The organism is Saccharothrix sp. (genome assembly GCF_031180885.1).
In the GTDB taxonomy this organism is placed as follows: domain Bacteria; phylum Actinomycetota; class Actinomycetes; order Mycobacteriales; family Pseudonocardiaceae; genus Actinosynnema.
On sequence record NZ_JAPSLK010000046.1, the window covers coordinates 1 to 54,770 of the forward strand.

General features: G+C 71.7%; 58 protein-coding genes and 3 pseudogenes (1 of these 61 running past the window's edge). 27 read left to right on the forward strand and 34 right to left on the reverse strand.

Annotated features, from left to right (window positions below):
- Positions 1-301 precede the first annotated feature (301 nt).
- Positions 302-2,041, forward strand: a complete 1,740-nt coding sequence (locus tag RIN75_RS33385; RefSeq protein ID WP_309116063.1) for a BTAD domain-containing putative transcriptional regulator — start codon at positions 302-304, stop codon at positions 2,039-2,041.
- Positions 2,042-2,135: 94 nt separating this feature from the next.
- On the opposite strand, the gene RIN75_RS33390 is transcribed toward RIN75_RS33385, so the two are convergent.
- A complete protein-coding gene (locus tag RIN75_RS33390; RefSeq protein WP_309116064.1) occupies positions 2,136-2,732 on the reverse strand; it encodes an MmpS family transport accessory protein in 597 nt (198 codons plus the stop codon).
- 238 nt (positions 2,733-2,970) lie between these two features.
- Here RIN75_RS33390 and RIN75_RS33395 point away from each other — a divergent pair, with 238 nt between their 5' ends.
- Together RIN75_RS33395 and RIN75_RS33400 are read left to right on the forward strand one after the other, a co-directional pair.
- Positions 2,971-4,875, forward strand: coding sequence for a S9 family peptidase (locus RIN75_RS33395; RefSeq protein WP_309116065.1), 1,905 nt, complete (start codon positions 2,971-2,973; stop codon positions 4,873-4,875).
- A gap of 266 nt (positions 4,876-5,141) precedes the next feature.
- Positions 5,142-5,696: a GNAT family N-acetyltransferase gene (locus RIN75_RS33400; RefSeq protein WP_309116066.1), complete on the forward strand. Its 555-nt coding sequence runs from the start codon at positions 5,142-5,144 to the stop codon at positions 5,694-5,696.
- Positions 5,697-5,714: 18 nt separating this feature from the next.
- On the opposite strand, the gene RIN75_RS33405 is transcribed toward RIN75_RS33400, so the two are convergent.
- From RIN75_RS33405 to RIN75_RS33415, 3 genes are read right to left on the reverse strand one after another with little or no spacing between them, the layout of a single operon-like run.
- Positions 5,715-6,623, reverse strand: a complete 909-nt coding sequence (locus tag RIN75_RS33405; protein WP_309116067.1) for a DUF1028 domain-containing protein — start codon at positions 6,621-6,623, stop codon at positions 5,715-5,717.
- A gap of 10 nt (positions 6,624-6,633) precedes the next feature.
- Positions 6,634-7,290 carry an RES family NAD+ phosphorylase gene (locus RIN75_RS33410; protein WP_309116068.1) on the reverse strand — a complete coding sequence of 219 codons (657 nt, stop codon included), beginning with the start codon at positions 7,288-7,290 and terminating at the stop codon, positions 6,634-6,636.
- A gap of 25 nt (positions 7,291-7,315) precedes the next feature.
- The gene (locus tag RIN75_RS33415; protein ID WP_309116069.1) at positions 7,316-7,900 is read right to left on the reverse strand and encodes a DNA-binding protein; all 585 of its coding nucleotides are present in this window, start codon (positions 7,898-7,900) and stop codon (positions 7,316-7,318) included.
- Between the two features lie 187 nt (positions 7,901-8,087).
- Between RIN75_RS33415 and RIN75_RS33420 the strand changes: the two genes are divergently transcribed.
- Positions 8,088-9,239 carry a glycosyltransferase 87 family protein gene (locus RIN75_RS33420; protein WP_309116070.1) on the forward strand — a complete coding sequence of 384 codons (1,152 nt, stop codon included), beginning with the start codon at positions 8,088-8,090 and terminating at the stop codon, positions 9,237-9,239.
- 138 nt (positions 9,240-9,377) lie between these two features.
- Here RIN75_RS33420 and RIN75_RS33425 read toward each other — a convergent pair whose 3' ends face one another.
- The 4 genes from RIN75_RS33425 to RIN75_RS33440 all read right to left on the reverse strand — a co-directional run bounded on the left by RIN75_RS33425 (position 9,378) and on the right by RIN75_RS33440 (position 11,684).
- The gene (locus tag RIN75_RS33425; protein ID WP_309116071.1) at positions 9,378-10,208 is read right to left on the reverse strand and encodes a hypothetical protein; all 831 of its coding nucleotides are present in this window, start codon (positions 10,206-10,208) and stop codon (positions 9,378-9,380) included.
- A 93-nt stretch (positions 10,209-10,301) separates the two neighbouring features.
- A complete protein-coding gene (locus RIN75_RS33430) occupies positions 10,302-10,604 on the reverse strand; it encodes a type VII secretion target (protein WP_309116072.1) in 303 nt (100 codons plus the stop codon).
- A gap of 52 nt (positions 10,605-10,656) precedes the next feature.
- Complete coding sequence (locus tag RIN75_RS33435) at positions 10,657-11,205, reverse strand: YbaB/EbfC family DNA-binding protein (RefSeq protein ID WP_309116073.1); 549 nt, start codon at positions 11,203-11,205, stop codon at positions 10,657-10,659.
- A 110-nt stretch (positions 11,206-11,315) separates the two neighbouring features.
- On the reverse strand, positions 11,316-11,684 hold the full coding sequence (locus RIN75_RS33440) for an FKBP-type peptidyl-prolyl cis-trans isomerase (RefSeq protein ID WP_309116074.1): 369 nt from the start codon (positions 11,682-11,684) through the stop codon (positions 11,316-11,318).
- Between the two features lie 307 nt (positions 11,685-11,991).
- Between RIN75_RS33440 and RIN75_RS33445 the strand changes: the two genes are divergently transcribed.
- Positions 11,992-13,890 (forward strand): beta-propeller domain-containing protein, encoded by a 1,899-nt coding sequence (locus RIN75_RS33445; protein ID WP_309116075.1) that lies wholly within the window; start codon positions 11,992-11,994, stop codon positions 13,888-13,890.
- Here RIN75_RS33445 and RIN75_RS33450 read toward each other — a convergent pair.
- The 8 genes from RIN75_RS33450 to RIN75_RS33485 all read right to left on the reverse strand — a co-directional run bounded on the left by RIN75_RS33450 (position 13,883) and on the right by RIN75_RS33485 (position 18,059).
- The gene (locus RIN75_RS33450) at positions 13,883-14,647 is read right to left on the reverse strand and encodes an EI24 domain-containing protein (protein ID WP_309116126.1); all 765 of its coding nucleotides are present in this window, start codon (positions 14,645-14,647) and stop codon (positions 13,883-13,885) included. The two genes, RIN75_RS33445 and RIN75_RS33450, sit on opposite strands and share 8 nt — an antisense overlap.
- A 31-nt stretch (positions 14,648-14,678) precedes the next feature.
- Positions 14,679-15,314 carry a Pr6Pr family membrane protein gene (locus tag RIN75_RS33455; RefSeq protein ID WP_309116076.1) on the reverse strand — a complete coding sequence of 212 codons (636 nt, stop codon included), beginning with the start codon at positions 15,312-15,314 and terminating at the stop codon, positions 14,679-14,681.
- A 63-nt stretch (positions 15,315-15,377) separates the two neighbouring features.
- Positions 15,378-15,797: an SRPBCC family protein gene (locus RIN75_RS33460; protein ID WP_309116077.1), complete on the reverse strand. Its 420-nt coding sequence runs from the start codon at positions 15,795-15,797 to the stop codon at positions 15,378-15,380.
- Between the two features lie 85 nt (positions 15,798-15,882).
- The gene (locus tag RIN75_RS33465; RefSeq protein WP_309116078.1) at positions 15,883-16,062 is read right to left on the reverse strand and encodes a hypothetical protein; all 180 of its coding nucleotides are present in this window, start codon (positions 16,060-16,062) and stop codon (positions 15,883-15,885) included.
- An 80-nt stretch (positions 16,063-16,142) separates the two neighbouring features.
- Positions 16,143-16,427 (reverse strand): GNAT family N-acetyltransferase, encoded by a 285-nt coding sequence (locus RIN75_RS33470; protein ID WP_309116079.1) that lies wholly within the window; start codon positions 16,425-16,427, stop codon positions 16,143-16,145.
- 312 nt (positions 16,428-16,739) lie between these two features.
- Positions 16,740-17,183, reverse strand: coding sequence for a DUF309 domain-containing protein (locus RIN75_RS33475; RefSeq protein WP_309116080.1), 444 nt, complete (start codon positions 17,181-17,183; stop codon positions 16,740-16,742).
- Positions 17,184-17,223: 40 nt separating this feature from the next.
- Positions 17,224-17,628 carry a VOC family protein gene (locus tag RIN75_RS33480; RefSeq protein ID WP_309116081.1) on the reverse strand — a complete coding sequence of 135 codons (405 nt, stop codon included), beginning with the start codon at positions 17,626-17,628 and terminating at the stop codon, positions 17,224-17,226.
- A 23-nt stretch (positions 17,629-17,651) separates the two neighbouring features.
- Entirely contained in the window at positions 17,652-18,059 is a 408-nt protein-coding gene (locus RIN75_RS33485) for a helix-turn-helix transcriptional regulator (protein ID WP_309116082.1), read from the reverse strand.
- Between the two features lie 32 nt (positions 18,060-18,091).
- On the opposite strand from RIN75_RS33485, the gene RIN75_RS33490 reads away from it, so the two are divergent.
- Positions 18,092-19,120 (forward strand): DNA polymerase IV, encoded by a 1,029-nt coding sequence (locus RIN75_RS33490; protein ID WP_309116083.1) that lies wholly within the window; start codon positions 18,092-18,094, stop codon positions 19,118-19,120.
- Here the strand turns inward: RIN75_RS33490 and RIN75_RS33495 are convergent.
- Positions 19,113-19,805, reverse strand: a complete 693-nt coding sequence (locus RIN75_RS33495; RefSeq protein ID WP_309116084.1) for a TetR/AcrR family transcriptional regulator — start codon at positions 19,803-19,805, stop codon at positions 19,113-19,115. The two genes, RIN75_RS33490 and RIN75_RS33495, sit on opposite strands and share 8 nt — an antisense overlap.
- Before the next feature lie 125 nt (positions 19,806-19,930).
- Here RIN75_RS33495 and RIN75_RS33500 point away from each other — a divergent pair, with 125 nt between their 5' ends.
- From RIN75_RS33500 to RIN75_RS33510, 3 genes and pseudogenes are all read left to right on the forward strand, one after another.
- Positions 19,931-21,325 carry an MFS transporter gene (locus tag RIN75_RS33500; protein WP_309116085.1) on the forward strand — a complete coding sequence of 465 codons (1,395 nt, stop codon included), beginning with the start codon at positions 19,931-19,933 and terminating at the stop codon, positions 21,323-21,325.
- 212 nt (positions 21,326-21,537) lie between these two features.
- Positions 21,538-22,119, forward strand: a pseudogene (locus RIN75_RS33505) (choice-of-anchor A family protein); the annotation flags it as partial.
- Between the two features lie 119 nt (positions 22,120-22,238).
- A complete protein-coding gene (locus RIN75_RS33510) occupies positions 22,239-22,865 on the forward strand; it encodes a choice-of-anchor A family protein (RefSeq protein WP_309116086.1) in 627 nt (208 codons plus the stop codon).
- On the opposite strand, the gene RIN75_RS33515 is transcribed toward RIN75_RS33510, so the two are convergent.
- Positions 22,866-23,573: a trypsin-like serine protease gene (locus RIN75_RS33515; RefSeq protein ID WP_375296056.1), complete on the reverse strand. Its 708-nt coding sequence runs from the start codon at positions 23,571-23,573 to the stop codon at positions 22,866-22,868.
- 157 nt (positions 23,574-23,730) lie between these two features.
- Here RIN75_RS33515 and RIN75_RS33520 point away from each other — a divergent pair, with 157 nt between their 5' ends.
- Entirely contained in the window at positions 23,731-24,570 is an 840-nt protein-coding gene (locus RIN75_RS33520; RefSeq protein ID WP_309116087.1) for an ADP-ribosylglycohydrolase family protein, read from the forward strand.
- Here RIN75_RS33520 and RIN75_RS33525 read toward each other — a convergent pair.
- Positions 24,552-25,412 (reverse strand): SRPBCC family protein, encoded by an 861-nt coding sequence (locus tag RIN75_RS33525; RefSeq protein ID WP_309116088.1) that lies wholly within the window; start codon positions 25,410-25,412, stop codon positions 24,552-24,554. The two genes, RIN75_RS33520 and RIN75_RS33525, sit on opposite strands and share 19 nt — an antisense overlap.
- The gene (locus RIN75_RS33530; protein WP_309116089.1) at positions 25,409-25,717 is read right to left on the reverse strand and encodes a metalloregulator ArsR/SmtB family transcription factor; all 309 of its coding nucleotides are present in this window, start codon (positions 25,715-25,717) and stop codon (positions 25,409-25,411) included. The genes RIN75_RS33525 and RIN75_RS33530 overlap by 4 nt, the downstream gene beginning before the upstream one ends.
- A gap of 138 nt (positions 25,718-25,855) precedes the next feature.
- On the opposite strand from RIN75_RS33530, the gene RIN75_RS33535 reads away from it, so the two are divergent.
- From RIN75_RS33535 to RIN75_RS33550, 4 genes are all read left to right on the forward strand, one after another.
- Positions 25,856-26,995: a PLP-dependent aminotransferase family protein gene (locus RIN75_RS33535; RefSeq protein WP_309116090.1), complete on the forward strand. Its 1,140-nt coding sequence runs from the start codon at positions 25,856-25,858 to the stop codon at positions 26,993-26,995.
- Positions 26,996-27,181: 186 nt separating this feature from the next.
- On the forward strand, positions 27,182-27,778 hold the full coding sequence (locus tag RIN75_RS33540) for a response regulator transcription factor (protein WP_309116091.1): 597 nt from the start codon (positions 27,182-27,184) through the stop codon (positions 27,776-27,778).
- A 194-nt stretch (positions 27,779-27,972) separates the two neighbouring features.
- A complete protein-coding gene (locus tag RIN75_RS33545) occupies positions 27,973-28,365 on the forward strand; it encodes a hypothetical protein (RefSeq protein ID WP_309116092.1) in 393 nt (130 codons plus the stop codon).
- Positions 28,362-28,706: a hypothetical protein gene (locus RIN75_RS33550; protein ID WP_309116093.1), complete on the forward strand. Its 345-nt coding sequence runs from the start codon at positions 28,362-28,364 to the stop codon at positions 28,704-28,706. Before RIN75_RS33545 ends, RIN75_RS33550 begins: the two co-directional genes overlap by 4 nt.
- 6 nt (positions 28,707-28,712) lie before the next feature.
- Here RIN75_RS33550 and RIN75_RS33555 read toward each other — a convergent pair whose 3' ends face one another.
- Positions 28,713-29,180, reverse strand: a complete 468-nt coding sequence (locus RIN75_RS33555; protein ID WP_309116094.1) for an SRPBCC family protein — start codon at positions 29,178-29,180, stop codon at positions 28,713-28,715.
- Positions 29,181-29,184: 4 nt separating this feature from the next.
- The gene (gene uvrA, locus RIN75_RS33560) at positions 29,185-32,061 is read right to left on the reverse strand and encodes an excinuclease ABC subunit UvrA (protein ID WP_309116095.1); all 2,877 of its coding nucleotides are present in this window, start codon (positions 32,059-32,061) and stop codon (positions 29,185-29,187) included.
- A gap of 229 nt (positions 32,062-32,290) precedes the next feature.
- Here uvrA and RIN75_RS33565 point away from each other — a divergent pair, with 229 nt between their 5' ends.
- A complete protein-coding gene (locus tag RIN75_RS33565) occupies positions 32,291-33,079 on the forward strand; it encodes a maleylpyruvate isomerase family mycothiol-dependent enzyme (RefSeq protein ID WP_309116096.1) in 789 nt (262 codons plus the stop codon).
- A gap of 104 nt (positions 33,080-33,183) precedes the next feature.
- On the opposite strand, the pseudogene RIN75_RS33570 reads toward RIN75_RS33565, so the two are convergent.
- Positions 33,184-34,119 (reverse strand): annotated as a pseudogene (locus tag RIN75_RS33570) (acyltransferase family protein); the annotation flags it as partial.
- Positions 34,120-34,246: 127 nt separating this feature from the next.
- Between RIN75_RS33570 and RIN75_RS33575 the strand changes: the two are divergent.
- Entirely contained in the window at positions 34,247-34,924 is a 678-nt protein-coding gene (locus tag RIN75_RS33575) for an MBL fold metallo-hydrolase (protein WP_309116097.1), read from the forward strand.
- Positions 34,925-34,967: 43 nt separating this feature from the next.
- Here RIN75_RS33575 and RIN75_RS33580 read toward each other — a convergent pair whose 3' ends face one another.
- The 4 genes and pseudogenes from RIN75_RS33580 to RIN75_RS33595 form a co-directional block, all read right to left on the reverse strand.
- Positions 34,968-35,834 (reverse strand): hypothetical protein, encoded by an 867-nt coding sequence (locus RIN75_RS33580; protein WP_309116098.1) that lies wholly within the window; start codon positions 35,832-35,834, stop codon positions 34,968-34,970.
- Between the two features lie 95 nt (positions 35,835-35,929).
- Positions 35,930-36,535, reverse strand: a complete 606-nt coding sequence (locus tag RIN75_RS33585; RefSeq protein ID WP_309116099.1) for a hypothetical protein — start codon at positions 36,533-36,535, stop codon at positions 35,930-35,932.
- A gap of 42 nt (positions 36,536-36,577) precedes the next feature.
- Positions 36,578-36,721 (reverse strand): hypothetical protein, encoded by a 144-nt coding sequence (locus RIN75_RS33590; protein WP_309116100.1) that lies wholly within the window; start codon positions 36,719-36,721, stop codon positions 36,578-36,580.
- 197 nt (positions 36,722-36,918) lie between these two features.
- Positions 36,919-37,349: pseudogene (locus tag RIN75_RS33595) on the reverse strand (class I SAM-dependent methyltransferase); the annotation flags it as partial.
- Between RIN75_RS33595 and RIN75_RS33600 the strand changes: the two are divergent.
- From RIN75_RS33600 to rnhA, 4 genes are all read left to right on the forward strand, one after another.
- Positions 37,348-37,782, forward strand: a complete 435-nt coding sequence (locus tag RIN75_RS33600) for a DUF1801 domain-containing protein (protein WP_309116102.1) — start codon at positions 37,348-37,350, stop codon at positions 37,780-37,782. The pseudogene RIN75_RS33595 and the gene RIN75_RS33600 sit on opposite strands and share 2 nt — an antisense overlap.
- Positions 37,783-38,242: 460 nt before the next feature.
- Entirely contained in the window at positions 38,243-38,494 is a 252-nt protein-coding gene (locus RIN75_RS33605) for a hypothetical protein (protein WP_309116103.1), read from the forward strand.
- Positions 38,455-38,775 carry a hypothetical protein gene (locus tag RIN75_RS33610; RefSeq protein WP_309116104.1) on the forward strand — a complete coding sequence of 107 codons (321 nt, stop codon included), beginning with the start codon at positions 38,455-38,457 and terminating at the stop codon, positions 38,773-38,775. The genes RIN75_RS33605 and RIN75_RS33610 overlap by 40 nt, the downstream gene beginning before the upstream one ends.
- 13 nt (positions 38,776-38,788) lie before the next feature.
- Entirely contained in the window at positions 38,789-39,241 is a 453-nt protein-coding gene (rnhA, locus tag RIN75_RS33615) for a ribonuclease HI (RefSeq protein ID WP_309116105.1), read from the forward strand.
- 1 nt (position 39,242) lies between these two features.
- Here the strand turns inward: rnhA and RIN75_RS33620 are convergent, their stop codons facing one another.
- The gene (locus RIN75_RS33620) at positions 39,243-39,836 is read right to left on the reverse strand and encodes a TetR family transcriptional regulator (protein WP_309116106.1); all 594 of its coding nucleotides are present in this window, start codon (positions 39,834-39,836) and stop codon (positions 39,243-39,245) included.
- 75 nt (positions 39,837-39,911) lie between these two features.
- On the opposite strand from RIN75_RS33620, the gene RIN75_RS33625 reads away from it, so the two are divergent.
- The gene (locus RIN75_RS33625) at positions 39,912-41,075 is read left to right on the forward strand and encodes an NAD(P)/FAD-dependent oxidoreductase (RefSeq protein ID WP_309116107.1); all 1,164 of its coding nucleotides are present in this window, start codon (positions 39,912-39,914) and stop codon (positions 41,073-41,075) included.
- Positions 41,076-41,162: 87 nt separating this feature from the next.
- Complete coding sequence (locus RIN75_RS33630) at positions 41,163-42,029, forward strand: hypothetical protein (RefSeq protein WP_309116108.1); 867 nt, start codon at positions 41,163-41,165, stop codon at positions 42,027-42,029.
- A 47-nt stretch (positions 42,030-42,076) separates the two neighbouring features.
- Here the strand turns inward: RIN75_RS33630 and RIN75_RS33635 are convergent, their stop codons facing one another.
- From RIN75_RS33635 to RIN75_RS33645, 3 genes are read right to left on the reverse strand one after another with little or no spacing between them, the layout of a single operon-like run.
- Positions 42,077-43,471 (reverse strand): gluconate:H+ symporter, encoded by a 1,395-nt coding sequence (locus tag RIN75_RS33635; RefSeq protein ID WP_309116109.1) that lies wholly within the window; start codon positions 43,469-43,471, stop codon positions 42,077-42,079.
- Positions 43,468-45,054 (reverse strand): D-aminoacylase, encoded by a 1,587-nt coding sequence (locus RIN75_RS33640; RefSeq protein WP_309116110.1) that lies wholly within the window; start codon positions 45,052-45,054, stop codon positions 43,468-43,470. Before RIN75_RS33640 ends, RIN75_RS33635 begins: the two co-directional genes overlap by 4 nt.
- A gap of 15 nt (positions 45,055-45,069) precedes the next feature.
- Complete coding sequence (locus RIN75_RS33645; RefSeq protein WP_309116111.1) at positions 45,070-46,329, reverse strand: amino acid deaminase; 1,260 nt, start codon at positions 46,327-46,329, stop codon at positions 45,070-45,072.
- Between the two features lie 169 nt (positions 46,330-46,498).
- Here RIN75_RS33645 and RIN75_RS33650 point away from each other — a divergent pair, with 169 nt between their 5' ends.
- The 3 genes from RIN75_RS33650 to RIN75_RS33660 are packed head-to-tail and all read left to right on the forward strand — an operon-like array spanning position 46,499 to position 48,612.
- The gene (locus tag RIN75_RS33650) at positions 46,499-47,467 is read left to right on the forward strand and encodes a sugar kinase (protein WP_309116112.1); all 969 of its coding nucleotides are present in this window, start codon (positions 46,499-46,501) and stop codon (positions 47,465-47,467) included.
- A complete protein-coding gene (locus RIN75_RS33655) occupies positions 47,464-48,213 on the forward strand; it encodes an IclR family transcriptional regulator (protein ID WP_309116113.1) in 750 nt (249 codons plus the stop codon). Before RIN75_RS33650 ends, RIN75_RS33655 begins: the two co-directional genes overlap by 4 nt.
- Before the next feature lie 15 nt (positions 48,214-48,228).
- Positions 48,229-48,612, forward strand: coding sequence for a Rid family detoxifying hydrolase (locus RIN75_RS33660; RefSeq protein ID WP_309116114.1), 384 nt, complete (start codon positions 48,229-48,231; stop codon positions 48,610-48,612).
- Between the two features lie 117 nt (positions 48,613-48,729).
- Here the strand turns inward: RIN75_RS33660 and RIN75_RS33665 are convergent, their stop codons facing one another.
- Positions 48,730-51,012 (reverse strand): helix-turn-helix domain-containing protein, encoded by a 2,283-nt coding sequence (locus RIN75_RS33665; RefSeq protein WP_309116115.1) that lies wholly within the window; start codon positions 51,010-51,012, stop codon positions 48,730-48,732.
- 58 nt (positions 51,013-51,070) lie between these two features.
- Between RIN75_RS33665 and RIN75_RS33670 the strand changes: the two genes are divergently transcribed.
- A complete protein-coding gene (locus RIN75_RS33670) occupies positions 51,071-51,670 on the forward strand; it encodes a hypothetical protein (protein ID WP_309116116.1) in 600 nt (199 codons plus the stop codon).
- Between the two features lie 6 nt (positions 51,671-51,676).
- On the opposite strand, the gene RIN75_RS33675 is transcribed toward RIN75_RS33670, so the two are convergent.
- Both RIN75_RS33675 and RIN75_RS33680 read right to left on the reverse strand, forming a co-directional pair.
- Complete coding sequence (locus tag RIN75_RS33675; protein ID WP_309116117.1) at positions 51,677-53,557, reverse strand: S8 family serine peptidase; 1,881 nt, start codon at positions 53,555-53,557, stop codon at positions 51,677-51,679.
- Between the two features lie 185 nt (positions 53,558-53,742).
- Complete coding sequence (locus RIN75_RS33680; protein ID WP_309116118.1) at positions 53,743-54,093, reverse strand: DUF1844 domain-containing protein; 351 nt, start codon at positions 54,091-54,093, stop codon at positions 53,743-53,745.
- A gap of 265 nt (positions 54,094-54,358) precedes the next feature.
- On the opposite strand from RIN75_RS33680, the gene infC reads away from it, so the two are divergent.
- Positions 54,359-54,770 carry the 5' portion of a translation initiation factor IF-3 gene (infC, locus tag RIN75_RS33685; RefSeq protein ID WP_309116119.1) on the forward strand. The gene runs 188 nt beyond the window's last position, so only the first 412 of its 600 coding nucleotides appear in the window; its start codon is at positions 54,359-54,361; the stop codon falls past the right edge of the window.

Below are 54,770 nucleotides of genomic sequence, written 5' to 3' on the forward strand. Positions count from 1 at the left end.
GCCCCGGTCAACCCGCCCCGGCCAACCCGCCCCGGTCAACCCGCCCCGGTCAACCCGCCCCGGTCAACCCGCCCCGGTCAACCCGCCCCGGTCAACCCGCCCCGGCCAACCCGCCCCGGCCAACCCGCCCTGGTCCGCCCCACCTCCGTGCCCTGTCGTCGGCATTGGTCGGGCTGCCGGTCGGCGCTTTTCCGGGGATTTCCTCGCGCGGCTCGTGGTGATCTTCCGATTAGTTGGAATTTTCCGAAATACATCGAAGAATCAGTTACTTCGTGACGATCACCCTCCCTAGGGTGTTCGGGTGAAGTTCGGAGTTCTCGGGCCGCTCACGGTGCGCACGTCCGACGGTGCGCCGGTGCCCATTCGCGGGAAACGCCTGCGAACCCTGCTTTCCGTGCTGCTGGTGCACGCGGGCCGGCCCGTTGCGGCGCACCAGCTCGTGGACGCGCTGTGGGAGGGCGAGCCGCCCAAGTCGTACCTGTCCAACCTGCACACCTACGTGTCCCGGCTGCGCGAGCGCCTGCCCGACCTGCGCATCGACCACACCGACGGCCTCTACACCGCCCGCGTCGACCCGGCCGACCTGGACCTGCTGGTCTTCCGCGGCCGGGTGGACGCCGCGCGGCTGGCCGTGCGGCGCGGTGAGCACGCGCTGGCCGCCGACCTCTACCGGAGCGCGCTGGAGCTGTTCCGCGACCGGCCGCTGCTGGACCTGGACGCGCCCGCGCTGGAACCGGAGATCTCGCACCTCGAATCGACCCGGCTGCTGCTGGTCGAGGACCGGTTCGAGGCGGAGTTGAACGCCGGGCGGCACGTGGAGGTGGTCGCCGAGCTGGAGGCGCTGGTCGCCGAGCAGCCGACCCGGGAGCGGCTGTGCCGCCATCTCATGCTCGCGCTGTGCGCGGCGGGCCGGCAGGCCGACGCGCTGGCCGCCTACCGCACCACCCGGGACCGGCTGGTCGAGGCGGTCGGCGTGGAACCCGGCCCGGCGCTGCGCCGCCTGCACCGCGAGATCCTGCGCGGCGACGTGCCCGAGCCGCAGACCGCCCCGCAGGCCCCGGTGTTCCCGATCTGCCAGCTCCCGCCGGACACCGCGGACTTCCGCGGCCGGCGCGCCGAGGTCGGGCGGCTGGTCGCCGAGCTGAGCGCCTCGGACGGACCGGTGCCGGTGGTGGTGCTCGCCGGGCAGCCCGGCGTGGGCAAGACGGCGTTGGCCGTGCGGGTCGCGCACCAGCTGCGCACCCGGTTCCCCGACGGCCAGCTCTTCCTGGACCTCAAGGGCTCTTCGACGGCCCCGCGCGCGCCGGGTGACCTGCTGGCCGGGCTGCTGCGGGCGCTGCACACCGACGTGCCGGAGGACGTGGCCGAGCGGGCGGCGACGTTGCGGGCGGTGCTGGCCGACCGGCGGGTGCTGGTCGTGCTGGACGACGCCGCGCACGCCGGTCAGGTGCGCGCCCTCCTGCCGGGTACCGCCGGCTGCGCGGTCCTCGTGACCGCCCGAAAGCGCATGGACGACCTGGCGGGCGCGACCCCGGTCCCGGTCGGCCCGTTCACCCCGGATGACGCGCGGGAACTGCTCGCGGCCGTCGCCGGACCCGAGCGGGTGGCAGCCGAGGAAGCGGCGGCCGACGAGGTGGCGCGGCTGTGCGGGCACCTGCCGCTGGCGGTGCGGATCGCGGCGACCCGGCTCGCCGCACGCGCCCACCTGGGCATCGGGGCGTTCGCCGAGCGGCTGGCCGACGAACGCGCGCGGCTGGACGAGCTGAGCGTGGACGGGCGCGGGGTGCGGTCCGAGCTGGCGCACGCCCACCAGCGGCTGTGCCCGCCCGCGCGGTGGGCGGCGGAGCGGGTCGCCGCGCTCGGGCCGCGGGACGTGCGGGAGCAGGACGTCGCCGACCTCCTGACCGACCTCGACGGGGACGCCGTCGTCGAGGAGCTGATGCGGACCGGGCTGCTGCTGTCCCGGGGTGTCGACCCGGCCGGCGAGCCGCTGTACCGATTGCCCGAGCTGTTCCGCCTCTACGTGCTCGAAAGCCGCTGAACCGCAAGAAGGGCCGCCGAACCGCAAGAAGGGCCGCCGAACCGCAAGAAGGGCGGGGACCTGGTGGCCCCCGCCCTTCGCCCGTGCGGTCCGATCAGGTGCCGGTGCAGGCGGCCGTGGCGAACGGGCCGGACGCGGTCTTGGTGGACACCACCGCGCCGTCCACGGTGATCTTGCAGGTCACCGTGCCGCCGTTCTCGCCGGCCGTGACGGTCAGCGTGCCGCCCTTGAAGACGCCCTTGTTCTCCACCTGCTTGGTCCACGGCAGCGCCGGCACGGTCTCCGACTTCGGGTCCAGCACCTCGCCGTAGAGGATCTCCACGTCGGTGGCGTCGCCGGTCACCTCGTAGTCGACCTTGGCGACCCGCTCGACCTCCTGCTTCACCTCGTCGACCGCGGCGTTGAAGATGAACACCCAGGTGATGCACACGCCCAGGCCCAGGACGGACGCCACCACACCGGCGATGGACAGGCCCTTGTTGCTGGCCTTGCCCTTGCTCACCCGGGCGATGCCGACGGCGGAGAAGATCAGACCCAGGATGACCAGGGGCCACGCGACGACCCCGATGAACGGGATCGGCGACAACACCAGCCCCACCACACCGAGGACGAACCCGGCGGTGCCCAGGCCGTTCCTGGGCGGCACGGGCGCGGACGGGGGCACGGGCGGGTAGGAGGTCTGCTGGGACATTTGTCCTTCACTTTCATTGCGAGAAACGGAATTCGCCCCGGCCGCGCAAATCGTGAGAACGGCTCGAAAGGGCGTCGCACAGCGTGCCAAGGCCCACCACACGCGGAGCACACACGCGTTGCACAAAGCCGCGGGCCGGGTCGCGCACCGCACCCGGGTCGGCCCGTTGCGTGACGGAACTGTGAGCGTCAATTTCTCGTGAGCCTTGCTAACGAACACTGGGGTAACGTCCGTGTTCGTGCGCCCCGATGACTTGAAGTCGCTGACCCTGCCCGGCTCGGTGTCGGTCCAGGGCGACCTCGTCCTGGTGAACGTCGCCACGCCCGACCTCACCGCGAACGCCTACCGGGGCGGCCTGCACCGCGTGCCCCTCGACGGCTCCGGCGCGCAGCGCTGGACCTGGGGCGAACGCGACCTCGCCCCCCGCATCTCGCCGGACGGCCGCTGGGTCGCCTTCCTGCGCGTCGCGGCGAAGGGCGACAAGCCGCAGCTGCACGTCATGCCCGCGACCGGCGGCGACGCGCGGCGGCTCACCGACCTGCCGCTGGGCGCGGGCGCGCCCGTGTGGTCGCCAGACTCGACGAAGCTCGCCTTCGCCACCCGCGTCCCCGAGGCCGGCCGCTACGGCGTGCCCATCGCCGAGGGCGAGGAGCCGTGGAGCGCGGAGTCCGAGGCGCCCCGCCACATAACGCGGCTGGACTACCGCTACGACGACATCGGCTTCGTCGGCGACCGGCACCCGCGCCTGTTCACCGTCGACGCGCTCGACCCCGAGGCCGAGCCGGTCGAGCTGACCGACGGCACGTTCAACGTGGCCGACCCGGCGTGGACGGCCGACGGCACCGCTTTGGTGTTCGTGGCCGACCGCGACCTGGGTGCGGTGGAGACCTTGCACCAGGACGTCTACCGGGTGCCTGTGGCCGGCGGCGAGCCGGAGCTGTGCGTGCGCGCGAAGGGCCTCGTGGCGCACCCCGTGGCGTTCGGCGACGGGATCCTGTTCTACGGCAGCGAGTTCACCGGCGTGCACAGCGTGGCCCGGAACATGAGCGTGTGGCGGTTCAGCGGTGGTGAGCTGACCCGGGTCACCGAGCTGGAGAGCGTCGACTGCGAGCGGGCGGCGGGCGCGCCCGTGGTGACCGACGCCGGCGTGCTGGTCGCGGTGCGCAACCGGGGCGCGGTGGAGCTGCGGCGCGTGCCGGCGGACGGTGTCGAGGTGCCGCTGGACGGGTTGGAGCCGCTGGCCGGTGAGCGGGCCGAGGTGAAGTCGTTCGCGGCGGACGGCGACGTGGTCGTGGCGGTCGTGACGCGCTCGGACAACACCGGCGAGGTCGTGCGGGTCGGCGGGGACGTGCTGACGTCGTTCGGGTCGACCGTGCCGCTGCGGCCGGCGGTCGAGTTGACCGGGTCCGCGTCCGACGGCTACCCGGTGCACGGCTGGCTGGTGCTGCCCGAGGGCGAGGGTCCGCACCCGGTGCTGCTGGTCGTGCACGGCGGCCCGTTCATGTACCACGGGTGGGGGTTCTTCGACGAGGCCCAGGTGTACGCGGCGGCCGGGTACGCGGTCGTGCTGCCCAACCCGCGCGGGTCCGCCGGGTACGGGCAGGCGCACGGCCAGTCCGTGGTCGGCGGGTTCGGCACGGTGGACGTGGACGACGTGCTGTCGGTGCTGGACGTGGCGCTGGAGCGGCCGGACCTCGACGCCGACCGGGTCGGTGTGATGGGCGGGTCGTACGGCGGGTTCATGACGTCCTGGCTGGCCGCGCACCACGGCGGGCGGTTCCGGGCGGCGTGGAGCGAGCGCGCGGTCAACGCGTGGGACTCGTTCTCCGGGTCGTCGGACATCGGCTGGTTCTTCACCGAGGCGTACTGCGGGCCGAACCTGGAGACGCAGCGGGCGATGTCGCCGTTGACGTACGCGGAGAAGGTGTCGATCCCGTTCATGGTGGTGCACTCCGAGCACGACTGGCGGTGCCCGCTGGAGCAGGCGCAAAGGCAGTTCGTGGCGCTGCGGCGCAACGGGGTCGAGGCGGAGATGCTGCTGTTCCCGGGCGAGGGCCACGAACTCACCCGCACCGGCCAGCCCCGCCACCGCAAGCAACGCTTCGACCACGTGCTCGCTTGGTGGGGTCGTCACCTGTCCTGAGGTCGCCGCGGGGTGTCGTCGCCCGCGCCGGTGAGCGCCTGCCCGCGGTCCTGGTTCGCGGGCAGGCGTTGCCTGCGGCCCCCGGTTTCCATCGTCCCAGGAGGCACCGACAGTTTCGGTGGTTCTGGCGGCCTTCTCCGAGTGCGGGGAGGCCGCCGTCGCTTTTCGGAGCGAGCCCGCTACCCTCTGGCGCCACCGGTCGTGTGCGCGCGACCGAGTTCGGGGAAAGCCGGCGGAGGTGGTGGGAGTTGCGGCACGCTCACCGGATGCAGTGGACAGTGCGGGCCGCCCGGCCCGACGACGCCCCGGAGATCGCCAGGATCAACGTGGACGCCTGGCAGCACTCGTACCGGGGCATCGTCGACGACCCGGTGCTGGACCGCATGCTGCCGGAGAGCAGGCTGCCCGCGCTGACCCGCGTCCTGCGGCTCCCCGAACCCAGCCGGGTGTTCGTCGCGGTCGGCCAGGACGGGCGGATCGGGGCGTACTGCGCGGTCGACGCGGTCCGGGAGTCCACCGACGCGCACCCGGACCTGCACACCGGCGAGCTGGTCGCGATCTACGCCGACCCGCGCTTCCACGGCACGGGCGCGGGCCACGAGGTGCACGAGGCCGGCGTGCGGCACCTGATGGACCAGGGCTTCCGGTACGCCGTGCTGTGGGTCTTCCAGGACAACGCGAAGACCCGAGAGTTCTACGAGTCCCACGGCTGGCGCCACGACGGCCTGGTCCACCGCTACGAACTGGGCAAGCAGCACCTCCCCGAGGTCCGCTACGGCCGCTTCCTCCCGATGCCGCGCCGCACCCGTGTTGCTCGATAGGCCGCGAGACCGCGAAGGCTAACGAGAGTCCAGCCAGGCCAGTAGAGCGGCGCCGTGCGCGTTGTCGGCTCGGTGGGCGGCGGCTCGGGCCCACCTGGCGGCCCGGGGTTCCAGGTCGAACGCCCGGGTGAGCAGCGGGAACGCCTCGGCGTGGTGACCGCGCAGGGCCAGTCCGATGCCGGCCGACCGCAACGCCGACGGGTCCTCCGGCGCACCCTCGGCCGCCGCCCGCAAGGACTCCACCGCGTCCTCCTCCGGCACACCCGGCGTGCCCGAGCGGATCAGGTGCCGGTGTGCCCGGGCGGTCGTCAGCAGGCGGGCAAGGTCGCCGACCGGGTCGCGCGAGTCGTCCACGCGCAGGTCGAACACCGGGTCGTCCCACTCACCGGTCGGCAGCCCGCCCCGGTCCGCCCCGACCACCAGCAGCGCCGCCGACTGGGGACCCCGGACGTCGCCGCCTTCCCGTTCCGCCGCCGCCAGCGCCGCGACCAGCCACGACGGCAGGTCGCCGGACGCCGAGCGGTAGGCGTCGAGCATCGCGGGCCACACCGTCTCGGACGCCATCATGTTGGCCTGCACCGAAACCCCGTCGCCCAGCGCGTGCCCGGCGGCCGGGATGCAGTCCGGGCCGGTGAACGCGGCCACCCCGCCCGTCGCGTCGACCACCGCGAACTGGGCTTCCGCGGCCTCGGGCTGGGTCGCCACCGCCGCCACCGCCAGCTCGGCGGTCATCCCCGACGCCACCAGCTCCAGCAACGACGTCCGCCACCACAGGTGCGAACCGGCCTGCGCCACCGCCGCGCCGACCCCGGCCAGCGCGGCGGGCACCCGCGTGCCGATCGCCAGGACCCCGCTCTGCACGGCGACACCGAGCGACCCCGTCGAGGGATCGCGCGCCACGATCGAGTAAGTCACGAACTCGATCATGTCAAAGCGGTCAGCCCAAAAGCGTGTAATTGAGTTCCTCGCACACCCGCGCCAGCGGCAGGTCGAGGCCGGGGTGCTCCAGCGGCAGCAGGACGTCCGGCGCGGCGGGCAGGCCCGAGCCGCCCGGCGGGTCCCACAGGCACACCGCGGGGTCGCCGGAGTCCATCGACGACCGGTACCACAGGCCGTCCAGCTCCGGGTACGCCGCGCGGATCGCCCGCGCCCACTGCTGGGTCATCGCCTTGGGACCCGAGCTGATCTCCTGCGACGCGCCCACCCGGGTCGGCCACAGGCCCGCGAGGTCGAGCAGGCGCAGGGTCCGGCGCGGGCGCAGCACCACCAGGAACGGGCTGCGCGTGCGGCGGTCCACCACGGACGTGGCCTGGAAGACCTCCGCGACGCTGGTCCGCACGGACAGCCCGAAGTACAGGACGCCCTGGTCGTGCGCGTGCGTCGGCGAGCCGTCCGGCGCGGGCGGCTGGGTGTCGAAGCGCGCGTGCGGCAGCGGGCCGGTGTAGCGGAAGCTGTTCCAGCGCTGCGGGTGCAGGCCCTTGGCCGCGAAGATGCGCACCAGGCGGGTCGCGCGGTGCACCGCCACGACGTCCTCGGTGCGGCGCAGGTTCGCCTGGAGCACGGCAGGAGCGGGCGGCTGGGGGAGCCGTGACATGAAGATCCCGTCGGGAGACGTCTGCTTACGCGGGCGTGCCCAGGTGGGCGGCCTGCTCGGTGACGCGGCGCGGGTCGCCGCCCGCGAGCAGCCAGTCCCGCGGCGAGGTGGGCCTGCCCTCGACCAGGAGGTCTTCCTGCTCGGTGGTCATGAACCCGGCCACGACCAGCGCGGGCATGTCGCTCGGGACGGCGGCCAGCACGGCCTCCAGCCCCGGCAGCACCCCGCCGCCCGCGAACTGCCACGCGGGCAGCCGCCACGAGCCGCGGTCCTTCCACCCGACCAGCCGGCCCACGCCGAGCCGGTGCCGGATGCGGCTGGTGTCCACGCCCAGCTGCCGGGCCGCCTCGGCGACGGTCAGCGCCGAGTCCCGCAACACCGCGTGCGCCACGACGGTGCGGGCGCGCGGCTGGTCGTCGCCCGCGTGGTGCGGGCTGAGGTCGAGGCCGACGTCGGTCAGCGCGTCCCGCTGGTCGGGCGTGAAGTAGCCCGCGGGGTCGGGGTGCGGCGGGGCCAGCCGCTTGGCCGCGTCCGCGACGAGGGAGAGGAACTCGTCGGGCGTGACCTGCAGACCTGCCTTGGCCAGGACGGCCTCCAGCGCGGGACTCATGCGCACAGGGTATCCCGTGCGTGCGCCTTTGTGCGCAAGGATTCCCCGAATGTCCCACGGCCTCGACTGAGCGCGCATATCTCGCCACTGTACGTAAACGTGCGAGGTGGGGCATGGTGACCTCGGCCTCACCGGCCTGGTCGATACGATGCCGCCGGTTGACCTACTGCGGGGGTGTCAGGTGGCGGTGCCGGTACGCACGGACAAGCGTGCGCTGGGTCTGTGGTTGCTGGTGATGGCCGCGGCCCTCGCCGTCGTCCTGTTCCGGTCCGGCACCGGCCTGATCGACCTGCGGGTGTACCGGGTCGGCGGGCAGGCGTGGCTGGAGGGCGTGCGCCTGTACGCGGAGGGGTTCCCGAAGCCGCTCGACGGTCCCGCGCTGCCGTTCACCTACCCGCCGATCGCCGCGTTCCTGTTCAGCGTGCTGGCGCTGGTGCCGTGGCCGGCGGCGGTGCTGGTGTGGACCACGGTCGGGTTGGGCCTGCTCACCGCCGTGTGCGTGGTGACGGCGCAGCACGTCCACGGGCGCGGCGAGAAGGCCGTGCTGGTCGGGCTGGCGTTCGCGGCCGGGTCGGTGCTGCTGGAGCCGGTGCGCGAGACGCTGGACTTCGGCCAGATCAACCTGCTGCTGATGGGCCTGGTCGCCCTGGACTGCCTGCTGCCCAAGACGAAGTGGCCGCGCGGCCTGCTGATCGGGTTCGCCGCGGCGATCAAGCTGACGCCGGCGGTGTTCGTCCTGTTCTTCCTGCCCCGCAAGCAGATCCGGCCGGTGGTGACGGCGTTCCTGTCGTTCGTCGGGTTCGGTCTGGTCGGGTTCGCGGTGGCGCCGACCGACACCAAGCAGTACTGGCTGGAGTCGCTGCTGGACCCGGGTCGCGTCGGCGGGCTGGCGTACGTCGGCAACCAGTCCTTGCGCGGTGTCGTGCACCGGTTGGGGTTCACCGGGTTCGCGGAGACCGCGGTGTGGGGGCTGTTGAGCCTGGTCGTGGTGGCGCTGGTGTGGATCGCGGTGCGGCGGGCGCAGGACGACGTGTCGGCGTTGCTGGCCGTGGCGGTCGGCGGGTTGCTGGTGTCGCCGGTGTCGTGGTCGCACCACTGGGTGTGGGTGGTGCCCGGGTTGGTCCTGCTGGTCACGCTGTCCCGGCTGTGGGCGGGGTTGGCGGCGGCGCTGTTCCTGGTCGCGCCGATGTGGTTCCTGCCGCACGAGAAGGACCTGGAGCTGGGGTGGAGCTGGTGGCAGCACGCCATCGGCAACGCGTACGTGTGGGTCGGGATCGCGGTCCTGGTCCTGCTCGTCCGGCGTCCGGTGCCACCGCGCGAACCGGCGCTGGTCGACTGACGCGCCCGGCGGCCTCCGGCGCCCGGTTCCGATGCGCCCGGCGGCCTCCGGCCCCCGATTCCATTGTCCCACGGGGGTACGACAGTTGATCATCGGCCGCGCCCCCCGCGCCGGCGGTGGCCGGTGCGGGTCGTCGGGTCAGCTGCCGCCGGTGATGAGGGCGACCGCGCGGTCCCGGGTCGCCTCGTCCACCTCGGCCACCGCGAAGTTGCGGTCCACGATGTGGCGGATCAGCGCGGGCTCCGGCGGCAGGCCGTGCTTGCGCAGGTAGTGCGGCACCGCGCCGGCCCAGATCCAGGTGCCGTCGGTGCGGAAGTTCAGCGGCACGTCCTGCTCGCCCGGCGCGAACTCGTCCACGTCCAGGTTCCGCGCCGCCAGCACGACCGGCGCCGCCTCCAGGTACGCCAGCAGCGCCTCGCGCAGTTGCGGGTTCACCGTCTGCCGGTTCACCACCGGGCGCCCGGCGTCGTCGCGGCCGTCGTAGACGTGTGCGGTGCGCAGCTCACCCGGCGGCACGACCTCCACCCGCGGCGGGAGGCCGACGCGCTGCCGCAGCCAGTCCGGGATGCGGTCGTCGGCGCGCGGGAAGGTGCGCAGCTCGTCCTGGAAGCCGATCACCGGCGGGGCGTTGCGCCAGTGCGGCTCGTCCTCGGCGTCGAAGTCGACCGAGAACGTGCCCGGCTGCTCGATCTCGTAGACCGCGGAGAGCCACGTGCCCCGGTCCGCCTGGTACATCCCGGCGCGGAGCTGGCCGAACAGCTGCACGACCTCCATCGGCGGGCGCACCGGGCGCCACTGGCCGTCCGGCCCGGCGAACGCGAGGTCCACCTCGATGTGCCGGCCGGCGGCCCGGTACTCGGCCCGCACCCGCTGCCAGCCCTGCGGGAGCGCGGGCAGCATCGCCCGGCCGATCCGCCGGACGAGCTGCTGCTGCTCCTGCTCGGACAGCGGTGTGGCTGGCTGGCTCATGCGTCGAACACCCCTTCGGCTCCCCCCGCACAGTGCGGGCTGATCTTAACGTCGATGCGGGAGCGCCGTGGTCCGGTTGGGTGAGCCCGCGGGTCAGCCGGAGGTCTTGAAGCTGTCGCTGATGGAGTTCTCCATCTCGCGGTACTGCTCGACGGTGTTCTTCACCTCGCGGCCCGAGGCTTCCATGGCCTCGACGGCTTCGCCGAGCGCGTCCAGGCCCCACTGCTCCACCGGGTCGAGCATCATGCGGAAGGGTTGGCAGATGATGCCGTAGGCGTCGGTGGGCATGCTCACGGTGCGGGCCGCGTCGATCGCGGTCTGGATGCGCGAGCTGAGGTCGGCCAGTTCCCTGCCGTGCGCGTCGAGCGTGTCCGAGACGATCTCGTAGCCGGTCATGCGTTCATCCCCCGATCAGTTCTTTCGCGGTTCCCCGTGGTTCATCGCGGACTCACCGCAGGAAGGATTGTCCGCCGAAGTCGTCGTCCTCGTCCTGGGGACGCGGCGGCCGGCGGTTCGGCTGCGGCGGTGGCGGCGCGGCGTGCCGCGGTCCGGGCGGCGGCTGGTCGTCGTCCTCGATGCCGAACCGGATCTCCTGGGCGCGCTGGTGGGCGGCCGGCGGGTCGTCCGAGGGCGGGGCCGGGAAGTTCTTCTTGGCCTCGTTGAACAGGACGTTCGCCGTCTCGTCCTGGGTGCCGATGGTCTCGGCCATGGCCTGCTGGAGCAGCTCCGGGATGCGCGACTGCGCCCGTTGCAGGGTCCGCATGATCTCGCCGGCGACCTCGGCCATCCGCTTGCCGCCCGCGGCTTCGGAGATCTCCAGGTGCTGGAGGATGCCGTTGGACCCGATGGTGAGCCGGATCTGGCCGTCCTTGGACGCCTCGGAGATCGACAGCCCCTGCACGCGGGTGGCCATCTCCTGGTAGCGGTCGGCCTTCTGCTGGATGCTCTGCTGCCACTGCTGGAGCATCCGCTCCGAGCCGCCGATGTCCTCGGGCACTGCCTGTTCCCCCTCGTCGTTCTCTGTCTGTTTCAGACGCGCCGGCAGGCGGTCCGGTTCCCCTTCGTGGTGGCACCGGACCGCCCGCCGCAGGCTGGAACCGCGGGCTTTCAGTTGACGCCGAGCAGGTCCACCACGAAGATCAATGTCTCACCCGGCTTGATGACCCCGCCCGCGCCGCGGTCGCCGTAACCCAGGTGCGGCGGGATGACGAGCTTGCGCCGGCCACCCACCTTCATCCCGGCCACACCGCGGTCCCACCCGGCGATGACCCGGCCGCCGCCGAGGGGGAAGCTGAACGCCTCGCCGCGGTCCCAGGAAGCGTCGAACTGCTCGCCGGTGGAGTGGGACACGCCGACGTAGTGCACGTGCACGAGCTGACCCGACTGGGCCTCGGGCCCTTCGCCAACGGTGATGTCCTCGACCACCAGGTCCGCGGGCGCAGGCCCGACGTGCGGCTCGACCACGGGCTTGGTCATGACGTTCTCCTACCGATCGGAATCGTTGCCACCCGAGTCAACCACGCCCTGCTCCACCCGGCCCCACGACCCACACCCCCCACGCCGCTCCATGCGCTGGCCTGGGCTGACGTGGGCCGGCGTGGGTTGGGCGGGTCGGGCGGCGCGGGCAGGCGCGGGTCGGGCGGCGCGGGCGTGCGTGTGGACGCATGGGCTGGGGCGGGTGGAGGCGAAGTCCCGGCGGGGATGCCGGCCGTGTCTACACATCCCGCGCCCGAAATGTGGGGAGCGGCGCAACGGACCGGTGCCCCGCCTCCGTCCTGGGGGCATGACGCGATGGAGTTGGGGTAGGCGGGCGGCCCTGGTGGGTGGGGCGGCGGTGGTTGTGGGGGTTGTGGCGGCTTCCGCTGTGCCGTCCACCCGGAACGGACAGCCCACCCTGCCGGTGGAGAACGTGCCGGTCGCGTTGGTCGCCTACGACGGCTGCGGGGCCGCGCTGGACGGACTCAGAACCGCGGCCAAGCCGCATGTCGGGGTGTACGGGCTCGGCAACAGGAGCCTGCTGTTCGCCGAAGGGGACGTCCAGTCCGCGGACGCCCGCCAAGCCGCCCCGCCAGAGGCTCAAGAAGCGAAAGAGCACTCCACCACCAACGTCCACGAGCAAGGCGTCGACGAGCCCGACCTCGTGAAGACCGACGGCACCAGGGTCGTCAGCGTGGTCGACGGCAAGCTCCGCGTGGTGGACGTGGCCTCCCGCGCCCTCACCGGCACCCTCGACCTCCCCTCCGGCCACGCCTCCCAACTGCTCGTCCGCGGCGACCGCGCCCTGGTGGTGGCGGGCTCGACGATGGTCCTTGAACGCGGCATCGTCGACCCCGGCTTCGCGCCCGCGCAAGGCTCCACGATCACCCTGGTCGACCTGAAGGAGACCAAGGTCATCGGCTCCCTCACCGTCGACGGCCGCTACCTCGACGCCCGCCAGATCGGGGACGTCGTCCGCGTCGTCGTCCACTCCAGCCCCCGCCTGCCCTGGGTCTACCCGGACGGCATCCGCTCCGAGGCCGAAGCGCTCATCCGCAACCGCGAGATCGCCGCCACCGCCCCCATCGAGTCCTGGCTGCCCAAGTACGAACTCACCGAGGACAACAAGAAGTCCAGCGGCACCCTGGTCGCCTGCGAACGCGTCAGCCACCCGGAAACCCACTCCGGCACCTCGATGCTCTCCGTCCTCACCTTCGACTTCCCCGGCGACCTCGGCACCGGCGACGCGGTCTCGATCCTCGCCGACGGCGACACGGTCTACGCCACCGACAAGTCCCTCTACGTCGCCGACGACCACCACCTGGTCCCCAACCAGAACCGCACCCCGGGCGTCACGGCGATCCACCAGTTCGACATCTCCCAGCCCGGACCGCCCAAGCACGTCGCCTCCGGCCAGGTCACCGGCAGCCCGCTCAACCAGTACTCGCTGTCCGAGCACGACGGCCACCTGCGCATCGCCACGACCGCCAACAACGCCGCCGGCATCCCCGAACAGCCACCCGCCTCGCAAAGCGCCGTCAGCGTCCTCAAGAAAGAGGGCTCGACCCTCAAAGAGGTCGGCAAGGTCGACGGACTGGGCATCGGCGAACGCATCTACAGCGTCCGCTTCATCGGACCCGTGGGCTACGTCGTCACCTTCCGCCAGACCGACCCGCTCTACACCCTCGACCTGTCCGACCCGACCAAGCCGCGCAAGGTCGGCGAGCTGAAGATCACCGGCTACTCCGCCTACCTGCACCCGGCGGGCGACGGCCGGCTGATCGGCGTCGGGCAGGAAGCCGACGACCAGGGCCGCATCCAGGGCACGCAGGTGTCGCTGTTCGACGTCTCCGACGCCGCGAACCCCAAGAAGGTCGCCGGGCACCACCTGCCGGGCGGGCACTCCGAGGTCGAGTTCGACCCGCACGCCTTCCTGCACTGGAAGGACCTCGTGGTCGTGCCGGTCATGACCTACCCGACGCGGGAGAAGCCGGTCGAGCCGCCCACCAGCGGTGTGCTCGTGCTCCGCTTGCAGGGCAACAGCTTCACCGAGGTCGGCACGGTCCGGCAGCAGGCCGCCACCGGCTACGACGGTGTCCGGCGGGCGTTCGTGGTGGGCGACGACCTGTGGACGGCGTCGACCGCGGGGCTCCAGGTCAGCAAGCTGGACGGGCTGGCCCAGCAGGCCTGGATCCCGTTCACCTGACCTTCTGGTCCAGGGTCCCGGTGAGCAGGCGGTGCGCGAGGACCGTGCCGCCTGCCATCGCCGCCGGGAAGACCACCAGCGCCGCCAACGGGATCAGGCACAGCAGGTAGGTCGGCACGGCGAACCCGAGCGTCACGGCCCGCCGGCTGCGCAGGACCCGCCGCCGCACGCCGAGCTTGAGCCCGCGCCGGGTGAACGGGATGCCGGTCAGCTCGATGCCGAGCAGGGTCGCGTTCACGCACACCGCGATCACCGGCACCACGGTCTGCCCCACCACGGGGATGAACCCGGCCGCGAACAACGGGATCGCGCACAGGATCGCCAGCCCCACCAAGAGGATCGCGTCCCGGATGCCGACACCGGCCGCCCGCGCCCAGCTCACCTTCTGCGACTCCGGCACGCCACCCAGGTGCTCGTCCTCGATGGTCTCCGCGATGTGCTCGTAGAACGGCCCGCCGATGATCAGCGTGATCGCCGAGAACAGCAGCAGCCCCACGGCCAGGAACGCGCCGATGATCGACGCGCCCGCCACCACGCGGGTCGCCGTGCGCAGGGACTCGTTCCAGTCGTCGGCGAACGGGGTCGCCCACGCGGCGATGTCGTCGATCCACATGCCGAGCGCGACGACGCTGCCGATCAGCAGGACCGTGGTGATCAGCGCCGGGATGGCGCCGATCAGCAGCAGCCGGGGCGAGCGGAACACCAGCCCGAAGCCCTTGGCGAGCAGTCCGACACCGGTGGAGAAGTCGCGCAGCACCCTGATCACCGGCGGAGCATAACCGCCGCGGCTACGCCACCGGGGCCTGCTTGCGGGACATCAGGCGGTCCAGCCACAGCGCGCCCGCCGCCAGGCCCAGGAACAGCACGGCGACGGCGGTGCAGTTGACCAGGACCCGGCCGTAGCCCAGCTCGGTGACGTTGACGAACGCGTACGGGTACCAGTCGATCACCGCACCCCGTACGAGCGTGAACGCCAGCCACGCCAACGGCAACACCACCGAACACCCGATCACCCGCCCGTTGATCGCGCCGCGCGGGCCGAACGCCAGCCACCCGACCACGCACAGCACGGGGGACATGGTGTGCAGCAGGAAGTCCGCGAACGCCGCCGCGCCGGTCAGTTCGAACAGACCTTTGAGGACGAGGTGGAACACGACACCGGTCACGGCGATGGCCAGGACGCCGTCCAGGCGCAGCGTGCGGAACAGGGTGGACGGGCGGTCCGGGTTCGCGGCCAGCAGCGCGCTGGTGATCAGGACCAGGACGTTGGACTGGATGGTGAAGTAGGAGAAGAGGGTGAACAGGCGCGACCCCAGGTCGGGGAAGCGGCCGGAGTTGATCCCGGCCGTCACCACGATCTGCACGACCAAGCCGACCAGCACCACCAACGCCGTGAAGCCGAACCACCCGCGCCGAACGTCCATGATCGCTTACGTTACCCGGCGATAAGTCGGCTCGCCCGGTCGAGGAACGTCGTGGCGCGCGGGTCAGCCGACTCTTTCGGCCAGATCGCGGAGATCCTTGCGGAGGTTGTTGCGCACGAACCAGGCCATGAGGGGTTCGAGCAGCCGGTAGCTCCCGCCCTGGACCCGGATCGACGCGGCCGTGCCCTCCGGGGCGGGGTCGAAGCGGTAGGTCACGTGCATGGGGAACGGGCCCGCGACCGAGCGCATGTCGAGGAGCGTCGGGGGTTCGTGGGCCTCGACGCGCAACACGTAGTCGATGCGGCGGCCCAGGAAGTGGGCGGTCCGGGTCACCTCGGCCCCGACGCCGAAGCCGCCGCCGGGAGCGGGGGTGGTGAGTTCGGCCCGCTTGATGCCCTGTGTCCACTCGTGGTCGTGGTGCCAGTCCATGGCATATGCGGCGACCTGCTCGGGTGGGCGAGCGATCGTGCGTCGAGCAGTCACGTCCATTCCGTCATCCTCCACTGCGGACCCGGCTCGCGCAGGGGACGTCGAACAGCCGGGTCCGGACGCGACACCGCGTGGGAGGTCAGCGGCGGCGGCGGAAGGAGAAGGCGCGGGCGCCTGTGCCCACGCCTGCCAGGTGGAGGGCGACGCACAGCAGGCCGGCCATGAGGAGGGTGCCGCCGTCGACGGTGCCGAGTGAGGCGTTGGCCAGGTCGAGCAGGAGGGCGAGACCGAAGATGACCGCGGCGATGATCGCGAACACGGGAGCCTCCTTGGGGAGTTGTTGACCGTCGTCTACCCCGCCGACAACCCCGCCAAGCAGGCGTTCGGAGCAATTCCCGGTCAGAGGTGCAGACCCAGGTAGGTCAGCGGGCCGCGGTCGGGCACGTCGATCTCGTGGAAACCCAGGCGGTCGTAGAACGCGCGGGCCGGGGTGTTCACGGTGAGCGTCCCCAGGTGCACGCCCGGTACGCCCTTGCGGGTCAACGCGTCCAGGAAGGCTTCCATCAAGCGCCGCCCGTGGCCGGAGCGCTGGTGGTCGGGCAGCAGGTCGATGTGCAGGTGCGCCGGGTAGTCCGCCAGCGCGGGGATGACCATGCGTTCCGGGTGGTGCAGGAGCCACACCATCTCGTCGGTGGGGTGACCGGCGGGTCGACCAGCGGGAAGCGGTCGCTGACCTTGGGGAGCCAGTCGGTGGTGAAGCGGTCGACGAACGCCGGGTGTCGGAGGTGCCCAGGACGTAGCCGACGGCGCGGTTGCCGTCGTCGGCGACGAAGGCCGGCTCGGGCTCCAGTTCCGCGTACGGCCAGGCGAAGATGCTGGGCATCAGCTCCAGGTCTGGGTAGAGGTGACTCGAGTCGCCGCCCGCGTCGGCGGTGCGCACGCAGATGTCGCCCACGGCGGCCCGGTCGGCGTCGCGGTAGGGCCCGATCAGCACGGTTACGCCTTCAGGCGGGGCGTGCCGGAACCGCCGGCTCGCGCCCACGCCACCAGTCCGGCCACGTCCACGCCGTGCGGCGGGTCGTCCCGGTACGGCTCGATGTTGCGCGCGCCGCGGTCCACGAGGGACTGCGCGCCCCTGGCGTTGCCGCGGGCCGCGTGGGTCAGACCGACGGCCAACTGGGCCAGGCCCCGCCACAGTTCCCGCTCGGGCTCGGGCGCGGACTTCCACGCGTCCTCCAAGACCTCGTGCGCGTGGAACGGCTTGCCGTCGTCCAACAGCCGTTGCGCCTCGGTCAACGACTCCTCGGGTGTGCGGGGCACGCCTTCGGGCTGGCGCTCCACGCCCGGAGCGTCGTACGGGAGGGGACGGCCCAGGCCGTCGCGCGGGCGGGCGTTGCGGGCCCGGCCCGCGTCGTCGCGGTCGCGCGGACTGCCGGTCATGGCCTTGATCGTGTCACGACCGGCCGTCCACGCGCACCCGTCAGCCCTTCTGCCCGCTGGAGAACCGGACCTGGTTGCCCGACGGGTCGCGGAACGAGCAGTCCCGCACTCCGTAGGGCTGGTCGATGGGCTCCTGGACGACCTCCGCGCCCGCCGCGCGGATCCGCTCGAACGTGCCGTCCACGTCGTCCACCTGGAAGATCACCCCGTCCAGCGCGCCCTTGGCGAGCAGTTCCCGGACGGTCACGGCGTCCTCGGGCGAGCGGGCCATGATCGGGTTGCACAGCGCGATCTGGACGTCCGGCTGCTCGGGCGGGGTGAGCGTGAGCCACCGCCACTCGCCCATGTCGGCGTCGACGCACGGCTTGAGGCCGATGACGTCCCGGTAGAAGGCGAGGGCGGCGTCCTGGTCGTGCACCTGGATGAAAGTGTGCGAGAGCTTCATGGCCGCGACGCTAACGCCGCAGGTCAGGGGCGTGCTTCTCGAAATCTGCTTGGGCGGTCGGCGTGCTTGACCCAGCAACTCGGCACGGCGGCGGACACCGAGTGGTCCCGCGCCCGGTAAGCGCTGGGGGACTCGCCGACCAGCTCGGTGAACCGCGTGCTGAACGACCCGAGCGAGGTGCAGCCGACCGCCATGCAGACGTCGGTGACCGACATGTCCCCGCGCCGCAGCAGGGCTTTGGCGCGTTCGATGCGTCGGGTCATCAGGTAGTTGTAGGGCGTCTCCCCGTACGCGGCCTTGAACTGCCGGGCGAAGTGCGAAGTGGACATCAGCGCGGCGCGCGCCATGGCGGGCACGTCCAGCGGCCGGGCGTACTCCCGGTCCATGAGGTCCCTGGCCCGTCGCAGGTGGGCGAGTTCCTCCGGGGTCACACGAGCAGCATCCCACGCCCATACTGGCGGTTGTGTCCGAACCGGACTGGGTCCTGCACGTGGACCTCGACCAGTTCATCGCGGCGGTCGAGGTCGCGCGGCGGCCCGAGTTGAAGGGCAGGCCGGTGGTCGTCGGCGGCAACGGCGACCCGACCGAGCGCGCCGTGGTGGCGACCGCGTCCTACGAGGCCCGCGAGTTCGGCGTGCACTCGGGGATGCCGCTGAAGATCGCCGTGCGCAAGTGCCCGGACGCGGTGTTCCTGCCCTCCGACCCGGCCGCGTACGAGGCGGTGTCGGCGCACGTGATGGACGTGCTGCGGGAACTGCCCGTGGTGGTCGAGGTGATCGGGTGGGACGAGGCGTTCCTGGGCGCGCGCACCGACGACCCGGAGGCGTTGGCGGCCACCGTGCGGTCCCGGGTCGAGTCCGAGACCGGCCTGTCGTGCTCGGTGGGGATCGGGGACAACAAGCTGCGCGCCAAGCTCGCCACCGGGTTCGCCAAACCCGCCGGGATCTACCGCCTGACCAGGGAGAACTGGGTCCCGGTCATGGCCGCGAAGCCGGTGACGGCGCTGTGGGGGATCGGGTCGCGGACCGCGAAGAAGCTCGCCGAACTGGGCATCGGCACGGTCGAGGAGCTGGCCCGGAGCGACCCGGCTGAGCTGGCGGCGCGGTTCGGGCCGGCGATGGGGCCGTACTTCCACCGGCTGGCGCTGGGCGCGGGGGACACCGAGGTCACCGCGACGCCGTGGGTCGCCCGGTCGCGGAGCCGGGAGACGACGTTCCAGCACGACCTGACCTCGCGGGACGAGATCCGGGAGCAGGTGGCGGCGTTGGCGCGGCGGGTGGCGGAGGACGTGAAGGCCGAGGGACGCCCGGTGGTGCGGGTGGTGGTGAAGGCCCGGTTCGCGCCGTTCTTCACCTACACGCGCGGGGTGACGTTGGCCGGGCCGACGCTGGACGCCGGACCCGTCGAGCAAGCTGCGCTGGCCGCGTGGGAGCGGTTCGACGACGACCGGCCCGTGCGGTTGCTGGGCGTGCGGGTGGAGTTCGCTAGTTGAGGCCCAGCGAGCGGACCAGGTCGTCCAGTTCGGCTTCGTAGAGCTTGCCCGGTTGCATGGTCTGGGCGCGCAGCCGGCCGTAGACCTCCAGCGTGACCAGGCCGTGCATGCGACCCCACACGCGCAGCGCCAGCGCGACGGCGGCGGGCGGCAGGTCGGGGTGCTCGGCGCGCAGGTCCGCGGTGACGTGCGGGTCGAAGTCCTCCCAGCGGTGGTCGCCGTGGGACTGGGTGGCGGCGGCGGTCGGCCAGGCGGCGACGACCAGCTCGACGAGGTCGGCGCAGGCCCGTTGCTCGGGTTCGATGCCCTCCGGGGGCGGCTGGTAGCCGGGGACGGGGTCGCCGTAGATGAGCCGGAAGCCCTCCGGGTTCGCCAGCGACCACTCGCGGAACGCGCGCGCCCACGCCAGGAGGCGGGCCGCGGGACCGTCGGCGGCGTCGCGCGCGGCTTCGGCTTGGCGGACGAGGTCGCCGTAGACCTCGCCGATGAGCGTGGTGACCAGGTCGTCACGGGTCGGGTAGTAGCCGTAGATCGCGTTGGCGGTCATGCCCATCTCGCGGGCGATGGCGCGCAGGGAGATCGCGTCCGGGCCGCCTTCGGCCATGAGCTTGAGCGCGGTCGCGCGGATCTCGGCGGACGTCTCTGCGCGCAGCCGCGCCCGCCTGCTGAGCACCTGGACAGCCATGTTGACACTCTACAGCGTTGCTGTACTGTGCGGCATATTGCAACTATACGCCGTGCAGTAAAAATACGGAGTACATCTTGATGTCTGGGGTCGCCGCACGCCCACGCACGGGCCCGCGGATCTACTTGCTGGCATTCGCGCAGTTCATCGTGGCGATGGACTACAACATCGTGTTCGTCGCGCTGCCCGACGTCGGCCGCGCGCTCGGGTTCTCCGCGCAGTCCCTGCAATGGGTGCTCAGCGCGTACGCGGTCGGGCTCGGCGGTTTCCTGCTGTTCGGCGGGCGGGTGGTGGACCGGCTCGGCGCGCGGCGGGCGTTCGTCGGCGGGCTGGTGCTGTTCGGGCTCGCGTGCCTGGCCGGTGGGCTGGCCGTCGACCAGGGCGTGCTGGTGGCGGCGCGGGCCGCGCAGGGCCTGGGTGGGGCGTTGCTGACGCCGGCGACGCTGGCGTTGATCGGGTCGGGGTTCGCCGAGGGGCCGGAGCGCAACCGGGCCCTGTCGGTGTGGGGCGCCGCCGGCAGTGGCGGGCTCGCGGTGGGGGCGCTGCTCGGCGGGGTGCTGACCGACGCGTGGGGCTGGGAATGGGTGCTGCTGGTGATGGTGCCGCTCGCGCTGGGCGCGGCCGTGCTCGCGCCGTTCGTGCTGGCTGCGGACCCGCGTGGCCTCCGGCCCCCGGCTCCATCGTCCCACGGGGTACCGACAGAGTTCCACGGGCTGGCGGCAGAGTCCCACGGGCTGGCGGCAGAGTCCGACGGGGTACCGGCGGAAAAGCCCGGGTTTGACGTGGTGGGGACGTTGTTGGCCACGGCCGCGTCGGTGTTGTTGGTGCTGGGGCTGGTCACCGGACCGGAGACCGGGTGGGTGCGGGGCGGGGTGACCGTGCTGGCCGGGCTGGTGGTGTTCGGGGTGTTCCTGCTGGTCGAGAGGCGCACGCGGGAGCCGTTGGTGCCGACCCGGCTGCTGGGGAACCGGGCGTTGCTGACCGCGATCGGCGTGATCCTGGTGTTCCAGAGTTCGCTCGGTGGCGCGTACTACCTGACCACCACGTATCTCCAGGACGTTCTCGGGTATCGGCCGCTGGCCGCCGGGCTGGTGTTCCTGCCGCTGACGCTGGTGTCCATGACCGCCTCGCTCAAGCTCCTCGGGCCGGTGATCGCCCGGTGGGGTGTGCGGCGCGCGCTGGTCGTCGGGATGGTCGGCAACGGGGTCGGCATCGGGTTGCTCGCGGCGGGAATGGCTGTGCAGGGCGGGTTCTGGGTGTTGCTGCCCGGGCTGGTGGTGTGGGGGATCGGCGGTGGTCTGACGTTCCCGGCCATGTTCATCACCGCGTCGGCGGGGGTGGACGCGGGTCAGGAAGGGGTCGCGTCGGCCGTCGCCACCACGGCGCAGCAGGTCGGCGGTGCGATGGGGCTCGCGGTGCTGGTCGCCATCGCCGGCACGTCGGCGGGCACTGCGGGCGCGGCGCTGGTCGCGGGCCTGGCCACGGTGGTCGTCGGACTCGGGCTCGCCGCCCGGCGCTGACCGCGTATGAACCTGTTGGACGCTCGCGCGGTTTCGCGGCTGGGAAATACGCGAGCGTCCAACAGGTCGTATGTGGTGCCGGACCGCTAGTCGTGAGCGAGTTCGGCCGGGGTTGCGGCAAGTCACCCCGTCGGGGGCTTTTCGTCACCCCCGACGGGGTAAGCCGGGGTGTCCCCGCGTGCGGAGCGTGGCCGGCACAGAGCATCGAGCGCATGTCCCGCACCCACCTGCTCGGTGTCCTCGGCGCGGTCGCCCTGGTCACGGCGGTCGCGCTCACCGGAACCGGCACCGCCGACCCGCTGCCGGGCGGGCTCGGGCCGTGCCTCGGCCCGCAGTGCCCCGACCCGTACCCGCCGATCCACAACGGCGGCATCGCCGGCTACGACGAAGCGGTCAACGTGTTCGTCGGCGGCGACTACCTGGTCCGGGCGAGCGCGGCCGAGGCCGAGGGACTGGTCGTGGTGGGCGGGAACTTCGACCAGAACAAGGCGGCCGGAGCGTCACCGTCCGACAACGTCGGCCTCGTCGGTGTGGGCTCGCGCGTGCCACCGCCGCCCGGGTCGGACTTCCTGGTCAGCGGCGGCTCGGTGACCGTCGCGGACGGCCGGAAACTGCTCGCCGAGGGCGGCAACATCCATTACGCGGGCGCGTTGACCGGCACCTACACCGGCACCGACAAGCCCGACCCCGACGCGTTCAAGCCCTACGCGGGCCTGTCGGCGGAACTGACCACGGCCAGCACCTGCTACGCCTCGGCCACTGCCACGGGCACGGCGGTCAACCAGAACTACCAGACCCTGTTCACGGGTGACGGGACGTCCGCGCTCCAAGCGTTCAATGTGGACCTCGACCAGGTCGGCAATTCCGGCGGGCAGCAGGGTTGGTGTTCACGGGCATCCCGGACGGGGCGACCGTGCTGGTCAACCTCGTCGGCGACGCCCGCAAGATCGCCACCTACACGGGCGAGATCGCCGACGGCGGGCAGCTCAACTCCATGCGCGAGCGGCTGCTGTGGAACTTCCCCACGGCGACGACGGTCGAGTTGGCCGGGGGCGCGCAGTTCCAGGGCAGTGTGCTGGTCGGCAACCCGGCGAGCATGACGACGGTGACCATGCCCGGCGTCAACGGGCGCTTCTTCACCACGGGCTCCCTGACCCACGGCGGGTCCGGCGGCGGCACCGGCAACGAGTTCCACGCGTACCCGTTCACGGGGGACTTGCCGTCCTGCCAATCGACAACCACGACGACCACGACGGACACGACCACGACGACCGACGCCACCACCACGACTGGCGGCGGCACTACGACTACGACCGCTGCGACGACGACCGGGCCGGCGACCGTCACCACGACGACCGCGGTCCCGCTGGGGGACGGCGAGTTGGCGAGCACGGGCAAGGAACTGGCGCCGTTCGTCATGGTCGGCGGGATGCTGCTGTTCAGCGGCACGGCCCTGCTCGCCCTGATCGGGCGCAGGCGGCGCGGCTGGGAAGAAGAACGGCCCGCCCGCGCAGGGGCGGGCGGGCCGGTGCGGCGTTGATCAGACGCCGGCGATGGACTGGATCCAGGAGCGGTAGCGGGTGACGTTGGTGTACGCGGTCGTGGTCTGGCGGTCGCTCGTGGACGCCACGCCGATCTGCACGCCGTTGTACATCATCGGACCACCCGAGTCGCCGCCCGCGGTGATGCCGTCGCCGCGGCGGGCGCAGATCGCGCTGCCGCCGTAGGCGTCGGTGCACGCGCCGGACACGACGACGTTGGCGACCTTCAGGTAGCGGGACTGGCAGTTGATCTCGGAGCCGCACCGCGAGGTCGCGCCCCACCCGTAGACCTGCACCGTCGTGCCGGCCGACGGGCCGGTCGAGGCGAGGCGGGCGTAGGTGGCCGAGACCGAGCGGTCGAGCCGGACCAGGGAGATGTCCGCAGAGTGGTTGTAGGTCTGGACGCCGTTGGCCACGGTGCCGCCGGTCGTCTGGTCGAGGCTGCCGATCCGGAACGACAGGCCGCCACCGCCGACGCAGTGCCGGGCGGTCAGGATCCACGTGGGGGCGATGATCGTCGCGGTGCACGTCTGCCGGCCGTTGGAGAACAGCCGTGCCGCCCACGGCGCGTTGGACGCGTAGCCGCCGCCGATGATGTACGGCGACACGCCACCGTCGTTCGCGGGCGCGGCCGAACCGGTCGGCGCCAGGGCGAGCAGGGACAGCAGAGCGGCTGCGAGCGCAGGGATCAACCTGGTGATTCGCAAGGTTCCTCGTTTCCGAAAGACACGCGATTTCTCGCGCACAGGGCGTCTTTGGTCGACAACGAGTATTACCAGCCAATAGTGTGAAACGGGACATACCGACTCGGTCATAGCGCGGCATTACGACGCCGTTCGGTCGGACCCGGACGGAGGGTCGAAGGTGCTCGTCGAGTTGGCGGTCGGGGACGCGTACGGCGCGGGTTTCGAGTACGCCGAACCGGGTTTCGTCGCCGCGCACAACACCCTGGCCGGCTACGTCCGGCACCCGAGGCACGGGCTGCGGCCCGGCGCGTACACCGACGACACCCAGCTGACGCTCGCGTTGGCCGAACTGCTCGCCGACGGCGACCCGTGGACACCGGAGACGATCGCCGAGCGGTTCGTGGACGCGTTCCACCGCGACCCGCGCCCCGGTTACGCGCGCGGCTTCCAGGCCTTCCTCGCCGAAGTGCGCACGGGCGCGGACTTCCTGGCCCGCATCCGGCCCGACAGCGACAAGAGCGGCGCGGCCATGCGGGCCGCCCCCGCCGGTCTGCTGTCCACTGTGGACGAAGTGCTGGACCGGACGCGGGTGCAGGCCCGGGTCACGCACGACACGCCGGACGGGATCGCGTCCGCGTCGGCCGCCGCGCTGGCCGTGCACTACTGCCGGTACCGGCTGGGTCCGGTGGCCGAGGTGGGCGCGTGGATCGCGGACCGGCTCGGCGCACCGGTGTGGGCGCGACCGTGGCACGGCGCGGTCGGCTCGAAGGGTGTGATGAGCGTGCGAGCGGCGTTGACCGCGCTGGCCGGGCAGGGCACGCAGAGCGAGGTCCTGCGGGCCTGCGTGGCGTTCACCGGAGACGTGGACACGGTCGCGACCGTCGCCCTGGCCGCCGCCTCGCACGTCCTGCCCGCGGACCTGCCGGCGGTCCTGGTGGACGGCTTGGAGAACGGCCCGTACGGCCGCGACCACCTGGCGAAGCTGGACGCCCGGCTGGATCAGCCGCGAGTGGCGTAGCGGTCGGTCAGCTCGGCGACCCGGTCCGCCGGCCACGGCCCGCGGACCTCGCCGAACGTGGCCGCGAAGAACAGCTCCAGGTGCACGTGCCACGCGGCGAGCGCGGTCGGCACGAACGCCGGGTCCCGCACGGTGTGCGTCAGCTCGACGGAAGTGCCCTGCTCCGGGTCGTGCCGGAACGCCCACCGCACCCGGCCGGTCGGCGAGTCGAACTCCAGCAGCCGGGGTTCCTCCCGGGCGGTCACCGGGCCGGGCGGCACGTCCGGGTTCCAGGCGCGCACGGGCAGGTCGTCCGACCCCTCGGTGAACAGCGCCCACACCTCGTCCAGCGGCTTCCACACCAGGTCGCGGACGAACCGCACGGTCGTCCCGTCGACCCGGCCCTCGTCCAGGCCGAACTCGCGGACGTAGCGCTCCATCGGGCCCAGCCAGTCGGTGGGCTGCGCGAACTCCTCGCCGGCCAGGGACGCTTCCAACGCGGCGAAGCACGTGTCCCAGCCCGCCGCGGTGCGTCCCGCGCTCGGCTCGGACCCCAGGACGTGCGTGAACACCAGGAGGCAGCCGTCGTCGTGGGGGAGCAGCTCGAACCTCAGCACGTCGGTGCTCCAGCGGAACGCGAAGACCTTCGGCGGGTCGAACTCCAGCACCTCGCCGTCGCTGCCGCTGCCGTCCGGGAAGGTGAACCGCAGCGCGCGGTCGTCGATCTCCACGGCCGCCGGGAACCAGTGCGCGAGCTCACCCGGTTCGGTGACCGCCCGCCACACCTTCTCGGGCGGGTGCCGCAGGAGGCGTTCGAACCGCAGCACGGGCTTGCCGTCGACGCGGCGCAGTTCGGCGCTCATCGGTCCATCACGTCCAATCGCCGTTCGAGTGCGTCCAGGCTGTGCTCCCACATCCGCCGGTACGGCGCGAGCCACGCGTCGACCTCGGCCAGCGGCTCGGGCCGCAGCCGGTACCAGCGCCGCTGCGCGTCCCGTCGCACCTCGACCAGCCCGGCCTCGCGCAGCACCCGCAGGTGCTTGGACACGGCGGGCTGGGTGAGGGCGAGCAGGTCGACCAGGTCGTTGACCGGCCGCTCGCCCGCGCGCAGCACGTCGAGGATCTCGCGGCGGTGCGGGTCGGCCAGCACGGCGAACGTGGATGCCACGACGGCTATATAACCAGATAAGCATATGAGTCGCCACTGGATCACCGGTTAGGGTGCAAGGAGGCGCCTCAACCCCGGTGCGACTCCTCGACGCGGCACGACCGCGCACCCCGTTCACCGTCCACCGGAGGACCGCCCATGCCTCGGAAGCTCACCGTCGCCAGCTCGCCCGTCCGCGACCTGCTCGCCCTGATCAACCGGCCCGAGGTGATCTCCTTCGCGGGCGGCCTGCCCGCGCCCGAGCTGTTCGACGTGGAGGCGCTGCGCGCGGCCTTCGACCGGGCCGTGTCCCGCCGCTCCCTCCAGTACGCGCCCACCGAGGGCGACGCGGACCTGCGCGGCCACGTCGCCGCCCGGCTCACCGCCCGCGGCCTGCCCACCGACGCCGCCGACCTGCTCGTCACCACCGGCTCCCAGCAGGCGTTGACCCTGCTGGTCACCGCCCTGCTCGAACCGGGCGCGGTGGTCGCCGTGGAGGAGCCGACCTACCTGGCTGCGCTCCAGGCGTTCCAGCTCGCCGGCGCGCGGGTCGTGCCGGTCGCGGGCGACGAGCACGGCATGGACCCGGCCGCGCTGGCCGAGGTGGTCGAGCGGGAACGGCCCGAGCTGCTGTACCTGGTGCCGACGTTCGCCAACCCGACCGGCCGGACGCTGACCGCCGCGCGGCGGCGCGAGATCGCCGCGCTGGCCGACCGGCACGGGCTGTGGGTGGTGGAGGACGACCCGTACGGCGAGCTGCGGTACCGGGGCGAGCCGGAGCCGGCGCTGGCTACGTTCAGCGAGCGGGTCCTGTACCTGGGCAGCTTCTCCAAGATCGGCGCGCCCGGCCTGCGCCTGGGGTGGCTGCGCGCGCCCGCGGACCTGCTGCGCACGCTGGTGATCGTGAAGCAGGCGGCCGACCTGCACACCTCCACCATCGACCAGGCCGCCGCCGCGGTGTACCTGGCCGACAACGACCTCGACGCGCACGTCCGCGGCCTGTGCGCCGCCTACCGGGAACGGCGGGCCGCGATGCTGGCCGCGCTGCCGTCGGCGCTGCCCGCCGGGTCCCGGTGGAGCGACCCGGACGGCGGGATGTTCGTGTGGGTGACCCTGCCCGGGGGCGTGGACACCGCGGAGGTGCTGCCCAAGGCGCTGGCGCAGGACGTGGCGTTCGTGCCCGGCGCACCGTTCTACGCGACCTCGCCGGACCGGTCCGCGTTGCGGCTCTCGTTCACCACCAACACGGTTGCCGACATCGCCGAGGGCGTCCGGAGGCTGGGCATCGCCCTGGGGTAGCGCATTGGCGTACCGGGCGCGGCCTCCGGCCCCCGTCTCCACCGTCCCACGCACCACCGACAATCCCAGCCCATCGACCGTGTAAGGACCGTCGACCAGCTAAGAACCGTCGAAAGACCTGGGGTAGCGGATGCGCTCCCGCCGGGCCGTGCGGCACCATCGAGCACGGTCCGGTTGGGAGGCGGTGTGCACATCCGCGTGCTGGTGGCCGACGAGTCGGGCTTGGAGCGGGTGGCACTGGCCGCGTTGCTGCGGCTGGAGGGCGACCTCGACGTGGTGGCGTCGGCCGTCGACGGCGAGTCGGCGATCGCGTCGGCCCTCGCGCACGCGCCGGACGTGGTGCTGGCTGCGCTGCCGGACGGGTTCGCTGTGGCGCGCGACCTGGCGCGGCTGCTGCCGACGTGCGCGGTGGTGGTGCTGACCGGTGCCGCAGAGGTACCGGACGCCCGGCAGGCGCTGGTGACCGGTGCCCGAGGGGTGTTGCCGAAGTCGTCGCCGTCCGGTGTGCTGGCCGACGTCGTCCGCCACGTGCACGCGGGCGGGCGGTACCTGCACCCGGCGGTGGCGGCGGACGTGCTGGTGCCGGCCGCGTGCCCGTTGACCCCGCGCGAGCTGGAGGTCCTGCGGCTGGCCGCCTACGACACGCCGTTGCCGGAGGTGGCGCGGCGACTGCGACTGTCGCTGGGCACGGTCCGCAACTACCTGTCGGCGGCGGTGACCAAGCTGGGTGCGGCCGACCGGGCCGACGCCGTCACCACCGCCCACGACAACGGCTGGCTCTGACCGCCGCCCCGACCCGACCGCTCCGACGTGCCCCGGCCCGCTCCGACGTGCCCCGGCCCGGCCCGACGTGCCCCGGCCCGGCCCGCTCCGGCCCGGTCCGGGGAACTCGCCCACCCCGCCTGACCAGCGGCGATCCGCAGTCCCGCCGCTCATCTCGTGGAAGGGCCGTCCCGCGCGGACCTAACGTCCGCCGCATGACCGCCCCTTACGCGCCGCCGCCGTACCCGCCGCCCCAACCGGCTTCCAGGACCCGCCCGGTCGTGGTCGTCCTGGCACTTCTGGTCGTGCTGGCGTTGGGAGCCGCGGGCACCATGGCCGCCCTGTGGAACGACGCCCGCCAGGACCGCACCACCGCGTCCCGCGCGCTCGACGACGCCACCCGCCAGGTGGACGACCGCCGCGCCGAACTGTCCGACACCCGGAAGGCCATCCAGGAGACGACCGAGAAGATCTCGTCGCTGGAGTCGGAGAACGCCGAGCTGCACAAGTGCGCCGACCCCGCCAAGGACTCGATCATCGCCGCCCGCGACGGCAACCAGCCCGCCCTGGCCGCCGCGATCGACCGCGTGGAGGTGGCCTGCCGATGAGCCGCGCCCCGATCATCGCCCTGTCCGCCGTCGCCGCGTTGTTCCTGGCCACGGCGGCCGTGTTCACGGTCCTGTTCATCAACGAGCGCAACGAGACCGACCGCCTGACCGCCGCGCGGGCGGCCCGGGAGACCACCGCCGGCGAGGTGGCGAAAGAGCGGGAGGAAGCGGATAAGTCGTTGGCGGACAAGCGTTCCCGGCAGAACGACCTCGACGCGGAACGCGACCTGCTGACCCAGTGCGTCGAGGCCACCAAGGCCTACTTCAAGCTGCCCGTGGGCAATTCCCCGGAGTCCGACCGGCTCTTCAAGATCATGTACGACGTCTGCCCGCAGATCTGACCCGGGTCACTCGCCGCGCGCGGCCCGGAAGCCCGCGAGGTACGTGCGCAAGCCGCGCCTGCCGTTGCGCATCATCAGTTCGTGGTTGGCCTTCAGCAACGGCCGGGCCACCAGCGCCAGCCGGCGCAACAGCGGCTTGGTGACCTCGACCTCCTGCACGTACAGCAGGCGCGACCCCGAACGTCCCTCGGGCAGCACGCGCCAGCTCACCGTGCCCTCCAGGTCGCCCACCAGGTCCGCGCGCAGCAGCCCCGACTCGGGCTCCTTGGCGTTGTGGTGGGCCTCGAACACCAGGTCGTAGGGCAGCAGCGAACGGCAGTGCAGCCGGGCCGCCTGCTCGCCCACCTGGTGCGCGGCGCGGACCTCGGGCCACCACTTCGGGTAGCTGCCGAGGTCCGCGAGCACGTCGAAGGTCTCGGCCGGCGGGCTGTCCACCGTCCACACGCTGCGGAACCGGTAGCGGTGCAGCGACATCGGACTACCCCGCGGCCGCCGCGTCGGAGCCCAGCACCTCGCGGAGGAACTGGCCCGTGTAGCTCTCCGCCACGTCCGCCACGTCCTCCGGGGTGCCCTCGGCGACGACCATGCCGCCGCCCGAACCGCCCTCGGGACCCATGTCGACCAGCCAGTCCGACACCTTGATCACGTCGAGGTTGTGCTCGATCACGATCACCGTGTTGCCCTTGTCGACCAAGCCGTTGATCACGCCCAGCAGCTTGCGGATGTCCTCGAAGTGCAGGCCCGTGGTGGGCTCGTCGAGGATGTACACCGTCTTGCCGGTGGAGCGCTTCTGCAGCTCCGAGGCCAGCTTCACGCGCTGCGCCTCGCCGCCGGACAGGGTGGGCGCGGGCTGGCCCAGCCGGACGTAGCCGAGGCCGACGTCGACCAGGGTGCGCAGGTGCCGGTGGATCGAGTTGATCGGCTCGAAGAAGGTCGCCGCCTCCTCGATCGGCATGTCCAGGACTTCGGAGATGGTCTTGCCCTTGTAGTGCACTTCCAGGGTCTCGCGGTTGTAGCGCGCGCCCTTGCACACCTCGCACGGGACGTAGACGTCCGGCAGGAAGTTCATCTCGATCTTGATGGTGCCGTCGCCGGCGCACGCCTCGCAGCGACCGCCCTTGACGTTGAACGAGAACCGGCCCGGCTGGTAGCCGCGCACCTTCGCCTCGGTGGTGGCCGCGAACAGCTTGCGGATGTGGTCGAACACGCCCGTGTAGGTGGCCGGGTTGGACCTCGGCGTGCGGCCGATCGGGGACTGGTCGACCTGCACCAGCTTGTCGACCAGCTCCAGGCCCTTGACCCGGGTGTGCCGGCCGGGCACCTGGCGGGCGCCGTTGAGCTTGTTCGCCAGCACCGTCGCCAGGATGTCGTTGACCAGCGTGGACTTGCCCGAGCCGGACACGCCGGTGACCGACACCAGGCACCCCAGCGGGAACGACACGTCGATGCCGCGCAGGTTGTGCTCGCGCGCGCCGACCACGGTGAGCTGGCGCTTCTTGTCCACCTTGCGCCGACTGGTCGGCATCGGGATCTGCTTGCGGCCGGACAGGTAGTCGCCGGTGATCGACTTCTTGCTCTTGAGCAGTTCGGCGTACGGGCCGCTGTGCACGACCTGGCCGCCGTGCTCGCCCGCGCCGGGGCCGATGTCGACCACCCAGTCCGAGGTGCGGATGGTGTCCTCGTCGTGCTCGACCACGATCAGCGTGTTGCCCAGGTCGCGCAGGCGGGTCAGGGTCTCGATCAGGCGGTGGTTGTCGCGCTGGTGCAGGCCGATGGACGGCTCGTCCAGCACGTACAGCACGCCCACCAGGCCGGACCCGATCTGGGTGGCCAGCCGGATGCGCTGCGCCTCACCACCCGAAAGCGTGGCGCTGGCCCGGTCGAGGGACAGGTAGTTGAGGCCGACGTCGAGGAGGAAGTGCAGGCGGGCCTGGATCTCCTTGAGCACCGCGCCCGCGATCATCGCCTCGCGCTTGCCCAGCTTGAGCCCGTCGAGGAATTCGGAGCACTCCTGCACCGACATGGCGCAGACCTCGGCGATGGACTTGTCGCCCTTGCGGCCGTGGTGCAGCGTGACGGCCAGGATCTCCGGCTTGAGGCGGGTGCCCTGGCACACCGGGCACGGCACCTCCCGCATGTAGCCCTCGTACTTCTCCCGCATGTACTCGGACTCGGTCTGCTCCTGGCGGCGCTCCAGGAACGGGATCACGCCCTCGTAGTTGGCGTAGTAGGAGCGCTCGCGGCCGTACCGGTTCTTGTAGCGGACGTTCACCTGCTCGGGAACGCCGTGCAGGATCGCCTTCTGCGCCTTGGCGGGCAGCTGGCGCCACGGGGTGTCCATGCGGAACCCGATGGTCAGCGCCAGCGCCTCCAGCAGGCGGGCGAAGTACTCGGCGGTCTGGCCGGTGGCCCACGGCGCGATGGCGCCCTCGGACAGCGACAGCTCGTCGTCCGGGACGACCAGCTCCGGGTCGACCTCCTTGCGCACGCCGATGCCGGTGCACGTGGGGCACGCGCCGTAGGGGGAGTTGAACGAGAACGACCGGGGTTCGAGGTCCTCGATCGCCAGCGGGTGGCCGTTGGGGCAGGCCAGGTTCTCGGAGAAGCCGCGCACCCGGTTCGGGTCGTTCTCCGGGACGTCGACGAACTCCAGTTCGACCAGGCCGTCGGCCAGCCGCAGCGCGGTCTCCACCGAGTCGGTGAGCCGCTGCTTGGCGCTGGTCTTGACGGTGAGCCGGTCGATCACCACCGCGATGTGGTGCTTCTCCTGCTTCTTGAGCTTGGGCACGTCGCCCAGCGCGTAGACCACGCCGTCGACCTTCGCCCGCGAGTAGCCCTGGGACTGCAGCGTGGAGAACAGGTCGAGGTACTCGCCCTTGCGGCCCCGGATGACCGGCGCGAGCACCTGGAACTTGGTGCCCTGCTCCATCGCGAGGACCTGGTCGACGATCTGCTGCGGCGTCTGCTTGGAGATGGCCTCGCCGCAGGTGGGGCAGTGCGGCTTGCCCGCGCGGGCGTAGAGCAGGCGCAGGTAGTCGTAGACCTCGGTGATGGTGCCGACGGTCGAGCGCGGGTTGCGGCTGGTCGACTTCTGGTCGATCGACACCGCGGGCGACAGGCCCTCGATGAAGTCGACGTCGGGCTTGTCCATCTGCCCGAGGAACTGGCGCGCGTAGGCCGACAGCGACTCCACGTAGCGGCGCTGGCCCTCGGCGAAGATCGTGTCGAAGGCGAGGCTGGACTTGCCCGAGCCGGACAGCCCGGTGAACACGATGAGGCTGTCCCTCGGCAGGTCGAGGTCCACCCCTCGCAGGTTGTGCTCGCGTGCGCCGCGTACGACGAGGCGGTCAGCCACGACGGTTCCCTTCGGTATTCGGCCATCCCCCGAACAGACGTTCGAAAAGCGTACTGGACCACCTCGACAGGCCTGTCGGGGAGGGCGCGTCCCATGCTAGGGGCGAGCACCGACAAAAACGGGTGGGTCCCACCGCGATCGTGCGCCAACGGCTCTACCGGTCGGTAGCGATCGCCCCTACGCTGGGACGATAGGCCATTCGGCCGCAGACGCCGGGGATGAGGTGCCCATGAGCTTCGCTGATGCCGCCCAGGTCCGATCCGCCGAGACGAGCGTACCCGCGCCGCGCGAGCAGTCGGCGGCCGCGCAGGACGCCGTCGCCGGCCTCGCCGAAGTCGAGCGGGCGACACAGGCTCTCTACGAGGCCGTCGACGCCCTTGACCACGTGCTTCTGCGCGGACCGAGCCTGTTGCCCGGCTGGACCCGGGCACATGTCGTGACACATCTCGCACGCAACGCCGACGCGTTGGTCAACCTGCTGACGTGGGCGAAGACCGGCGTCGAGCACCCCATGTACCCCAGCGCCGCCGACCGCGACGCCGACATCGAGGAGGGTGCCGGCCGCCAGCCACAACTGCTGCGCGCCGACCTGGACGCGGCCTGCCAGCGGTTCGCCGCCGCGGCCCGCGACCTGCCGGCGACCGCGTGGGAGGCGGAGGTCGTGCACCCGCACAGCGGTGTCCTGCTCGCGCACCGGGTGCCGTGGCTGCGGCTGCGCGAGGTGTGGTTCCACCTGGTCGACCTGGACGCCGGGGTCGGGTTCCGCGACCTGCCCGGGCACCTGCTGGAGGGGTTCCTGGACGACGCGGTCGGCCAGTACGCCGACCGCGCCGACGTGCCGGACGTGCGCGTGGACGTGACCCTGCCGGACGGCCGTCAGCGCAGCTGGGAGCTGACCGCGAGGAGCGGTTCGACGGCGGTCAGCGGGTCCGCGGCGGACGTGCTGGGGTGGCTCACCGGCCGCCACAGCGGCGCGCTGCTGAACGGCACCGCGCCCACGCTGCCCAGGTGGCTCTGAGCGGAGTGCAGGCGGGCGGCCAGCACCAGCCGCACCACGACCGGTCGGTGGCTCGCGGTCAGCGCCTTGAACGCGGGTTTCTCCACGAACTTGGTCAGCAGCCAGCCGAGGACGACGGCCGTGCCCAGGAAGGTGGCGAGTTCGACGGCGGGTCCGAAGCGCGCGACCCCGGCCATGGCGACGTAGCCGATCTCCTGATGCACCAGGTAGACGCCGTAGGAGATGCCCGCGAGCCACTTGATCGGCCGGCGCAGGAACCGGACGGGGCCGACGTCCCAGTCCGGTCCCTTCGCGCACGCGGCCACGCCCAGCAGCAGGACGCCGAGCGCGACCGTGGAGACGACGTCCGCGCTGTGCACGGCTTGGGCGGTGAGGGCAGCGAGCAGGAGCGCCGCCAGGTGCCCGTTGCGCAGCCTCCCCTTTGACCACAGCCACAGCCCCACGCCTGCGGCGAAGAGCTGACCGCGGTGCATCCCGAACCCGTCGTAGAGGGTGCGCAGGGCACCCGGTTCGACGGTCCAGAGCCGAAGCACGAGCGGTGCCACGACTAGCGCCCAGAGCAGGCCTTTCAACGCTTTGCCGCGGACCCGCGACGCCAGCAGCGCGCCCGCGACGAACCCGGTGACCTGGACGGGGAGGGTCCAGTAGGAGAAGTCGACCAGGCGGGCGTCGGGGAACCAGTTCTGCAGCATGAGCGCGTTGACCACGAGGTCACGGGGTTCGAGTTGGCTCCATCCGCCGGGGGCGAGCCGGGTGAGGACCGCGTAGGTGCAGACCGCCGCGACCACGTAGGCGGGGACCAGGCGGGCGAGGCGGTTGCGCAGGAAGCGCGCGGGTTGGCCCTTGGCGAGGGAGGCGCAGGCGAAGAAGGCGGAGATGACGACCAGCGTGCTGGCGCCCATCTCCAGGGAGACGGTGAACAGGGGCGGGCTGAGTTCGGGGTGCACGGACGGGCCGGCGTGGGTGGCGTGCTGGAGCAGGACAGCCGCCACGGCCAGGATGCGCAGGACGTCCCAGTTGATCCGGCGAGGAGAAGGCACGAGGCTGAGTTACCCAGTTCGGTGCGTAATCAAGTTACATCGTCTTGACTGGCGTGATCGTTACTAAGCCTATTGGAGCAACCTGTACGGACCCTGAAGGGTGCCCTTTGGACTACCGTCGGCCCTCGTGGACGTACTTGAGGACTACACGGGACACGTCACCCCGAACGGCCCCGCCGCCCGCCGCACGCTGGGCGAACTGACCATCACGAAGGTCAGCGTCGGGCCGATGGACAACAACGCGTACCTGCTGGTGTGCCGTGCGACCAACGAGGCCTTGCTGATCGACGCGGCCGCCGACCCAACCCGCCTCTCGGACCTCGTCGGCCACTCCGTGGAACGCCCACGCCTGAAGACCGTTGTCACAACCCATCGCCACCAGGACCACTGGGGCGCTCTGGGCGCGGTGGCGGGCGCGAACGGCTCGAACACGGTGGCGCACGAGCTGGACGCGCCGGTGCTGCCGATCCCACCGGACCAGTTGGTGTCCCACGGCGACACGGTGATGGTGGGTCAGGTACCTCTGACGGTGATCCACTTGCGCGGCCACACGCCGGGGTCGATCGCGCTGCTGTACCGGTCGCCTTCGGAGGGGGCGCACCTGTTCACCGGTGACTCGCTGTTCCCGGGCGGGGTGGGTCGCACGACGTCTCCGGAGGACTTCACGTCGCTGTTCAACGACGTGAAGGAACGGATCTTCGACGTGCTGCCCGACGACACGTGGTTCTACCCAGGCCACGGCGACGACTCGACGTTGGGCCGCGAACGCCCCCACTTGGAGGAGTGGCGCGCCCGAGGCTGGTGATCGTGACGGGGCCGTCCCATCGGTCGGACGGCCCCGGTCGTGCCTAGCCCGGTCGGCCAGCCCGTCGACGTGCTGCTTCGTCGAGCAGGAAGCCCACGGTCCGGCGGGTCGGTGCCGGGACGTTCGGGGTGGTGTCGTCGCGGAAGCGGCGCAGCAGTTCCATCCGCACTCGCGCGGCCTCGCCCCGGACGACCCGTTCGAGGACGCGGTCCTTCTCGGCGACCGGCAGGCGGGTCACCCAAGCGGTGAGGTCGGCGGGGTCGTCGGCGATCCTGCCGAGCGGCGGACTCGTCGCAGCCGCGATCGCGAGCAGGTCGTCGTCGAGGCGGAGGAAGTGGGCCAGCGCCCGCTGTGGCGCGGTGAGCGTGCCCAGACCGGGCGGGACCGGTGGCTCGATCTCGTTGTCGGCTTCGCGGTCGAAGGCGTCTTCGTCGCGTTCCCAGACGCCGTACGCGGCGAGCCAGGCGAGGTAGAGCGGTCGGAGGTCGCCGGCGGCGAGTTCGGCGCGGACTCCGACGATCTCCGGCAGCAGCGTTTCGGCGTCGTAGTCGAAGTCGAAGTCGCCGGCCTCGTCCTCGTTGACGAAGTCGAGCACGACGAACTCGTCCGCGGTCCAGGCCCTCACCTGGTCGTCCACGCGGTAGTCGTCGACGACCTCAGGATCGAGCAGGCTGTTCGGCAGGCGGAACATCACCCGGTGGGTGCCCCAGTTCGCCACGTACAGGTGTGCGTCGTAGTAGCGCTCCATCAAGCTGCTGACGTCACCCTTGAAGTCGCCCCAGTGGTACTCGTTCACGAAGCTGGTGGCCGTGATCGTCGCGCGGGTGGACATGGATCGGACCTCGGCCTGCTCGGCATCGTCCAGAGGGCGGTCGACCGCCAGGAATTCGTAGTACTGGTACTCGCTCACTGCCCGTCCAGTTCACCCGCTCGGAGGGGAAGAGGTCTGTTTGAACACCTTTGCCACGCGGGCGTCAGCGTAGCCATCGGGCGGACTGTTCGAGATCAGCGGGTCCGCAGACGCGCGAGGGCGTCCAGCAGGTCGAGGTAGCCGTCGGTGACGCGCCACAGGTCGTCCGCGACGGGTTGGAGCTTGCCCGGACGCCAGCGCTGCTCCTCGTAGACGCGCGTCCGACCACGCAGCGCACGAAGGCTCACCGCCAACTCGTCGTCGAGGCGCGCACGCAGCTCGTCCGTGCTCGGCGCGCTCAGCCGAACCCGGTCACCCCGCCCTTCCGCCAACGCGGTCAGCGTGTCCTCGACGACCCCGCTCGTCGAGTCCCACACCAGGGCCGGGCGTTCGACGTGGTGGTTCCAGACCGGGCCGTGCACCGATCGCCACAGCGGCACGATCGGGTTCTTCGCCACCCGGGTGGCGTGGAGCCAGTGCTCCGCGCCAAGCGGCTCACCCCGCCACGGCACCTCGTCCACGGGAAGGTCGACCGCCAACGCCACGGTGACGTGCTCGAGATCGCGAGCCGGCCCGAGGACGTCACCGACCGCCCACAACCGAACGACCCGGAACCGGTAGATCGAACTCGGCCGGCCGTCCAGCTCGGCACATTTCGCCGCCAAGTCGCGCAGGTGGTGCACCGCACGTGTCCACTTCACCCTTGCCATCCTCGCCCAACGGGCCGGAAGCAACCCACCGGTCTACCCGGCGGTCACGGTGAAGAGGGTGCAGCCGTAGCTGATTTCGTGGCGGTCGGGGTGGGTGGTGAGCCAGTTGTCGACCACCTCCGGGGGGACTCGATGCGCGGGACCGACTCCAGTTCTGCCGCGTCGCGGCAGCGCCACGACGACATCACCTCGGTGCGGCGGGCGCCGTGGTGGTGCCACCACTCGTCGGTGGTGTCGGCTGTGCCCTGGGCGGTGGCCCAGGTGGAGTGGCTCAAAAGCGCGCCGAACTCGCCGTGGCGCCAGTCGTTGTCGATGACCACCAGGTGGCCGCCCGGCTTGAGCACCAGCAGGACCTCGTGCAGGCCCGGTTCGCAGTCCGGCGGGAAGAAGTAGGCGAAGCGGGCGTGGACGACGTCGACGGAGGCGTCTTCCAGCGGAGGTGTTCGGCGGAGCCTGCTAGGACGGGGGTCTGGACCCGGGCGGTGGCGCGTGCGCGGAGGTCTGGGTCGGGTTCTACGCCGATGACCGTGGTGCCGGGGTCGGCGGCGTAGCGGGGGAGCCAGAAGCCGGTGCCGCAGCCCAGGTCGACGATCGTGCGCCCGGCCCAGTCCACCTCGGCGCGCAGTGCCCGCCACAGCACACCGGTCGGGTCGATCGCCTCGTTCTCCCGCTCGTACACGTCGGGGTGGCCGGCGATGTTCGGTGCGCGGGCGAAGTCCGGGAACACGAGCGGGGATTCTCGTCCGATCATGTCGAAATCCGCGACCGGGTTTCTACTCATCGAGGAGAGAAGGGAGCGGGCCATGACCGATCCGCGGGTGAACGACTACATCGACGCCCTGCCCGAGTGGCAGCAGGACATCTGCCGCCGCGTGCGCGCCCTGGTGCACGAGGCGGACCCCGAGATCGAGGAGACCATCAAGTTCACCAACCGCCCGTACTTCGTCCTCCAGGGCAACGTCTGCGCCCTGCTCGCGACGAAGGACCACGTCAACGTCTTCCTGTACGACGGGGCGATCGTCCCCGACCCGCACGGCATCATCACCGCCGGCCACGACAACAAGACCGGCCGGATGATCTCGATCTACCGCGACGACCCGATCAACGCCCCGGCCCTGGTGGAGCTGCTCCGCCACATCATCGCCAACAACCGGGCCGGCGGCTGGCGCAAGATCAAGCAAGGTGCGGGCAAGGCCGAGCGAGGCGCAGGCAAGGTCAAGAAGGCGGCATCCGGGTGATCGAACTCCGATCCCGGCTTCGGTAACGCTGTCACCGCCTATGTTCGTCACACCAGGTGACGGCACGGAGGTCCGGTGGCACTCAGCGCGCACGCGTGGCGGCGGGTTCAGCGGCAGGCGGGCGAACCGGTCCGACGGGCGTGGCCGGAGGCCGGGCCGGCAACCCGCAGGACCGTGGCGGCCATCGTCGCCCAGACCGCGGACGGCTGGCGCGTCCTCGCCCGCCAGGACCTCGCCCGCCGGGACCGGGCGGACCTGTTCCTGGTCGGCGCCAACGGGGTCACCGCCGTGGTCGGCGGCCCGCTGGACGACGGCCGTGCGGCGGTCCGGCACGCCGAGGGAGACCTGCTCGGGTATCCGGGGGGCCGCAGGGTCAGGTGCTGGCGGGCAGCGCGATCCACTACGCGGTGGTCGGTGAGGGCACGCCGGATGCCGGCGGCTGTCCGACGCGGGCATCCCGGTGCAGGGCCGGGGCGAGGCGCTGCGGGTCAACTACCGCAACCGGGAGCGGGTGCTCGACTTCGCGCGCGGCTTCGACGCCGACAACGCGGTCGACGACCTGGACGGCGCGGCCGGCGTCACCCTCCGGGACGCGGAGGTCGCGGCGCCCGGCGGCGAGGCGCGGCGGTGGCACGGCACCTGGCCGGAACTGGGGAAGCGCTCGCGAAGGCGGTGCGCGAACTGCCCGTGCCGCTCGGCCAGGCCGCCCTGATCACGTCCTCCAACGCCTCCGCCCACCGCTGCGCCGCGTTGCTGAAGTCGGCGGGGATCGGGGTGTGCGCGCTGGAGGACTTCGCCGGCGAGGTCGACGACCGGCTGAAGGTCGGCACCGTCCACCGCGCCAAGGGGCCGGACTTCCAGGGCGTGCTGGTGGTGGAGGTGACCCGGGACGGCCCGGTGCCCGCCGAACACGCCGAACTGCTCGCGCGGCAGCGGCTGGTCGCGGCGACGCGGGCGCGGGACCACCTGTGGTGGGCCGAGGTGCGGGAGTAGGTAGATTGCCCGGGTGGGTGAGGGCGTGGTCGAGATCTACACCGACGGGGCGTGCAGCGGGAACCCCGGTCCCGGCGGGTGGGGTGCCGTGCTGCGGTACGGGCAGCACGAGAAGGACCTCTACGGCAGCGACGCCGGGCCGACCACGAACAACCGGATGGAACTCATGGCGCCGATCCGGGCGCTGGAGAGCCTGACCCGGCCGTCGGTCGTGCGGATCTACACCGACAGCACCTACGTCCGCAACGGCGTCACGTCGTGGATGGCCAACTGGAAGCGCAACGGCTGGCAGACCTCAGCCAAGCAGCCGGTCAAGAACGCCGACCTGTGGCGCCGACTGGACGAGGCCGCCGCGCCGCACCAGGTCGAATGGCACTGGGTGAAGGGCCACGCCGGCCACGTCGACAACGAGCGCGCCGACCGGCTGGCCGTGCTCGGCGTCCAGGAGGCGCGTTCCGGGGGCTGAATCAGCCCAGGTGGCGGACCAGGCGGGCCAGTTGTTCGGCGTAGTGCTCGGTGAACTCCGGTGACGTCGGGTCCTGGCCGGTGATGCGCCGGGCCATCTGCGGCATGAACACGGTCGCGCTCGCCGCCGCCGTCACGGCCAGCAGGAACGCCGCCGGGTCGACGTCCGCCGGGATCTCGCCCTCGGCCTGCCGCCGCTTCACGTCCTCGACCTGGGCCTTGAAGTACTCCGCCTCGCCCTGGTCGGCGGGCGCGTCGTCCTCGGTCACGTTCGTCCACACCAGCAGCCGCGCCCAGTCGCGGTGGGTCGCGGTGCTCAGCGCGAACCTGCGCACGACCTCGGCCATCGGACCCTCCCGCAGCACGTCGGCGTGCTGGAGCCACCGGCCGGTGATCTCCTTGAACAGGCCTTCCTTGCCGCCGAAGTAGTACGAGATCAGCTGCTTGTTCACGCCCGCGCGGTCGGCGATGGCGCTGACCCTGGTCGCGGCGAACCCCTTCGCGCCGAACTCGGCCACCGCCGCCTCGACGATGCGCGCCTTCGTGCGCTCGGGGTCGCGCTTGCGTTCCTCGGTGTCGGGGGAGCGGCGTGGCACGTCGGCAACGGTAGCCGAAGAAGAGTTTCAAACGCACGGTTGACTTAATCAACCAATCGGATGATAGTTGCCGGCATGAGCATCCACGTAGCAGTGATCGGTGGCGGTGTCGGCGGCCTGTGCCTGGCGCAGGGGCTGAAGCAGGCTGGCGTCGAGGTCTCGGTGCACGAGCGGGACCGCACGCCGACCGACCGCCTCCAGGGGTACCGCCTGCACATCGACCCGCACGGGTCCCAGGCGCTGCACGACTGCCTGCCGCCGCACCTGTGGCGCAGGTTCGTCGAGACGGCCGGGTTCGCGTCGGGCTTCGGGTTCGTCGACGACCGCCTCACGCCGCTGATGACCCTCGACGTCCCGGAAGCCGCGCCGGAACGGGCGCACCACTCCGTCAGCCGCGTCACCCTCCGGGAGATCCTGCTGGACGGCCTCGACGCGCACTTCGACCGCAAGTTCACCCGGTACGAGCACGTGGACGGCCGGATCACCGCGCACTTCGCCGACGGCTCGTCCGTCCGGTGCGACGTGCTGGTCGGCGCGGACGGGGCGAACTCGGCCGTGCGCGCCCGGTACCTGCCGCACGCGAAGCGGGTGGACACCGGCATCACGGCCATCGCGGGCAAGTTGCCGCTGACCCCGGAGACCCGGGCGTGGCTGCCGCGCCAGATGCTGGACAACCCGCTGTCGGTCATCCCGCGCCGCCCGGCGGGCATGTTCCTGGCCCCGCACGTCCTCTCCGGCGAGGGTTACCTTATGTGGGCGTACGCGGCGGACGGGTTCGACGCGTCGGGCGACCTCAAAACCGAGGTGGCGCAAGCGGTTGCGGACTGGCACCCGGACCTGGTGCGCCTGGTCCGCGAGACGCCGGCGGTGGAGGTCGCGCACTGGCCGATCCGCACCTCCACGCCGGTCGAACCGTGGCGGCCGACGACCGTGACGCTGCTCGGCGACGCCATCCACAGCATGACGCCCATGCGCGGCATCGGGGCCAACACGGCGCTGCGCGACGCACGACTGCTGTGCCGCAACCTGGTGGAGCGCGAGCCGTTGGACGCGATCGCCGACTACGAGAGCCGGATGCGCGAGTACGGGTTCGCGGCGGTGAAGGCGTCGTTGCGCAGCGCCCGCCAGTTCGTGTCGGGCAACCGCGCGGGCAAGGTGGTCTTCAAGTCGGTGCTGCGCCTGTTAGAAGCGGTGCCCCCGCTCAAGCGCGCCGCGTTCCGCGAGCCGGCCGTGGACTGAGAAATCCGGTTGAACCACTGGGCACTGCCGTCCGTGTAGGTGGCAGTCGGTCGCCGCGAACGCCGCGATCACCCAAGGAGGTTCACCATGATCCGCACTCGTGCGGCTTTGTTCGGGGCACTCGTCGGGGTCGCGTTGCTCGGCGCGTGCGGCCAGGCCGCGCAGCCCGGGACCGCCGTGCCCGCCGCGCCGGAAGTCGTTGCGCCGCAAGCGGGAGCCAACGCCCTCGCGCAGGAGTCGGAACTGGCCACGGCGGTCGTGCCGGGCCTGGGCACCGTGTTGACCGACGGCGACGGCCTGACGCTCTACCGGTTCGACAAGGACACCGCGAGTCCGTCAGTGTCCAATTGCGACGGTGAGTGCGCGCAGAAGTGGCCGCCCGCCGTGGCACAGGGCGAAGAGGTCAAGGTCGCGGGTGTCGACGACAAGCTCGTCGACACCATCGAACGCGCGGACGGCACCCGCCAGATCACCGTGAACGGATGGCCGATGTACCACTTCGCGCAGGACTCCGCGCCCGGTGACGCCAAGGGCCAGGGCGTCGGCGGCACGTGGTTCGTCGCCGCGCCGGACGGCAAGAAGGCGCAGCAGGCGGCGACCGGCCTGGCGCTGACCACGGCGTCCGTGGGCAAGCTCGGCACCGTGCTGACCGACAAGGACGGCATGACCCTGTACCGCTTCGACAAGGACACCGCCAAGCCGCCGACGTCGAACTGCGACGGCGACTGCGCGGTCAAGTGGCCGCCGCTGCTGGTGGAGTCGGAGAACTTCGAGGTGCAGGGCGTGGACAAGGCGCTCGTCGGCACGGTCACCCGCAAGGACGGCACCAAGCAGGTCACCGTGGCGGGCTGGCCGCTGTACCTGTTCGCCGAGGACAAGGTGTGCGGCGAGGCCAAGGGCCACGGCGTCGGCGGCGTGTGGTTCGCGGCCGAACCCGACGGTTCCAAGGCCTGACCGAGAGCGCGCCTGTGCCCCCGCCGGGGCACAGGCGCTTTTCCCGGCTACACCACCAGGCTCAACAGGGCCGCCACCGCGAACCCGACCACGGACAGGATCGTCTCCAGCACGGTCCACGTCTGGAGGGTTTCCTTGACCGACAACCCGAAGTACCGCGACACGATCCAGAACCCGCCGTCGTTGACGTGCGAGGCGATGATCGACCCGGCCGCGATCGCCATGACCACCAGCGCCAACTGCGGCTGGGAATACCCGAGGTCACCCACCACCGGCGCCACGATCCCGGTCGTCGTCACGATCGCCACCGTCGCCGACCCCTGCGCGATCCGCATCCCGCAACTGATCACATAGGACAGTGCGATCACCGGCAGACCCAGGTCCGACAGCTCGGTCGCCAGCACCTTGCCCACGCCGGTCGCCGACAGCACCGCGCCGAAGAACCCGCCCGCGCCGACCACCAGCAGGATCATCGCCACCGGCCGCAGCGACGCCGCGGACAGCTCGGTCACCTGCTGCCGCGTCATCCCGCGCCGGAAACCGAGCAGCCAGAACGCCAGCAGCACCGCGATGGTCAACGCCACGGCGGGCGTGCCGAAGAACGTGAACACCCCGTACAGCGTGGAACCCTTGGCCAGCAGGATGGACCCGAACGTGCCGGCCAGGATCAGCACCAGCGGCACCAGGATGATCCCGAGCACCAGCGACAACGGCGGCTCGCCCCGACCCTCCTCGGCCCGCACCTTCTCCGCGGCCGCCAGCATCTCCTCCGGCACGGGAACGTTGACGCGCTTGCCCACCCACGCCGAGAAGATCACGCCACCGATGAGCCACGCCGGGATCGCCACGGCCAGCGCCATGATGATGATCCAGCCCAGCGACACCTTCAGCAGACCGGCCGCGGCGACGGGTCCGGGGTGCGGCGGCATGAACGCGTGCATCACGGACAGACCGGCCAGCAACGGCATCGCGTACAACACGATCGACCGACCCGACCGCTTGGCCGCCACGTACACCAGCGGCGCCAGCACGAAGATGCCGATGTCGAAGAACACGGGCACACCGAAGATCAACCCGGCCAGGCCCATGGCCAGCGGAGCGCGCTTCTCCCCGAACGACCGCAGCAACGACCGCGTCAGCACCTCCGCGCCGCCGGACGCCTCCAGGATCGCGCCGAGCAGCGTGCCCAGGCCGATGATCGCGGCGACGTGCCCGAGGATGCCGCCGAACCCGGTCTCCAGCAGCGACCCGGACGCCTTCTGCGCCGACCCGACGAGCTGTTCCACCGGCAGCCCGGCGGCCAGCGCCACCAGCAGGCCGACCACCAGCAACGCGATGAAGGGCTCCACCTTCACCTTGATGATCAGCACCAGCAGCAGGGCGATGCTGAGCGCGGACAGCGTGAGCAGCCCGCCGGTGGAATGCTGCAACCAGTCGATCATGCGCGGCTCCGGGTGTTTCGCAGGGAATGGCCGGGCAGGGCGTCGGTGCGCCTGCCACCGTCGATCACGGGGACCCCGTTGACGACGACGTGCGGGATGCCCGCGGCGGCCCGCCGGGGCTGGTCGAAGGTCGCGGTGTCGGCGACCTCGTTCGGGTCGAACAGCACCAGGTCCGCCGCGAAACCTTCGCGGACGAGCCCCCGGTCGGTCAGGCGCAAACGCTTGGCAGCCCGTCCGGTCAGGTGCGCGACGCACTCCTCCAGGCTCAGCACGCCCAGCTCGCGCACGTACCGCGCCAGGTAGCGGGGGAACGTGCCCCACGCGCGCGGGTGCGGCCGGGCGCCGACCAGCAGGCCGTCGCTGCCGCCCGTGTGCGCGGGGTGGCGCATGATCGCCTGGACGTTCTCCTCGTGGCCGACGTGCATCAGGCACGACGTGCCCAGTCGCTCGGACAGCAGGGTGTCGAAGTACAGCTCGGCCGGCGGCCGGCCCGCCTCGCGCGCCGACTGCGCGACGGACTTGCCGACCAGGTGGGCGTTCTCGGCCTTGCGGACGCCGTTGATCTCGATGCTCTCCCAGTCGACCGGCACGCCGTGGCAGCCGTCCGAGCCGATCTCCTCGATCTCGGCGCGGATGCGTTCGCGGGTGTCCGGGTCGGCCAGGCGTTCCAGGGTCTTCTCCGGACCGCCTTCGCCGCTCCAACTGGGCAGCAGCGCGGACAGGTAGGTCGCGCCCGGCAGGTACGGGTAGGTGTCGAGGGTGATGTCCGCGCCCGCCGCGATGGCGTCGTCCAGCAAGGCCAGCAGCTCGCCCGCGCGGCCCCGGTTGACCTCGAAGTTCATCGTGGCGTGGGCGAGGTGCAGGGGACAACCGGACTCGCGCGAGACGTCCACCATCTCCGCGTACGCCTCCAGCGCGCCCGCGCCGTAGCTGCGGTGGTGGGGGCTGTAGTAGCCGCCCAGCTCGCCGACGACCCGGCACAGCGCCTTCAGCTCGGCGTCGTCGGCGTACATGCCGGGGGTGTAGGTGAGGCCGGACGACATGCCGACCGCGCCTTCCTCCAGCGAGCGGGCCAGGACTTCGCGCATCCGGTCCATTTCGGACTCGGTGGCGGGCCGGTCGTCGTAGCCGACGCACAGCATCCGCAGCGTGCCCTGGGGGACGAGGTAGGCGGCGTTGACGGCGATGCCCCGGTCGAGCCGGTCGAGGTACTCGCCGACCGACCGCCAGTTCCAGTCGAACCCGGCCGGGTCGTCGTTCCACCCGGCGAGCTGGGCGCGCAGGGCGGCGAGGACGTCGTCGTCGACCGGGGCGTAGGACAGCCCGTCCTGCCCGATGACCTCCGTGGTCACGCCCTGGGACACCTTGGCCAGGTGGTCCGGGTTGGCGAGCACCTGGAGGTCGGAGTGGGAGTGCATGTCGATGAACCCGGGCGCGAGCACCAGCCCGTCCGCGTCCACCACCTTCTTCCCGGACACCTGCCCGATCTCGGCGATCCGGCCATCTTCGACGCCCACGTCCGCCCGGTAGCCGGGCGCGCCGGTGCCGTCCACCACGAGCGCGCCCTTGAAGACGATGTCCACGCCGCCGTCCCCTCTCTAGAAGTACGTGCGCACGAGGTCGACGACGGTGGTGCCGTCGACCACCGGGAGCAGTTGCCACTTGTCGAACACCGTGCAGGGGTGGGAGAGGCCGAAGCCCACCCAGTCGCCGACCTCGACCGCTTCGCCCGCGGGCAGGGCCAGGAACGTGTGCTGGTCGTTGAGCGCGGTGACCTCGCCCTTGAGCGGGCGGACGCCGTCGCGGGTGCGGAGCAGTTGCGGCTCGGGCAGGCCCTCGTCGAAGGACGCGTCCCGCTTGCCCATGGTCAGCAGGGCGAGGCCGGGTTCCGGGCGTGAAGTCACTTGCGCCCACGCCTTGAGCGCCGGCTTGAACGGCTGTTCGCCGGGCGTGCGGGCGAGCGGGGAGATGCCGCGGTAGAAGCCGTCGTCGTGGGTGATGTACGCGCCGCTGCGCAGCACCGGCCGGACCGGGAACGGCCACGGTCGGGTGAGGGCGGTGGCCACCTGGTCGAAGTACGCGCTGCCGCCGGCGGTGACGATCGGGTCGGGCACCTCGAACAGGTCGTGGACGCCGATGGCGAGCACGCGCAGGTTGTCCAGGTAGGCGTCGATGGTCGCCCGGGAGTCGTCGGTGGCGTCGTGCGCGAGCGCGCCTTCGTAGCCGCCTACGCCGACCAGCCGCAGGGCGGGGCTCTGCCGGGCGGCCTTCGCGACCTCGATGGCGGTCGGCAGGTCGCGTGCTCCGGTCCGGCCACCCGCGGCACCGAGTTCGACCAGCACGTCGACCGGTCGGGTGAGGGTGCCCAGGGCTTCGGTCATCCGCTCGACGCCCGCCACGGAGTCCACCCAACAGGTGAACTCGAAGTCCGGGTGCCGGGCCAGTTCATCGGCCACCCAGCGCAGGCCGGCCGGATCCACGAGCTGGTTGGCCAGCAGGATCGTGCCGACCCCGAACGCCCGGTAGACGCGCATTTGGCTGGTGTTGGCGGCGGTGATGCCCCACGAGCCGTGGTCGAGCTGGCGGGCGAACAGCTGCGGTGCCATGGTCGTCTTGCCGTGCGGGGCCAGCAGCACGCCGTGCTTGTCGCACCACGCGGCCATGGTCGCCAGGTTGTGCTCCAGCGCGGCGGCGTCCAGCACGACCAGCGGTCCGACGAAGCCGTCGGCGAACAGGTCCAGCCGGCGTCGCGCGACCTCGCCCACGGTCGCGCCGAACGCGCTCGCGGGCAGGCCCTTGAACCGCCAGTCGATCCGCTCGTCGCGGAGTGCGGCGACGGCGTCCCGGTCGATGTCCACGTGTCTCGCTCCTCACGTTGCATATTTCGCAACGGCTATTGCGCGATGTGATGCCGAGATGTGTAACATTCGCCTGCCGCCTCGTCAATGAACCGGCGGGGTCGCGACACCCGAAGCGGCCCCGCCCGCCTCGGCGAAGCCGAGGCAATCCCACACGGAGGACATGCGGATGCGGTTCGACCTATCGGGCGGCGTGGTGTGCCTGGGCGAGACGATGGTCGTGTTGGTGCCCGCCGAACCCGGTCCGGTGCGTTCGGTGCGCACGTGGACGCGGGCGATCGGTGGTGCCGAGTCGAACGTGGCCATCCACCTGGCGCGCCTGGGTTTGCGGAGCCGCTGGGTGTCTGCGGTCGGAGATGACGCCTTCGGTGGGGCCGTGCTCGACTACGTCGGTGGCGCGGGGGTCGATGTGTCGGACGTGCGGGTGGATGCGACCAGGCCGACCGGGTTGTACGTGAAGGAATCCGACCCGTCGGGCAGTCATGCGCGGTACTACCGGTCCGGCTCGGCGGCTTCGGCGATGGGGCCGGAAGTGCTTGACGGGCTTGAGTTGGACGGCGTTCGGCTGGTGCACGTCAGCGGGATCACGGCCGCGCTGTCGGACAGTTGCCTCGAACTGCTGAGGGCTGTGCTGCGAGGCCCGCGAGAGCACCTGGTGTCGTTCGACCTGAACTGGCGGCCGGCGTTGTGGGCCGACCGGGACCCCACCGTCCTGCTGGAGTTGGCCGACTCCGCCGATGTCGTGCTGGCCGGCGCGGACGAGGCCGAGGCGGTGTGGGGGACCGGTGACCCGGAGAAGCTGCGCACCCTGCTGCCCGGCCCGTCGACCCTGGTCGTGAAGCAGGGCGCGGAAGGCGCGACCCTGGCCGAGGACGGCGCGTTCACCTACCAGGAAGCGCTGAGGGTGGACGTCGTGGAGCCGGTCGGGGCCGGTGACGGCTTCGCCGCCGGGTACCTCGCCGCGCACCTCGCGGGCCTGCCGCCGACACGCCGGCTGCGCGCCGGGCACCTCCAGGCCGCCGCCGCCCTGCTCACCAGCGAAGATGTGGGCGAACCGCTGCCGCCCGAGGTGACCGGGCCGCTGCTGTCCGCCGACCCGCCGACGTGGGCCGCCGCGCACCTGAGGAGAGTGCCATGAGCCAGAGCCTGGACCGGGCGTTGACGCTGATGGGGGAGTTGGCCAAGGGCGCCAAGACGCTCGACGAGCTGTCCGCCGTCATCGACGTGCACAAGTCCACCACGCTCCGGCTGCTGCGCACCCTGGAGTCGCACCGGTTCGTGCGCCGCGACGGCGTCCACCACTACCGGCTGGGCACCGCCCTGTTCGACCTGGCCAACCGGGCGCTGGAGGAGCGCGACGTCCGGCGCGCCGCCGAACCCGCGTTGCGCGACCTGAACTCCAGACTCGGCTACACCGTGCACCTGGCGTCCTACGAGGGCGGCGAGGTCATCTACATCGACAAGTACGACAGCACCCACCCGATGCGCATGTACTCCCGCATCGGCCGCCGCGCCCCGCTGCACTGCACGGCAGTGGCGAAGGTCCTGCTGTCCGACCTGCCCGAACCGCGCCGCCGCGAGGTCGCGCAGGAGATCGACTACGTCCCGCTGACCGCCAACACCATCACCACGCCCGAGGCGTACCTGGCGGAACTGGCCCGCGTCCGCGAGCGCGGCTACGCCGTCGACAACGCCGAGCACGAGGACTTCATCCACTGCATCGCGGCACCCATCCGGGGCGCGCGCGGCGAAGTCCTGGCAGCGGTGTCGATGTCCGTGCCCAAGGTCCTCCTCGACTTCGACGGCCTCCTCGGCCACCTCCCCGACCTGCTCGCGACCGCGCGGGCGGCGTCCCTCGAATGCGGCTACACACCGCGCGACTGACAGGAGTTCCAGAACATGGCCAAGACCGAGATCCGCACGCCGAACGCGCCCACCCCGGTGGCGTCGTTCTCGCAGGGCGTCCGCAAGGGCAACGTCCTGCAAGTCGCGGGCCAGGTCGCGTTCGACCCCGCCACCGGCGAGATCGTCGGCGAGACCGTTGCCGAGCAGACCCGCCAGGCGCTGCGCAACGTCGCGGCCGTCCTGGAAGCGGGTGGCGCGTCGATGGACGACGTGGTGATGATGCGCGTCTACCTCACTGACACCTCCCGGTTCGGCGAGATGAACGAGGTCTACAACGAGGTCGTCACGCAGCAGCCCTTCCCCGCCCGCACCACGGTCTACGTCGGCCTCCCCGCCGGCCTGCTGGTCGAGATCGACGCCCTCGCGGTCCTCGACTGACGGTCGTATCGAGACGGGCGCGTACTTCTGCCGGTACTTCTGCGTGGTGCGCGCCCGGCCCCGGCGGTTGGCTGGGGTCACCCCCAGGAAAGGACCGCGTCGATGGCCAGGAACGCGTCACCGATCGGTTGACCGCAGCTCGGCGGCCCGGGTTCGGCACTCCCCTCCCGCCGCCGGGTCGCCGAGGTCGTCGTGGACGTCGGCCAGCACCTCCAACGCGTGCACGAGCCGGCGGTGCCGCTGCCGCGTCGCCACCGCGACCGCCTCCAGCAACTCCGTCCGCGCCTCTTCCAGCTCACCGAGCCGGTACAGGGCCAGCCCGCGCAACGCGCGCGCGTCGCTCGTCGTGTTGGGCGCCGTGGCGGCGACCGAGTGCTCGACGGCCTCGGTCGCCGTCTCCAGCACCTCCGGCCAGCGGCCCAGCTCGGCCAGGCTGTTGGCGGTGCGCACGAGCAGGCTGCCCAGCATCTCCGTGATCATCACCGGCGACAGGTCCAGCACCCCGGCGCGCACGCCCGCCAACAGGCTCCGGTGCACCTCCACCGCTTCCTCGTACCGCTTCAGCCCGTGCAGCACCAATCCCAAGCAGGACAACGAGATCTGCTCGCCCAACGGATACTCGGCCACCTGGAACAGCTCCCGTGCCCGCCCCGCGCTCTCCCGGGCCGACTCCAGCGCACCCGAGTGCATCTCCGACGCGGCCCGGTAGTGCATCGCCCACGCCTGCTCCCGCACGTCACCGGCCGCGACCGCCGCGTTCCAGGCCTCCTCGTGCAGCGCCAACGCGTCCGCGGGCCGGCGCAGCAGCACGCACAGCGTCCAGGTCAGGAAGTTCAGCTGCACGGCCTCGTCCCGCACGCTGCCCAGCGCCCGCGCCGCCGCGACCCCCGCGGTGAACACCTCGACCCACGTCTCACCGCGTCCGCGCTGGTCGGAGTACCAGTGCATGGCGGTGGCCAGGTCCAGCACAGCGCGGTGCAGGCCGCGCGCCGACGCCCAGCGCAGCGCGCCCAGCCAGCCGGAGGTCTCGGCGGCGAGCCACGCGTCCGCGTCGTCCTTGTCCGCGAACAACTCCGTCGGCGTGTCGCGGGCGTCCGGACCGTAGAACCCGGCCGCCGCCACCGCCGTGCCCAGCAGGTGCCGGGCCACCCGCGTGCGGGTCTCCTCGTGGTCCGGCTCCTCCTCGGCCAGCCGTTCCCCGGCGAACACCCGGACCAGGTCGTGGAAGACGTACCGGCCGGGCGTCTCGGCGGTGTCGAGCAGGCTGACGTCCACCAGCTCTTCCAGCGTGTCCTCGGCCTCGTACCGGTCCATGCCCGCCGCGACCGCCGCGAGTTCCGGTGTGAACGAAGCGCCGGGGAGCGTCGACAGCCGCCGGAACAGCAAAGCCGCCTTGCCGCCCAACTGCCGGTAGGACATCTCGAAAGCCGTCCGGACCTGGAGGTCGCCCGCGGTCAACGCGCTCAGCCGGCGGCGTTCGTCGGCGAGCTGCCCCGCCAGGTGCGCGACCGTCCACTTCGGACGGCTGGCCAGCCGGTTGCCCGCGATCCGCAGCGCCAGCGGCAAGTGCCCGCACAGCTTGGCCACCCGCGCGGACTCCTCGGGCTCGGCGGCGACCCGCGGCCCCGCGATCGCGGCCAGCAGGTCCACCGACTCGGCCGGCCCCAGCACGTCCAGCGCCAGCCGCGCCACCGCCTCCAACCCGCCCAGCACCTGCCGGGACGTGATCAGCACCAGCGACCGCCGGCCGGTGGCCAGCAGGGGCCGCACCTGGGCCTCGTCGGCGGCGTTGTCCAGCACCAGCAGCGTGGACCGGTCGCGCAGCAGCTCCCGGTACAGGTCCGAGCGCTCCGCCTCGCCCGCCGGCACCCGCGACTCCTCGACGCCCAACGCGAGCAGCATCCGGTGCACGACCTCCGCCGGGTGCAGCGGACGCGCGTCCATGCCGCGGAGGTTGAAGAAGAAACACCCGTCCGGGTAACGGTCGGCCAGCCGGTACCCCGCGCGCACGGCCAGACTCGTCTTGCCCGCGCCCGGCGGCCCGTGCACGACCGCCACGGACGTCTCGGCGCGGTCGGCGATCGTGGCCAGCACCTCCAGTGCCCGCTCGCGCCCGGTCAGGTCCGCGATGTCCGGCGGCAGCGCGCACTGCGCCACCACGGGCTGCCTGCGCACCCGACCATCCTTGGCCGCGTCGGCCAGCTGCCGGAGTTCCGCGTCGGACAGGGCGAGCACGCCCGCCAACGCCTCCACCGTGCGCCGCTGCGGCCCTTTGGCCCGACCGCGTTCCATGTCGCTGATCGCGCGGACGCTGACCCCCGAACCCTCGGCCAACTCCTCCTGGGTCAGCCTCGCGCGCTGCCGGTACTCGCGCAGCAGTCCGCCGAACGTCGTCCCCACTCCGGCCAGATTAGTGCGGGAGGGAGACGCAAGGTCTTTTCGGTGGTATTGGTCTCGCATGAAGTGGTACGCGGACGCACCGGTGCGCCGGACGCGCCAAGCGGTGGCAGACCTGATCGCCCTGGCGTGGGTGTGGTTCTGGGTCGAGGTGGCGCTGGGCGCACGGGACGCCGTGCTCACCCTGCGCGCGCCCGGCGACGGCTTGACCAGGGCGGGCAACGGGCTGCGGGACACGTTCAGCGACGCCGCGGCGAAAGCCCGGGACGTGCCGCTGGTCGGCGGGAAGCTCGGCGAGGCGCTGGACAAGGGCCGCGACGCCGGCGGCACCCTGGTGGACGCGGGCCACACCCAGGTCGAAGCGGTCGAGACGACGGCGATGTGGCTCGCGGTGGCCCTCATCGCCATCCCGGTGGCGTTCCTGCTGGTGACCTGGCTGCCGCTGCGCCTGCGCTACGCGAAAAAGGCCGGTGTCGCGCAACGCCTGCGCGACACCGGCCGGATCGACCTGCTGGCTCTCCAGGGCCTGACGACCCTGTCACCACGAGAGCTGGCGAAGTTCCCCACCGACCCCGCCACGGCCTGGCGCCAGGACGACCGCGAAGTCGTCGAGGCCCTGGCCACCCGCTACCTCAGGGCGCGGGGCGTGCGGGGCCGGTGAGGCGGCTCACTGCCGGCGGTGCCAGTAGTACTGGCTGCCGCCGTACAGGACGACGTTGCCGTCGTTCTGCACCACGAGCCGGTCGGACGGCGTGCCGTAGGTGAAGGTGTGCCAACGGGGCGCGCCCGCCGTGCTGTACAGGACGAAGTTGCCGTCGGACTGGAGCTCCGCGCGGGTCACGTCGCTGTTGTAGGTGAACGTGTGCCACTCCGCCTGGTTGGAGGCGTTGTACAGCACCAGGTTGCCGTCGTTCTGCAACGTCAGGCGGTACTTGCCGTCGGGCGACGTCTTCGTCTCGCCGCGGATCAGCATCTGACCCTTGGCGACCCGGTCCTTGGCCGGCGTGGAGAGCAGCCGGTGCCAGTAGTAGCCCGACGGGCCGTACGCGACGACGTTGCCGTCGTTCTGCACGACGATCCGGTCGACCGGGGTGTTGTAGGTGGAGGTGTGCCAGCGGGCCTCGCCGCCGCGGGCGTACAGGACGAAGTTGCCGTCGTGCTGGAGTTCCGCCCGCACCGCGCCCCGACCCGACGTCTGGCTGTGCCACACGATCGCGTTGGCGGCGTTGCGGAGCACCATGCTGCCGTCGGCCTCCACGCCAAGCTTGTACTGGCCGTTGGGGGAGACCTTCTGCTGCCCGACGGTCAGCGACTCACCGCGGACGATCCGGTCGGCGACAGGGGTCCACTCCGGGGTGGGCGAGGTGTACAGCAGGCGGTCCGGCGAGCCCTTCGGGTCGGTGACCTTGCCGGTGGTCGCGTTGTTCACGATCGCGTCGTGCACCTGCTGCGGCGTGGCGGTGGGGTTCTGGAACAGGTAGAGCGCCGCCGCGCCGGCGACGTGCGGCGCGGCCATGGACGTGCCGTCCAGGACCTCGGTCGCGTTGTCACCCGAGGCGTAGGTGGACGTGATGCCCACACCCGGCGCGAACACGTCGACGCACGAGCCCCAGTTCGAGAAGTAGGCCCGAGCGTCGTTGCTGTTCGTCGCGCCGACGGTGATGCCCTGCGAGACCCGAGCCGGCGACCAGTCGCAGGCGTTGCCGAACTCGGTGTCGCCGAAGTTGCTCGCCGCCGTGACGTACGTGACACCCGCCGCGACCGACCGGCGCACCGCGTCGTCGAGGATGGTGGCCTCGCCGTCCGGGTCGTACCCGCTGAGGCTCATGTTCGCCACAGCCGGCTTGACGTGGTTCGCGGTGACGTGGTCGATACCCGCGATGACACCCGCGAGGGTGCCCTCGCCGACGCAGTTCAGCACCTTCACGGCGTGCAGGCGCACGCCCTTGGCCACGCCGTGCGACGCGCCGCCGATGGTGCCGGCGACGTGCGTGCCGTGACCGTCGCAGTCCTCGTTCGCGTCACCCACGGAGTTGAAGTCGAAGGTCGCCCGCACCCCGAAGTCGGCGTGCGTGGTCCGGATGCCCGAGTCGATCACGTACACGTGCACGCCACCACCGAGGTTGGGGTAGGCGTACGTGTTGTTCGACGGCAGGATGTCCCGCTGGTCGATCCGGTCGAGACCCCACGACGGCGGGTTGGTCTGCGTGCCCGCCTTCTTGATCTTCTGGTCCTGCACGACCTTGGCCACGGCCGGGTTGCCCGCGAGCCGCTTGGCGTCGGCCTCGCTCATCCGCGCGGCGAAACCGTCCAGCGCGGCCGAGTACCTGTGCGTGACGCGGACCGCGGCCTTGCGCAGGACCACGTCCGTGTCCTTGCGGTCCTTCAGCACCACGATGTAGCTGCCCTCGACGGCGTCCTTGCTGCCCGCGCCCTCGATGGCCACCTCCTGCGCGATCGCCGGTGTCGCGCTGAGGCCCAGAGCGGCCATCGCCGCCGTGGCTCCGACACCGGCGATGCGTCTCCAGGACGTGCCGAAATCTCCCATGTCTGGGTGCCCCCTCAATGTGGGTACTGAGCGGAAACGAGGGGGCTGACTTCACTCGTTCGAGTGACCCCCATCGCGCGCACAGCCAACCACAAGGAGTGCCAGTTTTAGGAGGACTTTCACAACTTATCCGCAGGTGGCCGGCGGTGTTCGCGCGGTCACTCCACGGGGTGGTCGTTTCCGGCTCAGTAGACGGGGCCGGTGTACTTCTCGCCCGGGCCCTGGCCAGGCTCGTCCGGCACCGCGGAGGCCTCGCGGAACGCGCGCTGCACAGACTGGAGGCCCTCCCGCAGCGGCCCGGCGTGCGGGCCGAGGTACTCCGCGGACGCGGTGACCAGGCCGGCCAGGGCGGTGATCAGGCGGCGGGCCTCGTCGAGGTCGCGGCGCGGGCTCGAGTCCGGGTCCTCGTCGGCCAGGCCGAGGCGCTCGGCGGCGGCGGACAGCAGCATGATGGCCGCCTTGCTGATCACCTCGATGCTGGGAACATCGGACAGCTCGCGGACGTTGTGGGGAGGCAGGTCGGTCACGTCGGCCATTCTCGCAACCGCGTCCCGCCGGTCGCCGGTTCGGGGGTTGACAAGCCGGTCTGCTACTATTCTCCGCGCGACCAGTCCCCACCCACGTGGGGACGGCAAGTGGAGCCCCGCTCCCACCCGCGTTCCACCGCTTCAGGTGGCCGGGTCCGGTCACCTCGACGGGTGGACTGCGCCCTTCGTTGTGCGATCGGTCGGAAGCGGGCCTCACACCGGGCAGGTGTGGGGCCTCTTGTCTTTGGCGCACAACGAGTCACAAAGGACGTGAATGACAAGTCCCTCGAACCGAGGTGCTCCCGCCAGCACCGAGCCGCGTATCAACGAGCGCATCCGCGTGCCGGAGGTTCGTCTGGTCGGGCCGAACGGCGAGCAGGTCGGGATCGTTCGCATCGAGGACGCGCTCCGACTCGCGCAGGAAGCGGATCTCGACCTCGTCGAGGTCGCCGCGCAGGCTCGGCCGCCGGTCTGCAAGCTCATGGACTACGGGAAGTTCAAGTACGAGAGCGCCCAGAAGGCCCGTGAGTCGCGCCGCAACCAGCAGCTGACGGTCATCAAGGAGCAGAAGCTCCGGCCGAAGATCGACCCGCACGACTACCAGACGAAGAAGGGCCACGTGGCCCGCTTCCTGTCGCACGGGAACAAGGTCAAGGTGACCATCATGTTCCGCGGCCGAGAGCAGT

Coding starts and splice junctions, on each gene's coding strand:
- RIN75_RS33670 (WP_309116116.1), top strand. CDS start 51,071: ATGAAGTGGTACGCGGACGCACCGGTGCGCCGGACGCGCCAAGCGGTG.
- RIN75_RS33600 (WP_309116102.1), top strand. CDS start 37,348: ATGACCGATCCGCGGGTGAACGACTACATCGACGCCCTGCCCGAGTGG.
- RIN75_RS33440 (WP_309116074.1), bottom strand. CDS start 11,684: ATGACCAAGCCCGTGGTCGAGCCGCACGTCGGGCCTGCGCCCGCGGAC.
- RIN75_RS33550 (WP_309116093.1), top strand. CDS start 28,362: ATGAGCCGCGCCCCGATCATCGCCCTGTCCGCCGTCGCCGCGTTGTTC.
- RIN75_RS33680 (WP_309116118.1), bottom strand. CDS start 54,093: ATGGCCGACGTGACCGACCTGCCTCCCCACAACGTCCGCGAGCTGTCC.
- RIN75_RS33565 (WP_309116096.1), top strand. CDS start 32,291: ATGAGCTTCGCTGATGCCGCCCAGGTCCGATCCGCCGAGACGAGCGTA.
- RIN75_RS33475 (WP_309116080.1), bottom strand. CDS start 17,183: ATGACCGGCAGTCCGCGCGACCGCGACGACGCGGGCCGGGCCCGCAAC.
- RIN75_RS33495 (WP_309116084.1), bottom strand. CDS start 19,805: ATGGCTGTCCAGGTGCTCAGCAGGCGGGCGCGGCTGCGCGCAGAGACG.
- RIN75_RS33405 (WP_309116067.1), bottom strand. CDS start 6,623: ATGATCGAGTTCGTGACTTACTCGATCGTGGCGCGCGATCCCTCGACG.
- RIN75_RS33430 (WP_309116072.1), bottom strand. CDS start 10,604: ATGACCGGCTACGAGATCGTCTCGGACACGCTCGACGCGCACGGCAGG.
- RIN75_RS33660 (WP_309116114.1), top strand. CDS start 48,229: ATGGCCAAGACCGAGATCCGCACGCCGAACGCGCCCACCCCGGTGGCG.
- RIN75_RS33480 (WP_309116081.1), bottom strand. CDS start 17,628: ATGAAGCTCTCGCACACTTTCATCCAGGTGCACGACCAGGACGCCGCC.
- RIN75_RS33555 (WP_309116094.1), bottom strand. CDS start 29,180: ATGTCGCTGCACCGCTACCGGTTCCGCAGCGTGTGGACGGTGGACAGC.
- RIN75_RS33535 (WP_309116090.1), top strand. CDS start 25,856: ATGCCTCGGAAGCTCACCGTCGCCAGCTCGCCCGTCCGCGACCTGCTC.
- RIN75_RS33390 (WP_309116064.1), bottom strand. CDS start 2,732: ATGTCCCAGCAGACCTCCTACCCGCCCGTGCCCCCGTCCGCGCCCGTG.
- RIN75_RS33445 (WP_309116075.1), top strand. CDS start 11,992: ATGACGCGATGGAGTTGGGGTAGGCGGGCGGCCCTGGTGGGTGGGGCG.
- RIN75_RS33415 (WP_309116069.1), bottom strand. CDS start 7,900: ATGAGTCCCGCGCTGGAGGCCGTCCTGGCCAAGGCAGGTCTGCAGGTC.
- RIN75_RS33625 (WP_309116107.1), top strand. CDS start 39,912: ATGAGCATCCACGTAGCAGTGATCGGTGGCGGTGTCGGCGGCCTGTGC.
- RIN75_RS33675 (WP_309116117.1), bottom strand. CDS start 53,557: ATGGGAGATTTCGGCACGTCCTGGAGACGCATCGCCGGTGTCGGAGCC.
- RIN75_RS33650 (WP_309116112.1), top strand. CDS start 46,499: ATGCGGTTCGACCTATCGGGCGGCGTGGTGTGCCTGGGCGAGACGATG.
- RIN75_RS33545 (WP_309116092.1), top strand. CDS start 27,973: ATGACCGCCCCTTACGCGCCGCCGCCGTACCCGCCGCCCCAACCGGCT.
- RIN75_RS33455 (WP_309116076.1), bottom strand. CDS start 15,314: ATGGACGTTCGGCGCGGGTGGTTCGGCTTCACGGCGTTGGTGGTGCTG.
- RIN75_RS33525 (WP_309116088.1), bottom strand. CDS start 25,412: ATGAGCGCCGAACTGCGCCGCGTCGACGGCAAGCCCGTGCTGCGGTTC.
- RIN75_RS33635 (WP_309116109.1), bottom strand. CDS start 43,471: ATGATCGACTGGTTGCAGCATTCCACCGGCGGGCTGCTCACGCTGTCC.
- RIN75_RS33470 (WP_309116079.1), bottom strand. CDS start 16,427: ATGGTGTGGCTCCTGCACCACCCGGAACGCATGGTCATCCCCGCGCTG.
- RIN75_RS33655 (WP_309116113.1), top strand. CDS start 47,464: ATGAGCCAGAGCCTGGACCGGGCGTTGACGCTGATGGGGGAGTTGGCC.
- RIN75_RS33400 (WP_309116066.1), top strand. CDS start 5,142: ATGCAGTGGACAGTGCGGGCCGCCCGGCCCGACGACGCCCCGGAGATC.
- RIN75_RS33410 (WP_309116068.1), bottom strand. CDS start 7,290: ATGTCACGGCTCCCCCAGCCGCCCGCTCCTGCCGTGCTCCAGGCGAAC.
- RIN75_RS33425 (WP_309116071.1), bottom strand. CDS start 10,208: ATGAGCCAGCCAGCCACACCGCTGTCCGAGCAGGAGCAGCAGCAGCTC.
- RIN75_RS33630 (WP_309116108.1), top strand. CDS start 41,163: ATGATCCGCACTCGTGCGGCTTTGTTCGGGGCACTCGTCGGGGTCGCG.